Genomic DNA, 56,028 nt, shown 5'->3' with positions numbered 1-56,028 from the left:
GCCGGCGCCGCTGGCGGCCGCGCCCACGACGAAGAGGAAGAAGGTGACCAGCAGCCCGATGGCGCCGTAGACGAAACCGAGCACGGCCGCGGTGATCACGCCGGCCGGCTTGGCGGGGACGCCGGGAGCGCCGTACGGGCCGTACGGCTGCGGGTACTGCTGACCGTAGGGGGCCGGCGTGCCGTACCCCGGCTGGCCGTAGGGGCTCTGCCCGAACTGCTGCTCCCCGTACTGCTGCTCCCCGTACTGGGGCTGCCCGTACTGGGGCTGGCCGTAGGGGCTCTGCCCGTACTGGTGCTGCCCGTACTGGGGTTGCCCGTACTGCTGCTGCCCGTACTGGCCCTGCCCGTGTTGCTGCTGACCGTGCTGGGGCTGCCCGTGCTGCTGCTGCCCGTACGGGGGCTGGCCGTGGTCCTGCCCGTTCCCAGGAGCGGAGGACTGGGGATCGTTTCGACCCTGGTCGTCGGACTGGCTCACTGTTCTCCTCCGTCGGGGCCGGCCCGTGCCGGCTTCGGTGCCCAGGATGTCGGTGCGCCCACACGGGGGCAAGGACCCGGCGGGGTGGGGCCACGCGCGGCCCGGCCCGCCGAACACCCCACCCCCTGACCTAGGGTCCCTTCCCATGCGCCTGGCAGTGATCCCCGGAGACGGCATCGGACCCGAGGTCGTGGCGGAGGGACTCAAGGTCCTCCGCGCGGTCGCCCCCGACCTGGAGACGACCCCCTACGACCTGGGTGCCGCGCGGTGGCAGCGGACGGGGGAGCTGCTGCCCGACACGGTGCTCGACGAGCTGCGCCGGCACGACGCGATCCTGCTCGGTGCCATCGGTGACCCGAGCGTGCCCCCGGGCATCCTCGAGCGCGGGCTCCTGCTGCGGCTGCGCTTCGAGCTGGACCACCACGTCAACCTGCGCCCGGCGAAGCTGTTCGACGGTGTGCGCAGCCCGCTGGTCGAGCCCGGCCCGATCGACATGCTGTGCGTCCGCGAGGGGACCGAGGGTCCCTACGTCGGCAACGGCGGTGTGCTGCGCAAGGACACCGCGCAGGAGATCGCCACCGAGGTCAGCCTCAACACCGCCTTCGGGGTGGAGCGGGTCGTCCGCTACGCGTTCGAGCGGGCCGTGGCGCGCCCGCGCAAGCACCTGACGCTGATCCACAAGACCAACGTGCTGACCCACGCCGGCGGGCTCTGGTCGCGGATCGTGGAGGAGGTGTCGGTCGAGTTCCCTGAGGTCACCGTCGCCTACCAGCACGTCGACGCCGCGTCGATGTTCTTCATCACCGACCCGGGCCGCTACGACGTCATCGTCACCGACAACCTCTTCGGCGACATCGTCACCGACGTCGCAGCCGCCGTGACCGGGGGCATCGGCCTGGCGGCCAGCGGCAACCTCGACGCCTCGGGGGCCAACCCGAGCATGTTCGAGCCGGTGCACGGCTCCGCCCCCGACATCGCCGGTCAGGGCATCGCGGACCCGACCGCGACCGTGCTCTCGGTCGGGCTGCTGCTGGAGCACCTGGGCCGTACCGAGCAGGCGCGCAAGGTGGACGCCGCCGTCGCCTTCGACCTGTCCACCCGCGACCCGCGGGCGACGATCCGCACGTCCGACGTCGGCGACAGGCTCGCCGCCCTCGCCGGCGGCTGACCTTCCGGCCGGCGCTACGGTCGGGTCGTGGGGACGCCGGTGGTCGGGCTGGGCGCATGGTGCGACCTGGTGACCGAGGAGGAAGCCCGCCGACGGCTGCTCGCCGGCGCCGAGGGCGACGACGCGCGGGCGGGCGAGCGCGCCACCTCGCGGTGGGGGTACGCGCCGTACGTGCCGGCCCCCGACGAGCCGGTCCTCGATCCGGGCGGCATCTCGTTCCGCGTCGAGGAGTTCGCCGTCCTGGCGGACGGGCGCCGCATCCGGCTGCACGACGAGCGGGGGTTCACGCTCGGCGGCGGTGCGGACCCGTGGCAGGGCCTGACCCTCGCGCACCTGGCCGACGACGTGCGCACGACCGTGCTCCCGGACGATGCGGAGGACACCGGCGAGGACCACCCCTGGGAATGGCTCGCCGAGCTGCTGCGCGCCGCGGGTGTCGAGGTCGTCGCGGAGGACCTCCGGGGTCTGCCCTACGACGTCGAGTTCAGCGACCGGCTGCGCGCCCGGGTCCCCGACCGGGGGTGACGTCTCAGCCCTCCGGAGGCTGCTCGCGCAGCAGGTCGCCGACCGGCACCGGGAGGACGGCGCGCCCGGTCTCGCCCGGGGCGGGCCACTCCGGGCGCACCGTGCAGCCGGCGGGGGAGGACTCCACCAGCACGACCGGCTGCCAGGTCCAGTCCTCGCCCGGCTCCCCGGCCGCGACGGTGCCGGCGGGGAACGGCTCGGGCAGCCGGGCCCACCACCGCCGGTCCAGTGCGCGCAGCCCCTCGGTGCGCAGCAGCGCCGCGGCGTCGCCGGGGGACCGGGGGCCGGCCAGGGGAGCGCCGGTGGGCAGCACCGGGCGCACCTGGCCGGCGGCGCCGTCGGGTGCCAGCCAGCCCACCAGCTCGCCGTCGACGGGGCGGTGCACGGGGGTCCACTCGGTCGGGATCACCAGGAGTGGGTACCAGCGCAGGCGGTGGCCCGTCGCCCGGTTTCCGGGACGGGGGTGCCGCGCACCGCGCCTCCCGTGCTTTCATGGTCGGCGATGCACACCAGCGGCACGATCATCATCGCCTAGCGCGCAGTCACCTCCCCGACTGCGCGCAGACCTCCCGTACCCGGGGGGTCTTTTTCGTGTTCGGCCCTCGCCATCCCCGGGAGACACCGTGACCACCGAGACCGACTTCCACGTCTTCGACACCACGCTGCGCGACGGCGCCCAGCGGGAGGGGGTCAGCTACTCGGTCGCCGACAAGCTGGCGGTGGCCCGGCTGCTCGACGAGATCGGGGTCGGGTACATCGAGGGTGGCTGGCCGGGTGCCCTCCCCAAGGACACCGAGTTCTTCGCCCGGGCGCGGACCGAGCTGAAGCTCGAGCACGCCCAGCTGGTGGCGTTCGGGTCCACCCGCAAGGCTGGCGTCGCGGTGGCCGACGACCCGCAGGTCCGCGCCCTGCTCGACGCGGAGACGCCGGTGGTCTGCCTGGTGGCGAAGTCCGACGTGCGGCACGTGCGGGAGGCGCTGCGCACCACCCTGGAGGAGAACCTGGCGATGGTGGCCGACACCGTCGCCTTCTTCGTCGCCGCCGGCCGGCGGGTGTTCCTCGACTGCGAGCACTTCTTCGACGGCTACGCCGCCGACCCGGACTACGGGGTGCGCGTGCTGCAGGCGGCGTTCGACGCCGGGGCGGAGGTGGGCGTCCTGTGCGACACGAACGGCGGCATGCTGCCCATGGGGGTGGGGCGTGTGGTCGCCGACGTGGCATCCCGCGTGGACGGCAAGCTGGGCATCCACTGCCAGGACGACACCGGGTGCGCCGTGGCCAACACCCTGGCCGCGGTCGAGGCCGGCGTCACCCACGTGCAGGGGACGGCGAACGGCTACGGGGAGCGGGCCGGCAACGCCGACACGTTCGCGCTGATCGCCAACCTGGTCACCAAGATGGGCATCCCCGCGGTGCCCGCCGAGTGCCTCCCGGAGCTGCAGCGGGTCAGCCACGCGATCGCCGAACTGGCCAACATCGCCCCCGACGACCACCAGCCCTACGTGGGCGCCTCGGCGTTCGCGCACAAGGCGGGGCTGCACGCCAGCGCGATCAAGGTCAGCCCGGAGCTGTACAACCACCTCGACCCCGCGGTGGTCGGCAACGACATGCGCATCCTGGTCACGGAGATGGCCGGCCGGGCGTCGGTCGAGCTGAAGGGGCGCGAGCTGGGCGTGGACCTCTCCGGCCAGTCCGACGCCATCGGCCGGGTCGTGGACCAGGTCAAGGTGCTGGAGGCCGACGGCTGGTCCTTCGAGGCCGCCGACGCCTCCTTCGAGCTGCTGCTGCGCGCCCAGCTGCCGGAGGCGCCGCCGCCCCTGTTCGAGCTGGAGAGCTACCGCACCTCCGTCGAGCACTGGGGCAACGGCGTCGTCGTCAGCGAGGCGACGGTCAAGGTGCACGTCGACGGCGAGCGGATCATCAGCACCGGCGAGGGCAACGGCCCGGTGAACGCCCTGGACAACGCGCTCCGCCAGGCGCTGGTGCACCGCTACCCGCAGCTGGCCGACGTCTCCCTGGCCGACTACAAGGTCCGCATCCTGGGGTGGAAGGGCGGCACGAGCGCCACCACCCGCGTGCTCATCGACACCACCGACGGGGTGGGGGAGTGGACCACCGTCGGCGTCCACGCCAACATCGTGGAGGCGTCGTGGCACGCGCTCGTCGACGCGCTCACCTACGCGGTGATCCGCCGGCCTCAGCCGTAGCGGGCGACGAAGTTCGCCAGCAGTCGGCCGGGCGCGGTCACCACCGCGGGGGTCAGCCGTTCGACGACCGCCTCCACCTCGCTCGGCGCGAAGTAGCCGGCGTGCTGGTAGATGCGCACCCGCTGGACGATCCCCGCCACGTCGAGCTCCGGGTGGAACTGCGTGGCGTAGACGTTCTCCTTCACCTTGAACATCTGCACCGGGCAGGTCTCGGACGAGGCCAGCAGCACCGCGGTCGGTGGGAGGACGCGGCATGCCTCCTTGTGGCCGACGAAGGCCGCGAACCGGTCGGGAACCCCGGCCAGCAGCGGGTCCTCCCGCCCCTCCGGGGTCACCGTCACCTCCACCGCCGACACCGGCTCGCCGAACGCGCGGTCCACCACCCCGCCCTGGTGGGTGCCGAGGGTGCCGATCCCGTAGCAGGCGCCGAAGAACGGCAGGTCCCGGTCGACGATCTCGTCGAGCAGGCCGCCGACCTCGCGCTCCACCCGCACCTGTACGGCCGACTTCTCCTCGTCGGAGGAGTTGAACGGTCCGCCGCCGAGGAAGACGCCCGCGTAGTCGTCGAGGTCGATCGCAGGCAGCGGCCCCGTCTCCAAGCGGATCCGGTGCAGGCGCCGGGCAGGCAGCGCGGTGCACCGCAGGAACGAGGCGTACTCCTCGTCGGCTGCCTCGTCCTCCGGGCGGGAGGACAGCAGCAGGAAGGGCCGCACCTGAGCTGTCAGCGCGGCTGGATCTCACCCATCGGGCCCCACCCGGCGACCTCGGGCGCGTCCACGTAGATGATCTGCGGCTGCGCCGACACCAGGTCCGGCGCCTGCTCGACGAAGCGCTTGAAGGCGTCGGTGGCCACGTGGGCAGCGCCCGCGTCTGCGTCGCGGAAGCCCTCGACGCAGACGTAGGTGTCGGGCTCCTCCAGGCTCCGCGACCACTCGAAGAACAGCGAGCCCTCCTCGGCATTCACCGCGCGGGCGTAGTCGGCGGCCAGCCCGGTCCACTCGTCGGCGCGCTCGGGACGGACGGGGAACTTCACGACGATCAGGATCACGGTCACATTGTCGGCCTCCGGCCGACACCGCGGCCAGTTGCCGTCCCCCTGACGGGCGGAGCGGCTCCGTCGCGGCTGCCCGGGACCCTCCGGGCCCCACTCGCCGCGATACCGCGGCCAGTTGCCGTCCCCCTGACGGGCGGAGCGGCGCTGCCTACAGCGGCTCCAGCCGCGTCCTCAGCAGGCAGAACTCGTTGCCCTCCGGGTCGGCCAGCACGTGGAAGCTCTCGTCGCCGGACTGCCCGACGTCGGCCGGTGTCGCGCCCAGGTCGAGCAGCCGTTGCAGCTCGGCGGCCTGGTCGCGGTCGGTCGGGTTGACGTCGATGTGCAGCCGCACCTTGCCCGGGGTGGGCTCGGTCACCGGCTGGAAGATGAGCGTGGGCGCCGGCCCGCCGAATCCCGCCTCGGGCCCGATCTCGACCTCGCCGTTCTCCTCCCGTCCCAGCACCCGGTAGCCCAGCACCGCCGCCCAGAAGGCGGCGAGGGACTCGGGGTCCCGGCTGTCGAGGACGAGTTCGCTGAACCGGCAGGCCATGGGCGGACGATAGGCAGAACGGCGCGCGACTAACCTCGGCTCGTGCGCATCGTCCGTTTCGCCTCTCCTCAGGGCATGTCCTTCGGCGTCCTCGACGGGGACGGCCAGGTCGCCCAGATCGAGGGCCACCCCTTCGGCCAGATCTCCTTCACCGGTACCCGCTACGCGCAGGCCGACATCCGGCTGCTCTCGCCGATCCTGCCGAGCAAGGTCGTGTGCGTCGGGAAGAACTACGCCGAGCACGTCAAGGAGATGAACACCGGGGAGGCCCCGAAGGAACCGCTGCTGTTCCTCAAGCCCTCGACGTCGGTCATCGGCCCCGGCGACGCCATCCGCATCCCGCCCGGCAGCACGAACGTGCACCACGAGGTGGAGCTCGCTGTGGTGATCGGCGCCCGCGGGGCCCGCAACGTCACGCCGGAGCAGGCGCTGGGCAGCGTGTTCGGCTACACGATCGGCAACGACGTCACCGAGCGGGACATGCAGCGGAGCGACGGGCAGTGGACCCGCGCCAAGGGCTTCGACTCCTTCTGCCCGCTCGGGCCGTGGATCGAGACCGATCTGGCCGGCATCGGCCTCGACGCCGGCGACCTGGAGGTGACCTGCGACGTCGACGGCGAGCGCCGCCAGTCCGGGCGCACCAGCCAGCTGCTCTTCGCCGTCCCCACGCTCATCTCCTACATCTCGCAGGTGATGACGCTGCTGCCCGGCGACGTGGTGCTCACCGGCACCCCCTCGGGCGTGGGCCCGATCCGCCCCGGCCAGACCGTGGCGTGCAGCATCCAGGGCCTCGGCACGCTGACCAACACCGTGACGGCGGCCGACGCCGTCTCGACCGCCGGTGGCGCCCGATGACCGTGCGCACCCGCTTCTGCCCGTCGCCGACCGGGCTGGTCCACGTCGGGCTGATCCGCACGGCCCTCTTCAACTGGGCGCACGCCCGCCACCACGGCGGCACGTTCGTCTTCCGCATCGAGGACACCGACGCCGCCCGCGACTCCGAGGAGTCCTACCGGCACCTGCTCGACAGCCTGCGCTGGCTCGGGCTGGACTGGGACGAGGGGCCGGAGGTCGGGGGCCCGAACGGCCCGTACCGGCAGTCCGAGCGGCTCGACGTCTACCGGGAGGTGGCCGCGAAGCTGCTCGAGGCCGGCCACGCCTACGAGTCGTTCTCGACCAACGAGGAGGTCGACGCCCGGCGCCGCGCCGCCGGCGAGGACCCCAAGCTCGGCTACGACAACCATGACCGGTTCCTCACCGACGCCCAGAAGCAGGCCTTCCGCGACGAGGGCCGGTCCCCGGTACTGCGGCTGAAGATGCCCGACGAGGACCTCAGCTGGACCGACCTGGTCCGCGGCGAGGTGCGCTTCGCCGCGGGTGCGGTGCCCGACTTCGTGCTCGTGCGCGGCAACGGCGCCCCGCTCTACCCCTTCGTGAACCCGGTCGACGACGCCCTGATGGGCATCACCGACGTCCTCCGCGGCGAGGACCTGCTGCCCTCGACCCCGCGCCAGCTGGCCCTGTACGCGGCGCTCACCGACATCGGCGTTGCGCAGGGCACCCCCCGGTTCGGCCACCTCCCGCTGGTCACCGGCGAGGGCACCAAGAAGCTGTCCAAGCGCGATCCCACGTCCAACCTCGACGTCTACCGGGAGCGCGGCTTCCTCCCGGAGGGGCTGGTCAACTACCTGGCGCTGCTGGGCTGGTCGATCGCCGAGGACCGCGACATCTTCTCGGTCGCGGAGATGGTGGAGGCGTTCGACGTCACGAAGGTGAACGCGAACGCGGCGCGGTTCGACCTGAAGAAGGCAGAGGCGATCAACGCCACCCACCTGCGTTCCCTGCCGGTCGAGGAGTTCACCGCCCGGGTGGTGCCGTACCTGGCGGGCGCCGGGCTGGTCGCCGAGCCGCCCACCGCCGAGCAGGAGTCGGTGCTGCGGGCGATCGCGCCGCTGGCCCAGGAGCGCATGGTGGTGCTCTCCGAGGCCGTCGGGCTGCTGGGCTTCCTGTTCGTCGACGAGGTCACCATCGACCCACAGGCGGCGGAGAAGCAGCTCGCGGGGGACAGCGCGGTCGAGGTGCTGGACGCGGCGGAGGCGGCGCTGCGCGAGCTGCCGGAGTGGACCACCCCGGCCATCGAGCAGGCGCTCAAGGACGCGCTGGTCGAGGGCCTGGGGCGCAAGCCGCGGCAGGCCTTCGGGCCGGTGCGGGTCGCCGTCAGCGGGCGCACGGTGTCCCCGCCGCTGTACGAGTCGATGGAACTGCTCGGGCGCGAGCGGACGATGGCCCGGCTCGCGGCGGCCCGCACGGTGGCGACGGCGGGATGACCTTCCCGGGGACCGGTGGCGGTCCGGCCGACGAGCCGTACGCCGGACCGCCACCGACCCTGCGGCCGGACCCCGGGCGGTTCCCGGTCCCGCCCTGGCCGCAGCCGCCCGCGCCGTTCCCGCCGGGTGCGTACGCCCCGGGTCCGTTCCCCTCGGGTGCGTACGCCCCGGGTCCGTTCCCCCCGGGTGGGTACGCCCCGGGTCCGTTCCCGCCGGGTGGGTATGCCCCGGGCCCGTTCCCGCAGCCTCCTTTCCCCCCGGCGCCCTTTCCCCCGGCCGGCTGGGCCCTCCCGCCGGGCACACCGCCGCACGACGTCCCGCAGCCCTACCTGCGCATCATGCGGACCCGCGACTGGGCCTGGTGGCGGCCGCTGCTGGGGCTGCTCCTGCTGGGGGTGGTCTTCCTGGTGGCCGGCGCGCTGCTCGGCGTGATCGGCATTCTCACCGGCCTCAGCCCCGACCTGGCCCTGATCGAGCTCACCGACCCGGGCACGCTGCTGGTCACCAACGCGACCCTGGCCGTGGGCATCCCGGTGGTGTGGCTGGCCTGGGCGGTGGCGCACGGCATGCGCCCCGGCTGGTCGTCGTCGGTGCTCGCCCGGTTCCGGTGGCGGCTGCTGCCCCGGCTGACGCTGCTGGCGCTGGCCTCGATCGGGGTCGTGATCGGCCTCTCCGTGCTCCTGGGGATCACCGCGGAGGAGGTCGAGGTGACGGGACCGGTCCCCTCGTGGGGCTGGTTGCTGGCTGTCGTCCTGCTCACCACACCGCTGCAGTCCGCGGCCGAGGAGTACCTGTTCCGCGGCTACCTGAGCCAGGCGATCGCCGGCTGGATCCGCAGCCCGCGCGTCGGTGCCGTGGTGGCCGCGGTGGTCACCGGCGCGCTCTTCTCCCTCGCGCACCTCCCGCCGGACCTCGCCACGTTCCTCGACCGCTTCGCCTTCGCCCTGGCCGCCTCCGCCGTCGTCTGGCTGACCGGCGGCCTCGAGGCCGCGGTCGTCCTGCACGCGGTCAACAACGTGGTGCTGTTCCTGCTGGTGGCGCTGCTGGGTGATGCCGTGGCCACGGACGTGGTGCCGGCGGGGCTGGTTCCGGTGTCGCTCACGCTCACCGCGGTCGGCTTCGGCGGCTACGTCCTGCTCGTCGCCCGGTGGCGGCGGCGGGCGCGGCCGGAGCTGCACACGCCCGCGCTGGACCTGCGCCTCCCGCGGGCCGCGGCGCCCGCCCCGGCCGGCTGACCCGCCGACCGGGGGGGGGCGCGGCGCCCGCCCCGGCCGGCTGACCCGCCGACCGGGGGGTGGTGCCACCCGCCCGCGCAGCGTCGGGTACAGTTCTTTCCGGCGCCGCGAGGTGCTACCCATGGGGTATGGGGTAATTGGCAGCCCGACGGTTTCTGGTTCCGTTAGTCTAGGTTCGAGTCCTGGTACCCCAGCGAGGAAGCCTGGTTCCTCTTGCAGTACGGCAGTGACACAGCACGGCCCCGTCGTCTAGCGGCCCAGGACGCCGCCCTCTCACGGCGGTAGCGAGGGTTCGAATCCCTTCGGGGCTACGCGATCGAGAGCCCCCGACCACCCGGTCGGGGGCTCTCGCCGTTCCCAGGCCACTGAGCGGCGGGCTCAGACCTGGAGCAGCTCGTCGTTGCCCGGGAGCCCGTCGGAGCCGTCCGGCGCCGCCGCGCGGAAGGCCATCGGGCGTCCGCAGGACGCGGCCACCCGGGCGGAGTCGGTGAGTTGGACGTGCAGGTGCGGTTCGCTGCTGTTGCCGGAGTTGCCGCACTCCGCGACCTGCTGCCCGGCCGCGACGCGGTCGCCGACGGCCACCCGCACCGAGCCGCGGCGCAGGTGGGCCAGGACGGCATGGGTGCCGTCGTCCCGGCGGACGACGACGTGGTTGCCCAGCATCCACCGCGTGCCGGCCACCTGGCGTACGAAGCCCTCGACGACCAGCAGGAAGATCAGGGACACCCACCCGCTGCGCGCCCGGTGGTCGCGACGGCGGTCGTGGACCCGCACGACCAGGCCGTCGACGGGGGAGCGCACCGGCCGGCCGAACGCCGGGTAGTCGGTCGGCCGCCGCCACTGACCGCCGGAGCCGAACGCGGGACGCGCTCCGTCGCCGGGCTCGGCCGCCAGGTCGATGGCCCATGTCTGGCCCAGCCCGTTGGTGCCGTGCGAGGGCACGCCGGAGGCGGGGGAGTTGACGGCCCGCCACCGGCCCGCGACCGGCGGCTCGACCACCGTCACCGGGTGCTCGGGCGGCCGCACCCGGTCGAGCACCAGGAAGCCGACGACGAGCAGGAACCCGGCGAGGGCGGCCGCGGGCACGCCGCTCCCGCCGACGGCGATGAGCAGGACGCCGGCCGGTGCCAGCGGGGCGCGGCACCGGGCCGCGAGGACGCGCGGGTTCACGACGACACCGCCGCGAGGACGACGTGCAGCGGGACCACCCGCTCGGCGGGCACGGCCCAGCTCCCGCGGGCGGTGGCGCGGAGCCACCCCGCTGCGGTGAGCTGGCGGAGGTGGTGGTGCAGCTGCCCGGTCGTGCCCAGTCCCGGGAGCGCGGCGAGCCCGGCGGTCGTGCGGGTCCCGCCCAGCACCTCCCGCAGCAGCCGGAGCCGGACCGCGTGGGCCAGCGCGGACAGCTCGCCGGCGAGTTCCGCGTCGGCCGAGCCGTCGCCGAGCGCATCCTCCGCGCCGTGCGTGCGCTGCCAGGCGTACTGCTCCCCGCTGGGCAGGCGCACCGAGCCCGCGTAGACGACGGCGCCACCGGGGAGGGCGGCCGCGTCCTCGGCGAGGCCGTCCAGCGCCCAGAACCGTTCCCGCGACCCGGTCTCCGCCGGTGCCGCGGGTTGCCGGCCGGCCCGCTCCGCGGCTGACTCGAGTGCGGCGAGGCGCTGCTCGATCCGGGTGAAGCGGTCCTCGTCGGTCATGGTGCGTCGACCGGCCGGTCGTTCTCCCGCCGCGGCCGGTCGCCGGCGAGCCCGGCGCCCACCGCGATGCCGATCGACCCGAAGAAGAACGGGTTGACCGCGGCGTCGTCCACGACGTGGACCAGCAGGCCCACGACGAAGCCGACGACGAAGCCGGCGAGGGCACCTCGGAGCGTGCGTACGAGAGCGGACCCGGTGCGCTGCATACGACGAATATACGTATCTACGTACTAGTAGGCCACGGTGTCGAGCGCCCGGCCGTCGGCGCTGATCGGGCGGCGATTCCCGGCGAGCTCAGCGCGCGGCGCGGGCGATGGCCGCCGAGGCGTCCAGCACGGCGCCGATGACCTCCGGGCTGGGGCGCCGGCCCAGGCGCTCCACCGGCCCTGAGATCGAGACGGCGCCCAGCACGGACCCGTTGCCGTCCCGGACGGGGGCCGACAGCGACGCCACGCCGGCCTCCCGCTCGGCCACGCTGTGCGCCCAGCCGCGGCGGCGCACGTCGAGCAGGGTGCGGGCGGTGAAGCTGGCCGACGGCAGCAGGCGGGTCACCTCGTCGGCGGGCATGAACGCCAGCAGGGCGTGCGCCGCCGAGCCCGCGGTCATGGGCAGTCGGGCGCCGACCGGGACGGTGTCGCGCAGGCCACTGGTCCGCTCGGCGGCGGCGACGCACACGCGCGTCGCGCCGTCGCGGACGTAGAACTGGGCGCTCTCGCCGGTGGCGTCCCGCAGCGTGACCAGGTGACGCGAGGCGATCTCGCCGATGTCGGCGGTCGTCCGCCCGAGCTCCGCCAGCGCCGGACCCGGTGCCCAGCTGCCGCTGTCGGTGCGCCGGACGAGGCGGTGCCCCTCCAGGGCGACGGCGAGCCGGTGGGCGGTGGCCCGGGGCAGGCCGGTGCGCGTGACGAGCTCGGCGAGGGTGGCCGGTTCCTGTGCGACGGCGTGCAGGATCGACACCGCTTTGTCCAGAACCGCGACCGGGTTAGGCTGTCCCACACAGCAATACTCGCATCCCGAACACTGAGACAGTCAACTCGGGATCGACCAGTCACCCGAAGGGGACGCGCCCGTGCCGAAGACCCTGGCCGAGAAGGTCTACGACGCCCACGTCGTGCGCAGCACGTCGGGGGAGCCCGACCTGCTCTACATCGACCTGCACCTGGTGCACGAGGTCACCAGCCCGCAGGCCTTCGACGGCCTGCGCGCCGCCGGGCGCACCGTGCGTCGCCCCGACCTGACGATGGCCACGGAGGACCACAACGTCCCGACCCTGGACATCCTCAAGCCGATCGCCGACCCGATCAGCCGTGCGCAGGTCGACGCGCTGCGCCGGAACGCCGCCGAGTTCGGTATCCGGCTGGCCCCGATGGGTGACCGCGACCAGGGCATCGTGCACGTCATCGGCCCGCAGCTGGGGCTCACCCAGCCCGGCATGACCATCGTCTGCGGCGACAGCCACACCTCCACGCACGGAGCGTTCGGCGCCCTGGCCTTCGGCATCGGCACCAGCGAGGTCGAGCACGTGCTGGCCACGCAGACCCTGCCGCAGTACCGGCCGAAGCAGATGTCGGTCACCGTCGACGGCGAGCTCGCTCCGGGGGTGTCGGCGAAGGACATCATCCTGGCCGTCATCGCCCAGATCGGCACCAACGGTGCGGCGGGACACGTCATCGAGTACCGCGGCGGCGCCATCGAGGCGCTCTCGATGGAGGCCCGGATGACCATCTGCAACATGTCGATCGAGGCCGGCGCGAAGGCGGGGCTCATCGCGCCCGACCAGACCACCTTCGACTTCCTGCGCGGCCGCCCGCACGCCCCGCAGGGCGACGACTGGGACGCCGCCGTCGAGCACTGGCGCACGCTGCGCACCGACGACGGGGCGGTGTTCGACCGCGAGGTGACGCTGGACGCCTCGACGCTCACGCCGTTCGTCACCTGGGGCACCAACCCCGGCCAGGGTCTGCCGATCGACGGCGTGGTGCCCGACCCGGCCCAGTTCGACGACGACGGCGAACGGCGGGCCGCCGAGCAGGCGCTGGCCTACATGGGGCTGACCCCCGGCACCCCGCTGCGCGAGATCAAGGTCGACACCGTGTTCCTCGGGTCCTGCACCAACGGCCGGATCGAGGACCTGCGCACCGCCGCGGCCTTCCTGCAGGGCAAGAAGATCGATCCGGAGACCCGCATGCTCGTCGTTCCCGGCTCGGTCGGCGTGAAGCTGCAGGCCGAGGCCGAGGGCCTGGACAAGGTCTTCGTCGAGGCCGGCGCCGAGTGGCGGGGGGCGGGCTGCTCGATGTGCCTGGGCATGAACCCCGACCAGCTCAAGCCCGGCGAGCGGTCGGCCTCGACCAGCAACCGCAACTTCCAGGGCCGCCAGGGCAAGGGCGGGCGCACCCACCTGGTCTCGCCGTCGGTCGCTGCCGCCACGGCGCTCACCGGCCGCCTCACCGCCCCCGCCGACCTGATCGGAGCCTGAGCCATGGACGCCTTCACCACGCACACCGGCACCGCCGCGCCGCTGCGCCGCAGCGCCGTCGACACCGACCAGATCATCCCGGCCGAGTACCTCAAGCGGATCACCCGCACCGGCTTCGAGGACGGGCTGTTCATCGCCTGGCGGACCAACGAGCCGGACTTCGTGCTCAACAAGCCCGAGTACGCCGACGCCTCGATCCTGGTGGCCGGCCCCGACTTCGGCACCGGCTCCTCCCGCGAGCACGCCAACTGGGCGCTGCTCGACGGTGGGTTCCGCGTCGTCATCAGCTCCCGGTTCGCCGACATCTTCCGCAACAACTCGACCAAGTCGGGGCTGCTCACCGTCGTGCTGCCGCAGGCCGAGGTCGAGGCGCTGTGGACCGCGGTCGAGGCCGACCCGGCGACACCGGTGACGGTCGACCTGCGCGCGAAGCAGGTGACGTACGGCGACGTGGCGGTGCCGTTCGAGATCGACGACTACACCCGGTGGCGGCTGCTGGAGGGGCTCGACGACGTCGGCCTCACCGAGCGGCACCTCGACGACATCGAGGCCTACGAGGCGGCGCGCCCGGCCTGGCTCCCGGCGGCGCTGCCCGCGCGCTGAGGCAGCGGGGCGTCCGGGTCGGGCTCGAAGTCGCGGTAGTAGTCCGCGACCAGCGCGCCCGGCCGGCCGCCGAGGGCCCAGACGCTGCCCTTGGCGGCCGGCGGGACCAGGCCGCGGACACCGTGGCCGTGCACCCCGAGCGTCTGCAGCACCGAGGGGATCACCCCGCCCTGGCTGCACAGCACCGTCGCCCCGGGGCGCTCCAGCAGCTCCGCCACGAGCGCCATCCCCGCCTGCGGGTCGTCGGCGAAGGACTCCTCGCCCATCCGGGGTGACGGCCGCACGTCCACGGCCAGCCGCTCGGCCAGCGGCTCCACCGTCTGCGTGCAGCGCACCTTCGGGGTGCTGAACACCTCGTCCGGGGCGAACCACGTCAGGGCGTCGGCCAGCTGCTCGGCCTGCCGCCGGCCCTTGTCATCCAGCGGCCGCAGCTCGTCCGGGCCGCCGAACTCCTGCTTGCTGCCGGCGCGGCCGTGCCGCACCAGCAGCAGGCCCACCTCGCGCGGCACGTCGGTGCGGGCGGCGTCGGCGATCACCAGCCGGTCGTGCTCGTGGGTGACGAGCGCGGCGGCGTCGTCGGGGGCGAGCCAGCGCAGCTCGTCCACCTCGTCGTTGGCGCCGAAGGAGCCCCCCACGCACCGCATCAGCCAGTAGTCGACGTGCTTGGGCACGCCGTCGACCGCGTACTGGGTCGTCGGGCCCCGGCGTCCGGCGACGATGCGCAGCCCGGTCTCCTCGACCACCTCGCGGCACGCGGCGGCCAGGGCGTGCTCACCGGCGTCGAGCTTCCCCTTCGGCAGCGACCAGTCGTCGTAGCGGGGCCGGTGGACCACGGCGATCTCGATGCCGTCGTCCCCGGCCGGGCGCCACACGACGCCGCCGGCGGCCGCGATCGGTCGCCGCTCAGCCGGCGAGCTCATGGATCCGGTGCATCAGCTCTGCCTGGTAGTCCCGCCCGTCCAGCCGGTCCCACTGCCCGTCGCTGCGCAGCTCCCAGCACCGCACCCCCGGCTCCATGGCCGGGCGCAGGGTCTCCTCCAGCTGCCTGCGGGCCGCCTCGTCGCAGACCCGCAGCAGCACCTCGACCCTGCGGTCGAGGTTGCGGTGCATGAGGTCTGCGCTGCCGATCCACCACTCCGGGTCCCCGCCGTTGAGGAAGGAGATCACCCGGGAGTGCTCGAGGAACCGGCCGACGATCGAGCGCACCCGGATCGTCTCCGACATCCCGGCCACGCCCGGTCGCAGCGCGCAGATCCCGCGGACGAACAGCTCCACCGGCACACCGGCCTGCGAGGCCTCGTAGAGGGCGTCGATGAGGCGCTCGTCGACGATGGAGTTCGCCTTGATGCGGATGCCCGAGGGGCGTCCCTCGCGCGCGTTCCGCGCCTCGCGGCGGATCTTCTCGATGAGCCCGTTGCGGATGCTGTGCGGCGCCACCATGAGCGTGCGGTAGTTGGTCTGCCGCGAGTAGCCGGTGAGGACGTTGAACAGGTCGGTGAGGTCCGCGCCCACCCGCGGGTCGGCGGTGAGGATGCCCAGGTCCTCGTAGATCCGCGCCGTCTTCGGGTTGTAGTTGCCGGTGCCGATGTGGCAGTAGCGGCGGATCACGCCCTGCTCGCGGCGCACGACCAGCGCCGTCTTGCAGTGCGTCTTCAGCCCGACCAGTCCGTACACGACGTGGCAGCCGGCCCGCTCCAGCGAGCGCGCCCAGCTGATGTTGGCCTCCTCGTCGAACCGGGCCTTGATCTCCACCAGGACCACGACCTGCTTGCCGGCCTCCGCCGCCTCGATCAGCGCGTTGACGATGGGGGAGTCGCCCGAGGTCCGGTACAGCGTCTGCTTGATCGCCAGCACGTTCGGGTCGGCGGCCGCCTGCTCGATGAACCGCTGCACGCTGGTGGCGAACGAGTGGTAGGGGTGGTGCACCAGGACGTCGCCCTCGCGGAGCGTGGCGAAGACGCTCTTCGGCGTCTCGCCCTCGCTCAGCCGCGGGTGGGTGGTCGGGACGAACGGCTCGTCCTTGAGCTCCGGCCGGTCCAGGTCGTAGAGAGCCGTGAGCGAGGCCAGGTCGAGCAGCCCCGGCACGTGCACGACGTCGTCCGGGGAGACCTCGAGCTCGGAGACGAGCACCTCGAGGATCCGGGGGTCCATCGGCTCGGCGACCTCGAGGCGGACCGCGGGGCCGAACCGGCGCCGGGCGAGCTCCCGCTCCAGCGCCTGCAGCAGGTCCTCGTCGCGGTCCTCCTCGACCTCCACGTCGGCGTTGCGGGTGACGCGGAAGAAGTGGTGGTCGAGCACGTCGAGCCCCGGGAAGAGCTGGGGCAGGTGGGCGGCGATCAGGTCCTCGAGGGGCAGGAAGATGACGGTGTCGTCCTGCGAGGTGACCGACACGAAGCGCGGCACGTTGTTGGGCACCTTGAGCCGCGCGAAGCGGGGGGCGTTGGTGTCCGGGTCGTGCACCGACACCGCGAGGTTCAGCGACAGGCCGCTGATGTACGGGAACGGGTGCGCGGGGTCGACGGCCAGCGGGGTCAGCACCGGGAACACCTGGTCGCGGAAGTAGTCCCGGAGCCGGCGCATCGCGTCCTCGTCCAGGTCGTCCCAGTGGACGATCCGGATGCCGGCCTCCTCGAGGCGGGGCAGCACGTCCTTGTTGAAGACGTCGGAGTGCCGCTGCACCAGCTCCTGCGTGCGGGCGGTCACCCGCTCCAGCTGCTCGCGGATGGTCAGCCCGTCGGGCGAGCGGACGGTGAGACCGGTGCTCTGCCGGCGCTTCAGACCGGCGATGCGCACCATGTAGAACTCGTCCAGGTTGCTGGCGAAGATCGCGAGGAACTTCACCCGCTCCAGCAGCGGCAGCGAGTCGTCCTCGGCGAGCTCCAGCACGCGGGCGTTGAAGTCCAGCCAGGACAGTTCTCGGTTCAGGTAGCGGTCGACGGGGAGGGCATCGGTCCGGGGAGCGCTCTCTGTTGCCACTCCCTCATCGTGCCGTACGGACCCGGATGGCGAGCGAGGACGACCCCCGCACCAGCGCGGACGTGCGTGGTCCGGCCCCCAGCGCCAGCGCTGCCCGGAGGTCCGCGGGGACGTCGACGTCGCGGCGCAGGCCGGGCCAGGCGCCGGTGAGCCGAACCGCGCCGCCGGCCTGGTGGGCTGCGGCGGAGCCGCGGCCGAAGCGCGGGCGCAACGGCGTGCCGACGGCGGTCAGCAGGGTGGTGCCCGTTCCCTGGGCATCGGCCACGAAGCAGCGGGGCGCCGCCTCCGCCTCCGCCAGCGCCGCCGCCAGCTCCACCGGGCGGAGGGCGGGCAGGTCGGAGGAGAGCGCGGCGACGGCGTCCCCGGGAGCGCTCCCGGCGCCGTGCTCGAGCGCGGGGTTCAGGCCGCCGTCCGGTTCGTCGGGCACCGCGCGGGCGCCCAGCCCGCGCACCAGGTCGGCGGCCACCGGCTCGTCGGTGACGACCACCACCGACCCGACCCGCTCGCAGGCCAGCGCCGCGGCCACGGTGTCGGCCAGCAGGGCGAGGACCAGGGCGCCGTGGTCGCCGCCGGGGACGCCGGTGAGCGGCCGCAGCCGGGTCTTGGCGGCGGCGAGGCGCTTCGCCGGGACCACGACCGACCACCTGGACACGACGACAATGTCAGCACACGGTGACCCGGGACCCCGTCGGCCGGGACCCGGTGCTCCCCCGGCGGCCGCACGGGTCGATCATGGGCTGGCTCACAGGACAGGGAGGGGAGCCGGTGTCGGACGAGACGTCCCCGCGCGGGACGAGCGCGGGCGGACCGGTGCGCGCACCCGGTGCCCGCCGCGCCGCCAAGTGGCGCACCCGGGGGCGCATCTCCTTCCCGCTGTGGCTGTGCATCGTGGTGATCTACCCGGTGTCCGCCCTGATCTTCCGGCTGCGCTACCACCACGCCGAGCGCATCCCGGTCACCGGGCCGGTGCTCCTGGTGGTCAACCACGTGTCGGTGCTGGACCCGCTGGCCTGCGCCCGCCTGGTGTTCGACCGCGGTCGGATCCCGCACTTCCTGGCCAAGGAGGCGGTCTTCAGGGGGCTGGCCGGCACGATCCTGCGGGCGGCCGGGCAGATCCCCGTCGCCCGGTTCTCCAGCGCCGCCCGCGGCGCGCTCGCGGCGGCGGAGGCCGATCTGCATGCGGGCAACATCGTGGTGGTGTACCCGGAGGGCTCGGTGACCCGGGACCCCGACTGGTGGCCCATGCAGGCGCGCACGGGGGCGGCCCATCTGGCGCTCACCACCGACGCCGTGGTCGTCCCGGTCGCCCAGTGGGGGCCGCAGCGGGTGCACGACTACCACACCAAGAAGCTGCACCTGCGGCTCCGCACGCCCACCCACTACCTCGTGGGCGAGCCGATCGACCTCTCCGCGGCGCGGGCCGAGGTGCGCGCCGGCCGCCCCCTGGAGCCCGCGCTGCTGCGGGAGACGACGGAGCAGATGATGTCCCGGGTCCGCGACCAGCTGGCCGAGCTGCGCGGGGAGCCCGCGCCGCGCGTGGTCCACCCCGCTCCCCGCCGGGAGCGGCACGGCGACCTGCCCGGGAGCGCCGCGTGACCCGGGCGGCGGTCCTGGGCGCCGGTTCCTGGGGCACGACGTTCGCCAAGGTGCTCGCCGACGCCGGCTGCGACGTCCGGCTCCACGCGCGGCGGCCGGAGCTCGTCGATGCCATCACCGACACGCGGGAGAACCCCGACTACCTGCCGGGTGTGCGCCTGCCCGACCGGCTGCGGGCGACCGTCGACCCGGCCGAGGCACTGGACGACGCCGACGTCGTCGTGCTCGCGGTCCCCTCGCAGTCGCTGCGCGGCAACCTCACGGCCTGGCGGGGGCTGCTGCCGCCGGACGCCACGCTGCTCTCGCTCATGAAGGGCATCGAGCTGGGCACGACCATGCGGATGAGCGAGGTGATCTGCGAGATCACCGGCTCCCCGGCTGCGCACGTCGCGGCGTTGTCGGGCCCGAACCTGGCCCGGGAGATCGCCGAGGAGCAGCCGGCCGCCACGGTGATCGCGTGCTCGGACCCCGACCGCGCCGCGGTGCTCCAGGCGGCGTGCCACACCCGGTACTTCCGCCCCTACACCAACCCCGACGTCGTCGGCTGCGAGCTGGGCGGAGCGGTGAAGAACGTCATCGCCCTGGCCTGCGGTATCGCCGAGGGGCTCGGCTTCGGGGACAACACCCGCGCCTCGCTCATCACCCGCGGGCTGGCCGAGACCGCCCGGCTGGGCATCGCGCTGGGCGCCGAGCTGACCACCTTCGCGGGGCTGGCGGGGCTGGGGGACCTGGTGGCCACCTGCAGCTCGCCGCTGTCGCGCAACCGCACCTTCGGCGAGAAGCTCGGCCGCGGCATGACCGTGGAGGAGGTCCAGCAGAGCACCCGGCAGACGGCGGAGGGCGTGAAGAGCTGCCGGTCGGTGCTCGACCTCGCGCGGGCGCACGGCATCGACGTGCCGATCACCGAGGCGGTCGTCCGCGTGTGCCACGAGGGCGAGGCGCCCGGCCGGATGGTGCGCGAGATCATGTCGCGCGAGGCGAAGCCGGAGTGATGGAGTCTGCGGACGTGGACAGCGGATGGGGCGACGGGACCAGGTCGGTACGCGGGGGGGAGGGGCCCGCGGCGCCGGGCGAGCCGATGCGGCCCTCGCCGGTGTTCGCCGCCCCCTTCCACCTCGGTGACCAGCCCCCGCGTGCGGGCGGGAACGACGCCTACGCGCGGACCGAGCACCCGACGCTCCGGCACTTCGAGTCCGCCGTCGGGGAGCTCGACGGCGGGCGCTGCCTGTCCTTCGCCACCGGGATGGCGGCGCTGACCGCCGCCGTGCTGGCCCCCACCCGCAGCGGTGACCGAGTCGTGCTGCCGTCGGACGGGTACTACACGACCCGCCTGCTGGCCGCCGAGGAGCTCGCCCGCTTCGGCATCGAGGTGCAGTACGTGCCCACGCCGGAGATCGGGCGCGTCGCCGCCGACGGGGGGCTCGCGGGCGCCCGGATGGTGCTGCTGGAGACGCCGAGCAACCCGCAGCTGGACGTCTGCGACATCGCCGCCGTGGCCGCGGCCGCCCACGCCGCGGGCGCGCTGGTCGCGGTCGACAACACCACCGCCACCCCGCTGGGTCAGCGTCCCCTGGCGCTGGGGGCCGACCTCACCGTGGGCAGCGACACCAAGGCGCTCACCGGCCACAGCGACGTGCTGCTCGGGCACGTGACCGTGACCGACGAGGAGCTGTACGCGGCCGTGAAGGGCTTCCGCGACCGCACCGGCAGCACGCCGGGGCCGTTCGAGGCCTGGCTCGGGCACCGGTCGATGAGCACCCTGGACCTCCGGCTGGCCCGTCAGGCGGCGAACGCGGCGGCGGTCGCCGAGCTGCTGGCGGGGCACCCGGCCGTCACGAACCTGCGCTGGCCGTGGCGCGAGGGTGACCCGTCGTTCGCGCTGGCCGCGCGCCAGATGCTGCGCCCGAACGGCGTGGTGTCCGCGGAGCTGGCCGACGAGACCGCGGTCGCCCGGCTGCTGGCGGAGAGCCGGCTGTGGGCCGCGGCGACGAGCTTCGGCGGTGTGCACAGCACGATCGACCGGCGCGCGCAGTGGGGTGGGGACGCGGTGCCCGCGGGCTTCGTGCGGCTGTCCTGCGGGATCGAGGACACCGCCGACCTGGTCGCCGACCTATCCCACGCGCTCGACGCCCTCGGCTGACGACGACCGGCGGCGGTTGCCCGCGACGGTGAGCCAGATGCTGACGCCGAAGTAGTAGGCGAGGTAGGCCATGCTCAGCGCGACCACCAGCGGGTGCGGGTCGGGGTACTGGACGACCAGCACCGCGGAGGCGACCAGCCAGACCGTCGCCAGCCCCAGGTTCAGCCCCCGGAGCAGCTTGGTGCGGGACGGGTAGACGTACTTGACCGGCACGAAGACCAGCACCGTCAGGACCGCGAGCGCGATGCCGACACCGGTGGTGCCGACGTCCAGGATGATCGCGTAGAACGCGACCACGTTCCAGTAGCTGGGGAAGCCGAGGAAGTAGTGGTCCTCGGTCTTCGCGTCGGTCCGGCAGAACTGGTAGCAGGAGGCGAGCAGCGGTAGCGCGGCCAGGACCCAGCCGAGGGCGCCGCCGGGCAGCCGGTCGGTCGTCCAGAGCAGCACGACGGGTGCGAAGACGTACGTCAGGTAGTCGACGATGTCGTCCATCCGGGCGCCGTCGAACCAGGGGATCGTCTGCTTGACCCGGGTGCGCCGGGCCAGCATCCCGTCCGTGCCGTCGACGAACAGCGTCGCGAGGATCAGCCACAGGGCCGTCTCCACGGCGCCGTCGAAGGCGGCCAGGACGATGAGCAGCCCGAGCACCGAGCCGCTGGCGGTGTACAGGTGCACCGCCGCGCCGGCCAGGCGCAGGCGCCGGGAGTGCCCGGTCCCGTCGCTGGTGCGCACCGCCCCGGGTGCGGTCTGGTGGGCTGGGTCGTCGTGCACGGCGACGAGGCTGCCACACCACGCTCGACCCGGCGGGCCGAGCCGTGCACCGACGACGCGGCGGGGCCCGGAACGCGGCCTCGGTTAGGGTCGCGGCAATGAGCGGACAGCAGGGCAAGGTGCGGGTGGCCGTCGTCTTCGGGGGGCGCAGCGAGGAGCACGCCATCTCCTGCATCTCCGCCGGCAGCGTGATGGCCGCGCTCGACCCGGACCGCTACGAGGTCGTCCCCGTCGGCATCGCCAAGGACGGGCGCTGGGTGCTCCCCGACGCCGGCCAGCAGCTCGCCCTCACCGACGGCGCGCTGCCCGAGGTCACCGGCGGCACGGCGGTCTCGCTGGTCGGTGACCCGGAGGCGCGCGGGCTGGCCGTCCTGGAGCCCGGTGCGGCGGTCGGCCGGGCGCTCACCGAGGTCGACGTCGTCTTCCCGGTCCTGCACGGCGCCTTCGGCGAGGACGGCACGGTCCAGGGGCTGCTGGAGATGACCGGGCTGCCCTACGTGGGCTCGGGGGTGTTCGCCAGCGCCGCCTCCATGGACAAGGAGTTCACCAAGAAGCTCCTGGCCGCGGCCGGCCTGCCGCAGGGCGAACACGTCGTCCTGCGCGACGAGCACGGCGCGGTCTGCGCCGACCCGGCGGTGCTCAGCGAGGCCGGGCGGGAGCGCCTCGGCCTGCCGGTCTTCGTGAAGCCGGCCCGGGCCGGGTCCAGCATCGGCATCAGCAAGGTCACCGACTGGGCGCAGTTCCCGGCGGCCGTCGCGGCGGCCGCCGCGGTGGACCCGAAGGTGATCGTGGAGGCGGCCGTCCCCGGTCGGGAGATCGAGTGCGGCGTCCTCGCCGCCCGCGGCTCGGGGCTGCCCGAGGCGAGCCTGCCCGCCGAGATCCGGCTGCGGCCGGGCGTCGACTGGTACGACTTCGCGGCCAAGTACCTCGACGACGCCGCGGAGTTCGACATCCCGGCCGACCTCACCCCGGAGCAGCTCGCCGCGGTGCAGGCCGCCGCGCGCCGCGCCTACCTCGCCCTGGACTGCCGCGGGCTGGCCCGGGTCGACTTCTTCCTCGGCACCGGCCCCGACGGCGCGGACCGTCTGGTGATCAACGAGGTCAACACGATGCCGGGGTTCACCCCGATCTCGATGTTCGCCCGCATGTGGGCGGCCACCGGCGTGGACTTCGCCGACCTGGTGGACCGCCTGGTGAGCGGGGCGCTCGCCGGCGGTGCGCGGCCGGGCCGGTGACCGCGGGGCGGCCGGCTCCGCGGAACGCGGCCGCCACCCGGTCCGGGGTCGTCCCCGTGGTCGTGGTCGCCGCCGCGCTGCTGAGCGGGTGCGGGCGCACGGTCGACGGCGTCGCCACCGCCGGGCCGCCGTCGGACCGGCCGTCCTCCCCGGCGGAGCTCGAGGAGCTCATCGTCCGGGAGGTGCCCTCGGGGCTGCCGCGCCTGCGCGACGAGGAGCTGGAGCCACCGGCCGGACCCAAGCGGCTGGAGGACGTCGCCGGTTACGCGCCCGACCCGGAGCGCGAGCTCGCGGTGCTGGAGAGCTACGGCTACCGGTACGGGTGGGAGCGCTTCTGGGGCCGGGAGTCCGGCCCGATGACCGGCGTGTTCGTCGACCAGTTCGAGCAGCGGGCCGGTGCCCGGGCCTACGCCGAGAACCTGGCGCGCAACGACGCCGAGCTGTACGGGGGCGTCCTCAGCGTCGACCCACCCGAGCTGCCCGCCAACTGCCGGCTGCTCACCGTGGACGCGCCCGTGCCGGCGGCGGGGTTGGTCGACCCGGCGGCCTTCGCGTGGTGCTGGCACGGCGTCTTCAGCGTGTCGGTGACCGCCGTGGCCGGATCGGTCCCCGATGCGGTGCGGGAGGTCGGCGCCGTGCTGGAGACGCAGCTGGACCTGCTGCCGCCCGGGTGAGCGCTCCTGCGGGCTCAGGGGCCGGGTGTCGGCTCCTGGTAGGGGAGCGCCTCGGCCAGCGGCACGGTCAGCGCCGTGACCGGTGCGCTGTCGACGCCGGCGGGCAGCCGCATCTCGACGTAGACCGGGCGGTCCACCGCCGTCCAGACCGTGGCGTCGGGGTCGCTGGTGTCGACGTGCCACTGGACACCGTTGATCTGGATGGCCGACGCGCCGACGGTCCACCCCTCCGGCCGCTGGACGCCGCAGGTGAGGACCGCAGCCGGTTCGCCCCAGGCGTAGACGAAGGGGCTCTCGGACCGCACCCGGCGCGACGGCTCCCCGGCCAGCTCCAGCGGCAGGTTCTCCATCAGCGCGGGGCAGTGCGCCTCGGCCTCGGGGGTGATCTCCGGTGTGTCCACCTCGAGCACCGGGAGGTCCTCGGGACGGACCGGGGCGGCGCCCTCGATCTCGGCCGGGCCCTCCGGTGCGGAGGCCGGCTCCTCGCCGCGCACGTTGACCAGCACGACGAGCGCGATCACCACCGGCAGCGTGATCGCCGTGATCAGGATCGCGGCCCGGCGCAGCGGGTCCACGGGGCGAGCGCTCAGATGTTGACGACCGGGCAGGTCAGCGTCCGGGTGATCCCGTCGACCGACTGCACCCGGGCGACCACCAGCCGACCGAGCTCGTCGACGGTGTCCGCCTCGGCGCGCACGATGACGTCGTACGGGCCGGTGACGTCCTCGGCCTTCGTGACGCCGCTGATCTCGCTGATCGTCGAGGCGACCTGGGCGGCCTTGCCGACTTCGGTCTGGATGAGGATGTAGGCGTGGACCACGGGAGATCCTTCCTCCGGCAACAGTGCCGAGACGTCGTCCCCGCCGGCTGGCGGACTCGTCGGCAACCTACCGCAGTGACTGGAGAGCATCGATGAGCCGACCCCGTCCCCTGGTCCCGCGCGGTGATCCGGCCGACACCGTGCGGGTCGTCGGGGAGTTCGGCGTGATCTCCCGCGTGCTGGCCCGGTCCGGCACCGCCCCGGCGGCCGACGTCGGCCCCGGCGACGACGCCGCGGTGCTGCGCACGCCCGACCAGCGCGTCGTGGTGACAACCGACGTCCTCGTGGAGGGCCGGCACTTCCGGCGGGACTGGTCCTCGGCGGAGGACGTCGGGCACAAAGCGGCCGCGGCCAACCTGGCCGACGTCGCCGCGATGGGCGCCCGGACGACGGCGCTGGTGGTCGGGCTGGCCTGCCCGCCGGACACCCCCACCAGCTGGCTGGAGGGGCTCGCCACCGGCCTGGCGGAGGAGTGCGCGGGCTCGGGGGCAGCCGTAGTCGGCGGGGACACGGTGGCGTCCGCCCCCGACAGCGCCGGCATCGTCGTGTCGGTGACCGCGCTGGGCGACCTCGGGGGACGGGCGCCGGTGCTGCGCTCGGGCGCCCGTCCCGGCGACGTGGTGGCGCTGGCCGGGCGGCTGGGGTGGTCGGCGGCCGGCCTCGCGGTGCTGCGCCGGGGGTTCACCAGCCCGCTGGCCGTCGTGCACGCGCACCGCCGCCCGACCCCGCCGTACGTGTCGGGTCCGGTGGCGGCCGACGCCGGTGCCACCGCGATGTGCGACGTGAGCGACGGGCTGCTGGCCGACGCCGGGCACCTGGCCGAGGCGAGCGGCGTCGTCATGGACCTGGACCGCGGCGCCCTCGCGGAGGCGTGCCTGGAGCCCGTGGGGCCGCTGCAGCAGGTGGGGTCGGCGCTGGGCGTGGACCCGCTGGTGTGGGTGCTCACCGGTGGGGAGGACCACGCGCTGGTGGCCACGTTCCCGCGGAAGGTGGCGCTCCCGCCGGGGTGGACGGCGATCGGCGTCGTGCGCCCGGGCAAGCCACGGCCGGGGGTGCGGGTGGACGGGGTGGCCGCCGCGGACGTGCTGGCGGCCCTGGGAGCGGAGCGGGCGGGGCATGTCCACTTCGGCTGACCGGGTGCTGCGGGACGGATCGGTGGCCCGGCTGCGGCCGGTGCCCTACGACGACCCCGTGGCGCAGGAGCTGGTCGAGGCCGTCCAGCAGGAGTACGTGCGCCGGTACGGCGGCCGGGACGAGGCCGTCGTCGACCCCGCCGAGTTCCTGCCGCCGGCCGGGCTCTTCCTCGTGGCCGAGATGAACGGCGCGGCGGCGGGGTGCGGAGCGTGGCGCGTCTACCCGCCGGGCGGTGTGGAGATCAAGCGGGTCTACGTGGCGCCCGCGTTCCGCCGCCGCGGGCTCGCGCAGGTGCTCATGGCGGAGCTGGAGGCCACCGCCGCCCGAGCCGGCCACCGGTCGGTGGTGCTCAACACGGGCCAGCGGCAGCCGGAGGCGGTCGCGCTGTACCGGGAGCTGGGCTACGACCCCGTCCAGGGGTACGGGGTCTACGCCTGCTCGCCGGAGGCCGTGTTCCTCGGCAAGGACCTGCCGCTCCCCGGGAGCGGGGAGGAGGCGACGTGGGCATCGTGACCATCTCGGCGCCCTACGGCGCCGCGGGAGCGGAGGTCGGGCCTGCCGTGGCCGCGCAGCTGGGCCTGCCGTTCCACGACCGGGCGATCCCCGCCCAGGTGGCCGGACGGCTGGGGGTGCCGGTGGAGGAGGCCGAGGCCAACGACGAGACGGTCGTGCGCGGACTCTGGCGGTTGGTCGCCTCGCTGGGGACGATGCCCGACCCGGTGGGCGGGGTCGTGCCCGGGGCGCCGCTGCCCGACGCGCGGGCCTACCGGGAGCAGACCGAGCGGGTGCTCGCCGAGATCGCGGCGGGTGGCGGCGGGGTGGTGCTCGGCCGCGCCGCGGCGATGGTGCTGCGGGACCGGACCGACGCGTTGCACGTCCGGCTCGACGGGCCGCGGGACCGGCGGCTGGCCGCGGCGGTCGCGCGGTCGGGGCGGCCCCGCGAGGAGGTGGCGCGCGAGATGGCCGCCAACGACCGGGCGCGGGAGGCGTACGTGCGGCACTTCTACCGCTGCGACCCGGCCGCGGCCGGCCACTACCACCTGGTCGTGGACAGCACCGAGCTCCCGCTGGACACCGTCGTGGATCTGGTGGTGACCGCGGCGCGGGGACGCGGCATCGGGCGCTGAGGTGCACGCGAGGAGCCCCGGAGGTCGACGACCTCCGGGGCTCCTCGGTGGTGGTTCACGAGCCCCCGCGGGGGCCCGGCGTCAGGCGCGGGCGACCTTGCCGGCGCGGATGCACGAGGTGCACGCGTTGATCCGGCGACGGTTGCCGGGGGCGATCAGCGCCCGCACGGACTGGATGTTCGGGTTCCAACGGCGCGGCGTGCGGCGGTGCGAGTGCGACACCGACATACCGAAACCGGGGCCCTTGCCACACACATCGCACACGGCAGCCACGGTGGATCACTCCCAGAAAGAATCGTTCACAGACGGCGGGGCAAGGCAGCACCCGCATCAAGACCGTCCAGCAGTCTAACCGCTCCGCGGAGGTGATGTCGCGGCACCCTCCGGACGGGGGCCCGCCGCGCACGAGGCCGGGCCGTGTCGGCACCGGTGGGTAGCCTGCTCCCGTGCTGACGGCGCTGGACGACGCCGCGGTCGGTCAGTGGTGCCGGGCCGCGGTCGAGGCGCTGTCCGACTCCCGGGGGCGGCTCGACGACCTCAACGTCTTCCCCGTGCCCGACGGGGACACCGGCACGAACCTCCTGCACACCGCCGAGGGCGCCCGCGCGGCGCTGGACGCGGCGGCCCCGGGGGAGTCCGGCTGGGCGGTCGTGGCCCGTGGCGCGGTCCTGTCCGCCCGTGGCAACTCCGGCACCATCCTCGCCCAGCTGCTGCGCGGGCTGGCCGACCAGCTCGCCGGCGAGCCACCGGCCGACGGCCCGGCCTTCGCCGCCGCGCTGCACAAGGCCGCCGAGAGCGCCTACACGGCCGTCGCCGACCCCGAGGAGGGCACCTTCCTCACCGTGGCCCGGGCCGCCGGGGAGGCGGCCGTGGCGGCCGTCGACGAGGGGCGCGCAGCGGTGGCGGACGTCGTCCTGGCCGCGGCCGACGGTGCGCGGCGCGCCCTGGAGGGGACCCCCGGCCAGCTCGCCGCGCTGCGCGAGGCGGGCGTCGTCGACGCCGGGGGAGCCGGTCTGTCGATCGTCCTGGACGCCCTCGTGCGCACCGTCACCGGCGTGCAGCCGGTCCGCCCGGCGCTGGCCCGCCGCGACGGGCGCCGGCCCCACCGGCACGGCGTCGAGCACGCCCCGCACCAGCCGCCGCCCGGCCCGGGCAGCGAGGTGCAGTACCTCCTCGCCGACGCCGACGAGACGGCGGTCGCCCGGCTGCACGAGCGCCTCGCCGAGCTCGGCGACAGCCTCGTCGTCGTCGGCGTGGACACGCCGACCGGCCGCGAGTGGAACGTCCACGTGCACGTCTCCGACGTCGGTGCCGCCATCGAGGCGGGCATCGAGGCCGGCCGGCCGCACCGCATCACGGTCACCCCGCTGGCGCCGGTGCCCCCGGCCGCGCCGGTGCCCGGCCTGCGCGCGGCCGTCGCGGCGGTGCACAGCGACGGCCTGGCTGAGCTCTTCCGCGCCGAGGGCGTCCGCGTCGTCGTCTGCGACGCCGGTGGGGTCACCGAGGACGACCTGTACGAGGAGATCGTCGCCGCCGCCGCCCAGGAGGTGGTGGTGCTCCCGAACGACGCCGGCCTGCACGCGCTCGCCGCCCGGGCGGCCACCCGGGCGCGGGAGGCCGGGCGGGAGGTCGGCGTCGTGCCCACGCGCTCCCCGGTGCAGGGCCTGGCCGCGGTGGCGGTCGCCGATCCGCAGCAGCGGTTCGGTGACGACGTCATCACCATGGCCGAGGCCGCGGCGGCCACCCGCTGGGCCGAGCTCACCGTCGCCGACCAGGAGGCGCTCACCTCCGCCGGCCGCTGCCGGCCGGGCGACGTGCTCGGCTCCGCCGAGGGGGACGTCGTCGTGATCGGCGCGGAGCTCGCCGCCGTCGCCTGCGACCTGCTCGACCGGCTGCTCTCGGCGGGCGGCGAGATGGCCACCCTGGTCGTCGGCCCCGACGAGGCGCTCGGCGACTCGGTCTGCCACCACCTCGCGACGGTGCACCCCACCGTCGAGGTGGTCCGCTACGGCGGGGGCCCCAGCTCGATCCCGCTGCAGATCGGGGTCGAGTGACGTGGCGGTGACCCTGGAGACCCCGCTGGCGCGGGTGCTGGGACCCAAGACCGCCACCGGCATGGCCGAGCAGCTGGGCCTGCACACGGTCCGCCACCTGCTGCGGCACTACCCCCGCCGCTACGCGCGGCGCGGGGAGATGGCCCGGCTGGACGACCTGCAGCCGGGCGACCGGGTGACGGTGCTCGCCCAGGTGAAGACCGTGAGCACCCGGCCCATGCGGCAGCGCCGCGGCACGATCACCGAGGTCACCGTCGGCGACGGCGCCAGCACCATGAAGCTGGTCTTCTTCAGCCACAAGCACGCCCGCCTGGCGCCCGGCGTCTGGGGCATGTTCGCCGGCACGGTCGGCAGCTACCAGGGCAAGCTGCAGTTCACGCACCCCGACATGCACCTGCTCAGCGGCGACGATGACGACGACGACTGGGCGCGCGAGCTCGTGCCGATCTACCCGGCGAGCAAGGACGTCTCCAGCTGGGTCATCCAGAAGTCGGTGAAGTTGCTGCTCGGCGGCGCGGGCAACCTCGCCGACCTGGTCACCGACCCGCTCCCCGAGGAGATCCGCACCCGGCACGGGTTGCTGTCCCTGCCCGCGGCCCTGCTCGACATCCACCGCCCCACCACCAGCCGGGACGTCGAGCGCGCCGAGCGCCGGCTGAAGTGGGACGAGGCGCTCACCCTCCAGCTCACGCTGGCCGCCCGCCGCCGGGCCGCCGCCCTGGAGCCGGGCACCGCGCGGCCCCGCCGGCCCGGCGGCCTGCTCGACGCCGTCGACGCGGCGCTCCCGTTCGCGCTGACCGAGGGGCAGCGGGAGGTGGGCGAGGAGCTGGCCGCCGAGCTGGACCGCGACCAGCCCATGCACCGGCTGCTGCAGGGGGAGGTCGGGTCGGGCAAGACCGTGGTCGCCCTGCGGGCGATGGCCCAGGTCGTCGACGCCGGCGGCCAGGCCGCGCTGCTCGCACCGACGGAGGTGCTCGCCGCCCAGCACGCCCGCGGCATCCGCGCCCTGCTCGGGCCGCTGGGCCGCGCCGGCGAGCTCGACGGCGACCCCGCCGGCACCCGCGTCACCCTGCTCACCGGCTCGCTCAAGGCCGCCGCCCGCCGCGAGGCCCGCGCCGAGGTCGCCGAAGGGCGGGCCGGCATCGTCGTCGGCACCCACGCCCTGCTGCAGGAGGGCGTCGAGTTCGCCGACCTCGGGCTGGTCGTCGTCGACGAGCAGCACCGCTTCGGCGTGGAGCAGCGGGACGCCCTCCGGGCCAAGGGGAGCCGGCCCCCGCACGTGCTCGTCATGACCGCCACGCCGATCCCGCGGACCGTGGCGATGACCGTCTACGGGGACCTGGAGACCTCCACCCTCCGGCAGCTGCCCAGCGGTCGCGGGGGTGTCGCCAGCTCCGTCGTCCCGGTCGTGGAGAAGCCCGGCTGGCTCGACCGGGCGTGGGAGCGGCTCCGCGAGGAGGTCGCCGCGGGCCGGCAGGCCTACGTGGTGTGCCCCCGCATCGGGGACGTCGAGGAGGACAAGGCCGGCGCCGACGAGGAGCCCGAGGACGCCGACGGCGCACCGCCCGACGAGGACGGCCGCAGCGACCGCCGGCCCCCGCTGGCCGTCCTCGACGTCGCCGACGCCCTGCGCGCCGGCCCGCTGGCCGGGCTGCGCCTCGCCGTCCTGCACGGGCGGATGACCCCCGAGGAGAAGGACGGCGTCATGCGCGACTTCGCCGCGGGGGAGATCGACGTGCTCGTGGCCACCACCGTCGTCGAGGTCGGCGTCGACGTGCCGAACGCCACCGTCATGGTGGTGATGGACGCCGACCGGTTCGGCGTCAGCCAGCTGCACCAGCTGCGCGGCCGGGTGGCCCGGGGACAGCACGCCGGGCTGTGCCTGCTGGTGACCGAGGCGCCGTCGGCGTCGCCGACCGGGCAGCGGCTGGCGGCGGTCGCGTCGACCTCCGACGGCTTCGAGCTGGCCCGGCTCGACCTCGAGACCCGGCGGGAGGGCGACGTCCTCGGCGCTGCCCAGTCCGGCCGGCGGTCGGGCATCAAGCTCCTCTCGCTCCTGGAGGACGAGGAGCTCATCGCCGAGGCGCGGGCCGAGGCGACCACCCTGCTGTCCACCGAGCGGGGGCTGGCCGACCACCCCGGGCTCGCCGCCGAGGTCGCAGCCCTCGCCAGCGACGAGCGCGCCGAGTGGCTGGAGAAGGCGTGAGGCGGGAGTGACGAGGCTGATCGCCGGGCTCGCCGGGGGCCGGCGCCTGCAGGTGCCGCCGGCGGGGGTCCGCCCGACCGGGGACAAGGCCCGCGGCGCCCTGTTCAACTCCCTCGGCACGCTGGTCGACCTCGACGGGGCCGCGGTGCTGGACCTGTACGCCGGCTCCGGCGCGCTGGGCCTGGAGGCGCTCTCCCGCGGCGCGGCCACCGTGGTGTTCGTCGAGTCGGGCCCGAAGGTGCTCCCCGTGCTGCGGGCCAACCTCGCCGCCGTCGGCCTGCCCGGCGGGCGGGTGGTGGCGGGCTCGGTCCCCGCCGTCGTCACCGGCCCGGCCCCGCAGGCCTTCGACGTCGTGCTCGCCGACCCGCCCTACGCCACGCCGGCCGAGGAGGTCCGCGAGGTGCTCAGCGCCCTGGTGGCGGGGGAGTGGCTGGCCCCCGGAGGCGTGGTCGTGGTCGAGCGGTCCAGCCGGGAACGGGAGTGGGAGTGGCCGACACCCCTGGAAGGTCTGCGCGAGCGACGCTACGGCGAGGCCGTGCTCCGGTACGGTCGGCGTCCGTGAGGCGTGCCGTCTGCCCAGGTTCCTTCGACCCGGTCACCAACGGGCACGTCGACGTCATCAACCGGGCCGCCGGGCTCTACGACGAACTGGTCGTGGCCGTGCTGGTCAACCCCGGCAAGGCGGGGCTGTTCTCGGTCGAGGAGCGCATGGAGCTGCTCCGGGAGGCCGTCGCCGACCTGCCCAGCGTGCGGGTCGACAGCTTCCAGGGCCTCCTGGTCGACTACTGCCGCGCGCACGACATCCCGGTCATCGTCAAGGGTCTGCGCGCGGTGAGCGACTTCGAGTACGAGCTGCAGATGGCGCAGATGAACCGGGAGCTCGCCGCCGTCGAGACGCTGTTCGTGCCGACGGCCCCGCAGGTCGGCCACCTCTCCTCCAGCCTGGTCAAGCAGATCGCGACCTTCGGCGGCGACGTCTCCCGGCTGGTGCCCAAGGCCGTCGACGACCGGCTGCGCGAGCGGGCCCGGGAGGGGCGCTCGTGACCCGGCCCGGGCGCGGCCACACCACCGAGGTCGTCTACCGCCTCTACGAGACCGTGGACGAGCTGACCACGGTCATCGAGAACGCCCGAAGCGTGCCCATGTCGAGCTCCTGCATGGTGCCGCGCGACCACGTGCTCGACCTGCTCGACGACCTGCGCGAGTCGCTCCCCGAGGACGTGCAGGCCGCCGGTGCGATCGTCGAGCAGCGCACCGAGATCCTGCAGCAGGCGCAGGCCGAGGCCGAGCGGCTCACCGGCCGGACCCGCGCGGACAGCGAGCAGCTCCTCGCCCAGGCCAAGCGGCAGCGCGACGAGATCGTCGGCACGGCCCGGCGGCAGCGCGACGAGCTGCTGGCCCAGGCCCAGACCGACGCCGAGCAGATCCTGCTGGAGGCGGAGGCCGAGGCCGAGGCGCTGGTCGCCGAGGGCCAGCAGCACCGGGCCGCCCTCATCGCCGAGGCGCACGCCGAGCACGAGCGGCTCATCACCGAGACCGAGGTCTACCGTTCCGCGGTCACCCGCGCCGACGAGCTCGGCGAGCAGTCGCACGCCGAGGCCGCGCGGATGCGGGCGGAGGTCGACGAGTACGTCGACAGCAGGCTGGCCGAGTTCGGGGTGACGCTGGAGCGGATGCTGCGCTCGGTGGACAAGGCCCGCAGCACCCTCCGGGAGTAGGTGAAGGACCACCGTCCTCCCCACCCCTCGCACGCTCGGGGCGGGTCCCTGGACGGCGGCCGTTCCGGTCCCTGGCCCCGGTCGGTGGCGGGGATCGGGTAGTCTCGATCCCTGGTCCGGCCGTCGGCTTCACGCCCGGCCGTCCACCCCTCCCGCTCCCGACCGCGAGTACCGACATGCCTGCTGCTTCGCCGAACCGCTCCGGCGCCGTGCCTCACGAGGACCGGCGTCCCGCCGCCAACCCCTGGAAGGTCGACCTCCGGGAGCTGGGCCGGCGGGCGGGGTCGATGCAGGAGCTGGATCGGACCGCGCCGGCTCCCGGTGACTGGCGGGTCGAGCTGCTCGGCGTGCCCGAGGCCGCCGACGTCCACCTGCACCTGCGTCTGGAGTCGGTCATGGAGGGCGTGCTGGTCACCGGCGAGTTCTCGGTCCCGGTCGCGGGCTCCTGCGCGCGCTGCCTGGAGCCGATCGAGGACGTCCTCCGCCTCGACGTCCAGGAGCTGTACGCCTACGCGGGCAGCACCACGGAGGCGACGAGCGAGGAGGACGAGGTGCGCCGGATCGAGGGCGACTTCCTCGACCTGGAGCCGCTCGCCCGCGACGTCGTCGTCCTGAGCCTCCCGCTGGCCCCGGTCTGCACCGAGGACTGCTCCGGCTTGTGCGTCGACTGCGGCCAGCGCCTGGACGATCTCCCCGCCGATCACGCCCACGAGGTCGTCGACGCCCGCTGGGCGGGCCTCGCGGCGAAGTTCGGCACCACTGCTTCCTCGCCGGGCACCCCCGGCGAATCCACCACCCCAGAGGAGAACTGATCGTGGCCGTTCCGAAGCGGAAGATGTCGCGTGCCAACACCCGCATGCGCCGGTCGCAGTGGAAGGCCAGCGCGCCGACCCTGTCGCCGTGCCCGAACCGCGCCTGCGGCGAGCTCAAGCCCCCGCACCAGGCCTGCCCGACCTGTGGGCAGTACGACGGCCGCCAGGTCCTGTCGGTCTGATCTCGCACACCCGCACCGCCATGGGGACGACGGCCGCCGCTCGGCATCCTGACGGGGATGCCGTCGACGGTCGCGTCCCCGCGGCGCCTCCGGGCGGTGCGGAGCACGCCGAGCGCGCCGCCACCTGGCTGTTCGACGCGCTCGGCGTCGCGCTGCCGGGTGGCCTCCTGCCGCTCGCCCTGACCCACCGGTCGTTCGCCTACGAGAACGGTGGCCTGCCGACCAACGAGCGCCTTGAGTTCCTGGGCGACTCGGTGCTCGGGCTCATCGTCACCGACGAGCTCTACCGCAGCCAGCCAGACCTCCCCGAAGGGCAGCTGGCCAAGCTGCGTGCCTCGGTGGTCAACATGACGTCGCTGGCCCGGGTCGCCCGGCGCCTGGGCGACGGCGGGCTCGGCCCGCACCTGCTGCTCGGCCGGGGTGAGGAGACCACCGGCGGCCGCGAGAAGGACTCGATCCTCGCCGACGCGATGGAGGCCCTCATCGGCGCGGTGCACCTGGGCTGCGGGCTGGACACCGCCTCCGCCGTGGTGCACCGGCTGTTCGACCCGTTGCTGGTCGAGGCGGCCACCCGCGGCGCCGGCCTCGACTGGAAAACCAGCCTGCAGGAGCTCGGGGCGGCGCAGGGGCTCGGGGCGCCCGTCTACAAGGTGGACGACGACGGTCCCGACCACGCCAAGACGTTCCGGGCCGAGGTGCTGCTCGCCGGCATCGTGCGGGGGACCGGCGCGGGCCGCACCAAGAAGGCCGCCGAGCAGGAGGCCGCCGAGGCCGCCTGGCGCTCGCTCTCGGAGGAGTAACCCCGTGCCCGAGCTGCCCGAGGTGGAGGTCGTGCGCCGGGGGCTGGAGCAGTGGGTGGCGGGGCGCACCGTGGCCACCGTCGAGGTGCACCATCCGCGGGCCGTCCGCCGGCACCTGGAGGGCGCCGACCACTTCGTGGCGGCGATCACCGGGCGCACCCTCACCGCCGCCCACCGCCGGGGGAAGTACCTGTGGCTGCCGTTGGCCGAGGCCGACGGGACGCCGACCGGGCAGGCGCTCGTCGGGCATCTCGGCATGAGCGGCCAGCTGCTCGTCGAGAAGCCGTCCGCCCCCGACGAGACCCACCTGCGGGCCCGTTTCACCTTCACCGACCGGGGGCGCGAGCTGCGCTTCGTCGACCAGCGCACCTTCGGGGGGCTGGCGGTGGAGGACGTGCCCGAGCAGGGCGGGGTGCCGTCGCGGCTGGCGCACATCGCGATCGACCCGCTCGACCCCTCCTTCGACGTCGACGCGTTCACCGCCGCGCTGCGCCGGCGCCGCACGGAGGTCAAGCGCGCCCTGCTCGACCAGACGCTCATCGGCGGGGTGGGCAACATCTACGCCGACGAGGCGCTGTGGCGGGCCCGCCTGCACGGCGCCCGGCCCACCGACCGGCTCACCCGGGCGCAGGTCGCCGACCTCCTCGACGGGGTGCGGGACGTGCTCGGGGAGGCCCTCGCCCAGGGCGGCACCTCGTTCGACTCCCTGTACGTCGACGTCAACGGGCAGAGCGGCTACTTCTCCCGGTTCCTGGCCGTCTACGGGCAGGAGGACCGGCCGTGCCCCCGCTGCGGCACCCCGATCCGCCGGGAGTCCTTCATGAACCGCTCGAGCTACAGCTGCCCCACCTGCCAGCCCCGACCGAGAGCGCGGCGAGCATGACCGTCCGGGTCGAGGCGCTGGTCTCCGGCCACGTCCAGGGCGTCGGCTACCGCGCCTTCGTGCGCGGCCTGGCGCGCGACGCAGGCCTCGCCGGGCTCGCGCGCAACCGAGCCGACGGCCGGGTCGAGGTCATCGCCGAGGGGCCGGAGCAGGCCGTGCGCGACGTGGTCGCTGCCCTCGACGGCCCGGATGCCCCGGGACGGGTCACCGACGTCGACGTCCGCTTCGCGACGCCGGAAGGGCTGTCGGGCTTCACCACGGCGTGACGAAGCCGACATCCCCCCGACACGGGGCCCTGCCCCGTCGCCGTTGACCAGCGCCGATGGTGGTGTCACCCTGGGAACATCCAGCCCGCGCCGACCGTCTACCGGGGCGCCGGTCATCCCCTCTCGCTCTCGAAAGGCCGTCACAGCCATGGCCAAGGCCCTGTTCGGTTCGGTCGTCACCCCTGCGGAGCTCCGGGTGGTCGAGGAGAACGCAGCCCTGCGGGCCCGGGTGCAGCGGCTGGAGCAGGAGCTCGCCGAGCTGCGCGCCCAGCGGGACGCCGCCATCGCGCACGAGCTGCTGTCGATGACCGGCGACACCGCCGAGCCCGCGCTCGCGTAGCTCGGACCTCCCAGCTCGCGAACTGATCCGTCACAGGCGCACCACCGGCCTCGCGCCGCACTCGGCCGCGCGGCGACCGGGCTAGAGTCCACGTCCCGTGCACCTCTCCAGCCTGACGCTCAAGGGCTTCAAGTCCTTCGCGTCCGCCACCACGCTGCGGCTGGAGCCCGGCATCACCGCTGTCGTCGGCCCCAACGGGTCGGGCAAGTCCAACGTCGTGGACGCCATCTCCTGGGTCCTCGGCGAGCAGGGGGCCAAGAGCCTGCGCGGCGGCAAGATGGAGGACGTCATCTTCGCCGGAACCGCGGGGCGGCCGGCGCTGGGCCGCGCCGAGGTGACGCTCACGATCGACAACTCCGACGGCGCTCTCCCGATCGAGTACACCGAGGTGTCGATCACCCGCCGCATGTACCGCTCCGGTGAGAGCGAGTACGAGATCAACGGCGACAAGGTGCGGCTGCTCGACGTCCAGGAGCTGCTCAGCGACTCCGGCATCGGGCGCGAGATGCACGTCATCGTCGGCCAGGGGCAGCTCGACGCCGTCCTCTCCGGCCGACCGGAGGACCGCCGCGCCTTCATCGAGGAGGCCGCCGGCGTCCTGAAGCACCGCAAGCGCAAGGAGAAGGCGCTCCGCAAGCTCGACGGCATGCAGGCCAACCTCGACCGGCTGGCCGACCTGACCGCCGAGCTGCGCCGCCAGCTCAAGCCCCTGGGCCGCCAGGCCGAGGTGGCCCGGCGCGCCGCCGGCGTCCAGGCCGACCTCCGCGACGCGCGCCTCCGGCTGCTCGCCGACGACCTGGTGCAGCTGCGCGACGCCCTCGACCGCGACGTGGCCGACGAGACCGCGGCCCGCGAGCGGCGGGCCGTCGTCGAGCGCGAGCTCTCCGTCGTCTCCCGGCGCGAGGCCGAGCTGGAGAGCGGCCTGGCGGCGAGCGCGCCTCGCCTGCAGGCGGCCTCCGACACCTGGTACCGGCTCTCGGCCCTGGGGGAGCGGTTCCGCAGCGTCGCCCAGCTGGCTGCCGAGCGGCACCGGCACCTCTCGGCCGCCGCCCCCTCTGCCGCGACCGGGCGCGACCCGGACCAGCTGGACGCCGAGGCCGACCGGGTCGCGGCCACCGAGACGGAGCTGGCGGCCGGCCTGGCCGCCGAGCGCGAGCGCCTCGCGGCAGTCGTGGCCGGCCGGGCCGAGCTGGAGGCGGCCCTGGCCGCCGCCGAGAAGGCCTGGGTCGCCGCCGCCCGCGCGCTCGCCGACCGCCGCGAGGGCCTGGCCCGGCTCTCCGGTCAGGTCGCCGCGGCGCGCTCCCGCGTGCACGCCGGTGAGGCGGAGATCGAGCGGCTCACCGTCGCCGCCCGCGAGGCCACCGACCGCGCCGAGGCCGCCGCCGACCGGCTGGCCGACCGGCGGGGTCAGGTCGCCGAGCAGGAGGACACCGACCTCGCCCTGGTCGCCGCGCACGAGGACGCCGCCGCCGCGCACGCCGCCGCGGCGCGCCGGGTGACCGAGCTGGCCGAGGCCGAGCGCGCCGCCGAGCGGGACCGGGCGTCCTGGCAGGCGCGCCGCGACGCGCTCGCCCTCGGGCTCACCCCCGCCGACGGCGCCGCCGCGGTGCTCGGCGCAGGCCTGCCCGGTGTCGTCGGCCCGGTCACCGAGCAGCTCACCGTCGCCCCCGGCGACGAGGTGGCCGTGGCGGCCGCCCTGGGCGGCATGGCCGAGGCCGTCGTCGTCGCCGGGGTGGCGGAGGCCGCCGCGGCGCTGGACCACCTCACCCGCACCGACGGCGGCCGCGCCGGGCTGCTCGTGACCGGCGGCCTGCCACCGGTCCCGCGGGACGGCTGGCCGGAGCTGCCGGCCGGGGCCCGGTGGGCGCTGGACGCCGTGCAGGCCCCCGAGTCGCTGCGCCCGGCGCTGGCCCGGGCACTGGAGCGGGTGGCGCTGGTCGCCGACCTGGACGCCGCCGTCGCGCTGGTCCGCACCCACCCCCGGGTGCGCGCGGTCACCGCGACCGGGAACCTCCTCGGCGCCGACTGGGCGCTGGGCGGGCAGGCCGATGCGCCGTCGAACCTGGAGCTGCGGGCCCGCGTCGACGAGGCGGGCGACGAGCTGACCGCCGCGTCGGCCCGGGCCGCCGAGCTCGCCGAGCAGCTGGCCGCCGCGAGGCTGGAGGCGCAGGCGCGGTCCGCCGCCGTCGAGGAGGCGCTCGCCGCCCGCCAGACCGCCGACCGCACCCGCTCTGCGGAGGCGGCGGCGCTGGCCGAGCTGGGTGCCGCGGCGCGGTCGGCGGCATCGGAGGCCGAGCGCTCGCTGGCCGCCCGCGTGCGCGCGGAGCAGGCGCTGGAGCAGGCGCTGGAGACGCTGACCCGGCTGGCGGAGCAGCTGGCCGCGGCGGAGGCGGCGCCCGTCGAGGAGGAGCCGCCCACCGAGGACCGGGACCGGCTGCGGGCCGAGGTGGCCGGTGCCCGGCAGGCCGAGACGGAGGCGCGCCTCGCCGTCCGCACCGCCGAGGAGCGGGCGCGGGCCCTGCAGGGCCGGGCCGAGTCCCTGCGCCGGCAGGCCCGGCAGGAGCGGGCCGCCCGCGAGCGGGCCGCGGCCGAACGGGCGGCACGGCAGCGCGGCGCGGCGGTCGCCGCAGCCGTGCGCACCGACGCCGAGGCCGCCCTCACGGCGCTGGAGCGGTCCCTGGCCCGCGCCGCGGCCGAGCGCGACGCGCTGGCGTCCTCGCGCAGCGGCGCCGAGGCGGAGCTGCTGGAGGTCCGCAGCCGGGTGCGCGCGGCCACCGCGGAGCTCGACCGGCTCACCGACGAGGTGCACCGCGACGAGGTGGCGCGGACCGAGCAGCGCTACCGCATCGAGACGCTGGAGACCCGGGCGGCCGAGGAGTTCGGCGTCGACCTGCCCACCCTGCTCGGCGAGTACGGGCCGGCCGCGCCGGTGCCGCCGTCGCCGCAGCAGGTGGCCGAGGCGGAGGCGGCGGGGGAGCCGGCACCCGAACCGGTGCCCTACGAGCGCGCCGTCCAGGAGCGGCGGGTGGCCCGGGCCGAGCGCGACCTCGCCACGCTCGGCAAGGTCAACCCGCTGGCGCTGGAGGAGTTCGCGGCGCTGGAGGAGCGGCACACCTTCCTCGCCACGCAGCTGGAGGACCTCAAGACCACCCGCCGGGACCTGCTCACCGTCGTCCGCGAGGTCGACGGCCGCATCCACGACGTCTTCGCCGCCGCCTTCGCCGACGTGGCGCGGGAGTTCGAGCAGGTCTTCGCCACCCTGTTCCCGGGGGGCTCGGGCCGGCTGGTGCTCACCGACCCGGAGAACATGCTGACCACCGGCGTCGAGGTGGAGGCCCGGCCACCGGGCAAGAAGGTCAAGCGGCTGTCGCTGCTGTCGGGTGGCGAGCGGTCGCTGACGGCGGTCGCGCTGCTCGTGGCGATCTTCCGCGCGCGGCCGTCGCCGTTCTACGTGCTCGACGAGGTCGAGGCGGCGCTGGACGACGTCAACCTGGGCCGGCTGCTCGTGCTCGTGGAGCAGCTGCGGTCGACCTCGCAGCTGATCATCATCACGCACCAGAAGCGGACGATGGAGATCGCCGACGCGCTCTACGGCGTGAGCATGCGCGGCGACGGGATCACCGGCGTCATCAGCCAGCGGCTGCGGGAGCTCGAGACGGCCTAGCGGCTCCCGAGTGCCCGGGACCCGGCCAGCCAGGCCAGCAGGCGTCCCCTCGACCAGCAGCGGCCGACGGCCTCCACCCGCAGCGACGGTCCGTCGAGCAGCGCCAGACCGAGGATGCTGTGGCCGGAGGCGCGCCGGTCGCCGAGCGTCGGCACCCCCGGTGCGACGCCGACGCCCTCCGCCGACACCCACGCGACCGGCCGGCGCGCGGCCACCTCGTCGAGGCGGTGCAGGAAGCGCAGGCGGCTCTCGGGCGGGTGGCGCGACAGCGCCCACGCCGTGACGACGACGGGGAGGGCGTCGGCGGGCACCCGGGCGACGGCCTCGGGCAGCAGCTCGACGGCGTCGCCCCGCAGCAGCTCCGGTGGGGCCGTCGCCGCCAGCGCCAGCTCCGCGTCGAGCCGGGCGCGCCGCTCCGCGTCGTCCGGTCGCAGGCACGCGCGCAGCCACCGGGCGTCGTCCGCGTCGGTCACGTCCAGCGGATCGGGGTCGATGCCGATCCGGGCGACGACCTCGGGCAGGGGCCGGGCCGGGACGGGCCGGTCGCCGACGACCGAGCAGGACAGCTGCACCGGGGACGCCGGGTCGCCCAGCGGTGGGCCGCCGCCGTAGGTGATGCCGACGCGGTCGACGGCGAGCCGGAGCCCCGCCGCGCAGTCGACGTCGACCAGCCCGACCGCCTCGGTGCCCACCCGGTGCGCCGCCTCGGCGACGGCCGGGTGGAGGACGGTGCAGGCGCCGGTGCCGTCGGTGCGCGGCCGCCGGCGCCCGGCCAGGGCCACGAGCTCCTCGGTCCTCCGCAGCAGCGTGTCGATCGCCGCCGCGGCAGCCGCGTCGCCGTCCCCGGTGGCGTAGGCGGCGGCGAGCGCGGGGGCGCGTCCGGCGAGGGCGAGGTCGTGCAGCCCGGCGAGGACCAGGGCCGGGTGCCGCCTGCGCGCCGGCAGCGCCCCGAGGGCACGCAGCGCAGCGTCGGAGCCGGCGAGGGCCCGGGCGACGTGTGCGTGCAGGGGCGAGATCGCGGCCTCGGTCACGGCGAAGCGCCGGTACACCTCGCGCACCCGGCGAGGCTAACGCCGGTGCGCGTGCCAAGGGCATAGGAAGCTCTACCTGCGGATCCGCGCCCGAATCGTAGGTAGAGCTTCCTATGCCTAGACCCCGGAGCGGACCTCCAGGTCGACGACGACCGGCAGGTGGTCCGAGGCGCCCTCGGCATCGAGCACGTGGGCCCCGGCGACGGCGATCCCGGCCGACACCCAGACCTGGTCGATGCGGCGGTGCGGCGACCGCGCCGGATGGGTGTGACCGGCGTCGGCCTGCCAGAACCGCCACCCGGCGCCCTGGTCGTCGCGGGCGCGGGCCAGTCGCCAGGCGTCGGTGAACCGCTGCCGCAGCGCGTCCAGCTCCGGGGCGTCGGGTGCGGTGTTGAAGTCACCGACCAGGACGCCGGTCTCCATCGCGTCGGTGTGCAGCCCGGCCAGCGCGGCCACCTGCGCCGCCCGCTCCTCGGCCGACCGCGTGGTGAGGTGCGTCGCGGTGATCCACAGCGCTCCGCCGTCGAGCTCCACCATGGTCCGCAGCGCGCTGCGCGGCTCGCCGCTGCCGGGCAGGGGGTGGACGTCGCTGATCAGGATCGGCAACCGCGACAGCAGGGCGTTGCCGTACTGGCGGGGCGGCTGGTCGCCCGGTCGCTGCTCGTCGATCGCCGGCCCCCACGCGAGCTGCATGTCCAGCGCCCGGGACAGCAGCAGCGCCTGGTCGACGTCCTCGCTGCGCGGCCCGAAGTGGCGGTCGACCTCCTGCAGGCAGATCACGTCGGCGTCGAGCGAGGCCAGCAGCGTGGCCAGCCGCGGCAGGTCGTGGCGGGCGTCGGCGCCCACGCCGTGGTGGGTGTTGAACGTGACCAGGCGGACCGGGATCGGCGGCTGGTCGGGACCGGGGGCCGGCTTCGTCACCGCGCCACCCTCTCAGGCTCGGAGAGCTGCATGTCGGCGACCTCGCTCAGGGCAGCGGAGCCCCGCTCGCTCACGGAGAGCACGAAGCGGGCCTCCGGGCCGTCGAGGAACAGCTCACCGATCTGGTTGCCGAAGTACGGGCCGGCCTGCTTCTCCCACTCCAGGCCCGCGGGCTCGGCGCCGACCCAGCGGGCCAGCCGCTCGGTGAGCCGCCGGGCGCGCCGGCTCCAGCCGATCCGGAAGGCGACCTTGATGGGGTGCGGTGCCTGGTTGTGCAGCGGCGAGACGGTGAGCTGGTGCACGCGCGAGGTGAGCCCCACCGGCGCCACGACCTCCGCCGAGTAGGCGTGGTGCACGTCGCCGGAGAGCACCAGGGTGGTCGCCGGCGCCGGCCCGTACTCGCCCCGGGCCACCGAGAGCACCGCGCGGCCGAGCCGGTCGAAGGAGTGCCCGAACGCCGCCCAGTGCTCGAGATCGGCCAGCTGGCGCACCAGCTCGGCGAGCCGGCCCCGCAGCCGGCCGTGGTGGCGCACGTTCAGGGTGGCGTTCCACCGCTCGAGCGAGTCGACGGCGTGGGGGAGCAGCCACGGCAGCGACGTCCCGATCACCAGGTGCTGCACCTCGTCGGCGGCGGCCTGCCGCATCGCCGCCTCCACCCAGTCGAACTCGTCGTCGTCGAGCATGCGCCGGCCGTCCTCCTGCAGCACCCGCCCGGCGCGGCTGTCGACCATGACCAGCCGGGCGTCGCCCCAGTGCCGCACGAAGCTCCAGCGCGTGCTCGTGGGGTCCTCGTCGGCGCGGACGGCCATCTCCCGCAGGACCGGCTCGGCGTCGACGGTCGCGTCCCCGGCGGCGTCGGTGAGGTCCTGGACCGCGCGCCACACCTTGTTCTCGGCCAGCTCCCGCGGGCTGAGGTTGCCCAGGTGCTGGTAGACCCAGTAGCTGATCAGGCCGCCGGTGATCCGGCCGCGCCACCAGTCCTTCGCGCGCATCGTCCGCCGCCAGGCGGCCGAGCTGTTCCAGTCGTCGATCATCTCGTGGTCGTCGAAGATCATCGAGGACGGGATCGTGGAGAGCAGCCAGCGCACCTCCGGGTCCCGCCACGACTCCACGTAGAGCTGCGTGTACTCCTCGAAGTCCGCGACCTGCGCGCGCGGCGCCCGGCGGAGCTGCGCCCGGTCCCGGCGGCGGGCCAGCCAGCCGCGGGTGCGCTTCGTGAGCTCGTCGGCGTAGACCTGGTCGCCGAGCAGGACGAGCGCGTCGGGCCACTCGTCCTCCGGCCGGGCGGCGAGCTGCCGGGCGTAGAGGTCGAGGGCGTCGGGCGGGATGCCCTCCGACTCCTCCACCGTCCGGGCGCTGGCGTACCGGCAGGACCCGAACGCGAGCCGGAAGGGCCCCGGCCGGCCGGGAGTGCGGATGCGGCTGGGCGGGAAGCCGGTCCCCGCCGTCGGCCAGACGACGACGCCGTCGAGCCGCACCTCGTAGGGCGTGGTGCTGCCGGGCGCGAGCCCCTCCACCAGCACCAGCGCGTAGTGGTGGCCGCTCACCGCGAAGGTGCGGGCCCGCCGCCCCAGCACGTCGACCTCGCACGGCCGGTCCGTCTCGACCCAGACGGTGGCGGAGACGGGATCGACGTGCCGCAGGAGGGGGCCCAGCACGAGGGCGGGGGCGCTGGGAACGGAGGGCGGCATGGGCACAGCCTGGCCTACGTCCCCGGCTGCGGACACCCGGTGTCCCGCAGGTGCCGGCCGGGCGGCGGCTGGAAGACTCGGGGCATGGAATTCGTGCTGATCGCGATCGCGATCCTGCTGGTCGCCCTCATCACCGGGGTCAGCCTGCTCGTCGGCCGTGGCCGGCGGACGACGCGGCTCGACGACGACGCCGCCAGCGGCACGACGCTGACCCGCCCCCGGCCCCCCGCTCCGCCGGTCGAGCAGCCGCGGCCGACCGGTGCCACCGCCTCGGGGCTGGGCCTGCAGGACCAGCCCGACGCGGTGGTCCCCGAGGCTCCGCCGACCGTGGAGCTGCCCCCGGCCGAGCCCGAGCCGGGGCTGGTGTTCGAGACCCCGGCGCCCTCGGCGGGACGGCTGGTGCGGCTGCGCTCGCGGCTGGCCCGCTCGCAGTCCTCGCTGGGCCGGGGCCTGCTCACAGTGCTGGCCCGCGAGAAGCTGACCGAGGACGACTGGGAGGAGATCGAGGAGACCCTGCTCGCCGCCGACGTCGGCGTCGCGGCCACGACCCAGATCGTCGAGCGGCTGCGCACCCAGTCGATGGTGCTGGCCACCGCCTCCGGGGCCGAGCTGCGCGAGCTCCTCGTCGACAACCTCGCCGCGGTCCTGGGCCCCGACCTCGACCGGACGCTCGGCACGGCCCGGCACGAGGGCCGGCCCGGCGTGGTGCTGGTCGTGGGGGTCAACGGCGCCGGGAAGACGACCACGGTCGGCAAGCTCGCGCGCGTGCTCGTCGGCGACGGCAAGAGCGTCGTCCTCGGTGCGGCCGACACCTTCCGGGCCGCCGCCGCCGACCAGCTGGAGACGTGGGGCGAGCGGGTGGGCGTGCTCACCGTCCGCGGCCGCGAGGGCGGCGACCCCGCCGCCGTCGCCTTCGAGGCGGTGCGCACCGGCATGGAGGCCGAGGTGGACACCGTCGTCGTCGACACCGCCGGGCGGCTGCACACCAAGTCCGGGCTCATGGACGAGCTGGGCAAGGTGAAGCGGGTCGTGGAGAAGCAGTCGCCGGTCACCGAGGTGCTGCTGGTGCTCGACGCCACCACGGGGCAGAACGGCGTCGTGCAGGCCCGGGTGTTCACCGAGGCGGTCGAGGTCACCGGCGTGGTGCTCACCAAGCTCGACGGCACCGCGAAGGGCGGCATCGTCGTGCGGGTGCAGCAGGAGCTGGGCATCCCGGTGAAGCTGATCGGGCTCGGCGAGGGCCCCGACGACCTGGCGCCGTTCGAGCCGAGGGCGTTCGCCGAGGGGCTCGTCGGCGAGGGGTGACCCCGGGGTCGGCGGGGTGAGCAGCCGGAGCGTTCGCGCGCCCTGAGGGTGCGAGGGATCACACGGTCCGGTCGGCGCAACACGCCCGCAACGCGGGGGCGGGACACGCGCTGCGGAGTTCACGACCCCGAAACGTGGCGCCGACGTCGCCGGAAACACGGGCCCGGCACGGTGAACTCCGCGTCGCCCTCCTCGCACGGAGGTCGCGAGCTCACCGATACGGCCGCCCGGCCGACGACCCGACACAGGAGGTTGCCGTGCTCGACACCGGCAATACCGCCTGGATCCTCACCAGTGCGTCGCTCGTGCTGCTGATGACCCCAGGCCTCGCACTGTTCTACGGCGGCATGGTCCGCGCGAAGAGCGTCCTCAACATGATGATGATGAGCTTCGGGGCCCTGGCGCTGATCAGCGTGCTCTGGGTGCTCTGGGGCTACTCGATCGCGTTCGGGGACGACATCGGTGGGGGCCTCCTCGGCAGCCCCTTCGAGTTCTTCGGGCTCAACGGCCTGATGGAGGACACCGACGCCGCGCTCCCGACGATGGCCTTCGTCGGCTTCCAGTCCGTCTTCGCCATCATCACCGTCGCGCTGATCTCCGGTGCGATCGCCGACCGCGCCAAGTTCGGTGCCTGGATGGTCTTCGCCGGCATCTGGGCGACCATCGTCTACTTCCCGGTGGCGCACTGGGTCTTCGCCTTCGACGGCGACGACGTGGTCGGCGGCTGGATCGCCAACGACCTGGCCGCGATCGACTTCGCCGGCGGCACCGCGGTGCACATCAACGCCGGTGCGGCGGGCCTGGCGCTGGCGCTGGTGCTGGGCAAGCGGCGCGGCTTCGGCCGGGACGCCATGCGGCCGCACAACCTGCCGCTGGTCATGATCGGCGCCGGGCTGCTGTGGTTCGGCTGGTTCGGCTTCAACGCCGGCTCCGCGCTGGCCGCCGACAACACCGCCTCGGTGGTCTGGGTCAACACCCTCGTCGCCACGGGTGCGGCGATCCTCGGCTGGCTGCTGGTGGAGAAGATGCGGGACGGGCACTCCACGTCCCTGGGCGCCGCCTCCGGTGTGGTCGCCGGTCTGGTCGCCATCACGCCGGCGTGCTCCGCGGTCTCACCGATCGGCGCGATCGTCATCGGCGCGATCGCCGGTGCGCTCTGCGCCCTGGCAGTGGGCCTGAAGTACAAGCTCGGCTACGACGACTCGCTGGACGTCGTCGGCGTCCACCTGGTCGGCGGCCTGTGGGGCACCATCGCCATCGGCTTCTTCGCCGACCCCGACGCCCCCGCCGGCGTGGAGAGCCTCTTCTACGGCGGCAGCGTCGACCAGCTCTGGCGGCAGGTCGTCGGGGCGGTGGCCGTCCTCGTCTTCTCCTTCGTCCTTACGCTGGTCATCGGATTCGTCATCCAGAAGACGATGGGCTTCCGCCTCACCGAGGACGACGAGGTCACCGGTATCGACACCGTCGTGCACGCCGAGTCGGGCTACGACCTCGCCTCTCTCGGCAGCAGCGGTTCCACCGCCCCAATGGCCGGCCAGGCGCGCGCCGAGGCCCGGAACACGGAAGGGATCAGGTCATGAAGCTGGTCACCGCGATCGTCAAGCCGTTCAAGCTCGACGACGTCAAGAACGCCCTCGAGCTGATCGGCATCGCCGGGCTCACCGTCAGCGAGGTCCAGGGCTTCGGCCGGCAGCGGGGTCACACCGAGGTCTACCGCGGCGCCGAGTACCAGGTGGACTTCGTGCCGAAGGTCCGCATCGAGGTGGTCGTCAGCGAGCTGGACGCCGCCCGGGTCGTGGACGCCGTCGTCGAGGCCGCCTCCACCGGCCAGATCGGCGACGGGAAGGTGTGGGTGACGACGATCGACGAGGTCGTCCGGGTCCGCACCGGCGAGCGCGGGGACGACGCGCTCTAGTCGAAGGACCCCGTCCTCCTCATCCCTCGCCCGCTCGGGCGAGCCTCTGGACGGGGCCCGCGTCGGCCGGGGTGGTGGGTTCCTCCACCGCCCCGGCCGACGCATCTTCCGACCGTTGCTCCACCGGAGGGGGATGTGTGCTGGACACCGAGGCGCTGCCGGGCCTGAGCCGCGCGGAACGCGTCGCGGCCCTGGACGGATGGCTCGCCGGGCTGCTGGACGACGCCGTGGCCGGCACCCCGCCGTCGCACACCCGCCGCGGGGGGACGCCGCCCCGGACCGGCACCGACGGGGTGGCGCTGGTCGCCGTCGGCAGCCTCGGCCGCCGGGAGCCCCCGCCGCACGGGGACCTGGACCTGGTCCTCGTGCACGAGGACCGGCCGGAGGTCGCCGCCCTCGCCGACGCCCTCTGGTACCCGGTCTGGGACGCCGGCCTGCGGCTGGACCACTCGGTGCGCTCGGTCTCCGAGGCGGTCGCCGTCGCCTCCACCGACGTCAAGGCCGGGCTCGGGCTGCTCGACGCCCGGCTGGTGGCCGGCGACGCCGGGCTGGCCGCCCGGCTGCGCACGGCGACCCTGGCCAGCTGGCGGCAGCACGCCTCCCGGCTCCTGCCGCAGCTGCGCGACCTGCGGCGCGAGCGCGGCCGCCGCCTGGGCGAGCTCGCCTTCCTGCTGGAACCGGACCTGAAGGAGGCCTACGGCGGCCTGCGCGAGGGGCAGGTGCTGCGTGCGGCGGCCGCCGCCCAGCTCGCCGACGAGCCCGCCGCGGAGGTCGAGCAGGCCTACGCCTTCCTGCTCGACGTGCGCGACGAGCTGCGCCGGCGGTCCGGGCGGGCCTCCGACGTCCTGGTGCGCCAGGAGCAGCGGGCGGTGGCCGCCGCGCTGGGCCTGGCCGACGAGGACGTGCTGCTGCGCGAGGTGAGCCTGGCCGGGCGGCGGCTGGCGTTCGTCGCCGACGAGACGTGGCGCCGGGTGGAGGCCGGGCTGGTCCGCCGTCCCCGGGGCCGCTACCGCCGGGTGCGGCGCGAGCCGCTGGCCGACGGCGTCGTCCGGCAGGGCGACGAGGTGGTGCTCGCGCGGGACGCCCGGCCGGCCGCCGACCCCGGGCTGCTCCTGCGGGCGGCAGCGGCCGCCGCCCGGGCCGACCTGCTCCTGTCGCCGTACACGCTCAAGGTGCTCGCCGTGCACAGCCCGCCGGTGCCGGAGCCCTGGCCGTCGGAGGTCCGGTGGTCCTTCCTCCGGCTGCTGGCCAGCGGCCGGTCCGCCGTGCCGGTGCTGGAGCAGCTGGACCAGGAGGGCCTGCTCGCCCGCCTGCTGCCCGAGTGGGACCGCATCCGGTCGCTGCCGCAGCGGCACCCCTGGCACCGCTTCACCGTCGACCGGCACCTGATCGAGGCCGCGGCCGCGGCCGCGGAGCTCACCCGCGACGTCGACCGGCCCGACCTGCTGCTGGTCGCCTCGCTGCTGCACGACATCGGCAAGGGCTGGCCGGGTGACCACAGCGAGGTGGGCGAGCCGATCGCCGCCGCCATCGGCGCGCGGATGGGCTTCGCCGGGGCCGACGTCGCCACGCTCGGCACGCTGGTGCGCCACCACCTGCTGCTGCCGGCGACGGCGACCCGGCGCGACATCGACGACCCGGCGACGATCGATCGGGTGGCCGCCACCATCGGCCGCGACGCCTCCGTGCTGCACCTGCTGCACGCGCTGGCGCAGGCCGACGGCGCGGCCACGAGCGCGTCGGCGTGGTCACCGTGGAAGGCGCACCTGGTCGCGGCGCTGGTGGCCCGGGTGCAGGCGCAGCTCGGCGGCGCGCCGCTGAGCGAGCCGGAGCCGGTGCTGCACCCGGCCACGCGGGCGCAGGCGACAGTGCTCGCGCCGGGCATCCCGGGCGCGACCCGGGGCGTGACGGTCGGCATCGAGGAGGTGGCCGACGGCCAGCAGGTGACGATCGGGGCCCCCGACCGGCCGGGGCTGCTCAGCACCTGCGCCGGTGTGCTCGCGCTGAACCAGCTCGACGTGCGGGCCGCGAAGATGACCGTGGCCGACGGCTACGGCACCGGCGTGTTCGCGGTGCGGCCCCGGTTCGGGCGGGCGCCGGTGCCGGAGATCCTCGCCGACGGCGTGCGCGCCGCCCTGGAGGGGACGCTCTCGCTGCCCGAGCGGCTGCGGCAGCGGGAGGCCGACTACCGCCAGGAGACCCGCTCCGCGCCACCGCGGATCTCCTGGCACAACCACGAGGTCAGCGGGCGGGCGACCGGGATCGTGGAGGTGCGCGCGGGGGACCGGACCGGGTTGCTCTACCGGCTGACCGCGGCGATCGCGGCGGAGGGGCTGGACGTCACGTCGGCCCGGATCGAGACGCTCGGCGGGGACGCGGTCGACTGCTTCTACGTGGCCGACCCCTCGGGCTCCCCGGTGGACCCGGAGCAGCGGCAACGGGTCGACGCGGCCCTCGTCGCGGCCACCCGGGGCCCGGCCGTGGCGGCGGGACCCGACACGCCGTCCTGAGCTACCTCGTTCTGTCGTACCCGCGTGCGACGGTCGTGGGCAGAGGGGACGGACCGGTCCCACCTGCCGAGAGGAGCCGACTCGTGGAGAGCCGCCACTGGCCCTGCCCGTCCTGCGGGGACGACCGGGACTTCGTGCAGCCGCCGTGCGTCGACGGCCACACCGAGGACGGCGGCGAGTGCCCCGAGTGGGCGTGCGCCGACTGCGGCACCGCGATCGTCACCGGTCAGACGGCCCTGCTGCGCGCCGAGGTCCGCTCCGCCCGCGCGGCCTGAGAAAACTCCCCGTCTCCCTCACGCCTCGCACGCTCGGCGTGAGCCTCTGGGCGGGGCTCCCGCCCCCCACCGCCTGCCGGCTGGCGGCGGGACCCTGCGGGAGGGCCGCCCCGTCACCTCCCCACTCGATACGCTGGGAGACAGGTGGCGCGGCGAGCCCGCGCCCGAGACTGCTGAGGACGTGCTGTGTTCGAGACCCTCTCCGACCGCCTGGACAAGGTGTTCACCGGCCTGCGCGGGAAGGGCCGGCTGTCCGACGCGGACATCGACTCGACCGCGCGGGAGATCCGCATCGCGCTGCTGGAGGCCGACGTCGCGCTGCCCGCGGTGCGGGCATTCATCAGTGCGGTCAAGGAGCGCGCCCGGGGGGCGGAGGTCTCGCAGGCGCTGAACCCGGCGCAGCAGGTCGTCAAGATCGTCAACGAGGAGCTCATCCAGATCCTCGGCGGCGAGACCCGCCGCATCCGGCTGGCCAAGCAGTCGCCGACGGTGATCATGCTGGCCGGTCTGCAGGGTGCCGGTAAGACCACCCTCGCCGGCAAGCTGGGCCGCTGGCTGAAGTCGCAGGGGCACACACCGCTGTTGGTCGCCGCCGACCTCCAGCGCCCCAACGCGGTGAACCAGCTGTCGATCGTCGCCGGTCAGGCGGGGGTCGACGTCTTCGCGCCGGAGCCGGGCAACGGGGTCGGCGACCCGGTGCAGGTGGCCCGCGACTCGATCGAGCACGCCCGCCGGACCATGCACGACGTCGTCGTCGTCGACACCGCCGGCCGGCTGGGCATCGACGCCGAGCTGATGCAGCAGGCGGCCGACATCCGCGACGCGGTCCGCCCGGACGAGACGCTGTTCGTGGTCGACGCGATGATCGGCCAGGACGCCGTCACGACGGCCCAGGCGTTCCAGGAGGGCGTCGGGTTCAGCGGCGTCGTCCTCACCAAGCTCGACGGCGACGCCCGCGGTGGTGCCGCGCTGTCGGTGCGGTACGTGACCGGCCAGCCGATCATGTTCGCCTCCACCGGCGAGAAGCTCAGCGACTTCGACGTCTTCCACCCCGAGCGGATGGCCTCGCGAATCCTCGGCATGGGCGACATGCTCACGCTGATCGAGCAGGCCGAGCGGACGTTCGACGCCGAGCAGGCCGAGCGGATGGCGGGCAAGCTCGCCTCCCGCGAGGGCTTCACCCTCGAGGACTTCCTCGAGCAGATGATGGCGATCCGCAAGATGGGGCCGATCGCCAACCTGCTCGGCATGCTCCCGGGCGCGGGCCAGATGAAGGAGCAGCTCAAGCAGGTCGACGACCGCGATCTCGACCGCACGGCGGCGATCATCCAGTCGATGACGCCCGAGGAGCGGGTCAACTCGAAGATCATCAACTCGTCGCGCCGGGTGCGCATCGCCAACGGCTCGGGCGTGACGGTCACCGAGGTCAACGGCCTGCTGGAGCGGTTCGCGCAGGCCCAGAAGATGATGGGCCAGATGGCCGGCAGCATGGGTCTGCCCGGCATGGGCCCCATGTCGAAGAAGGCTCGCGGTCGGCAGATGCAGGCGCAGTCGAAGAAGGGCAAGGGGAAGAAGGGCAAGGGCAAGGGTGGCCCGGCGCGCCGTCCCGTGGGCGCCCCCGGGCTGCCGCCCGGCGCGGGCAACACCTTCGGGGCGAACCCCTTCGGCGGCGGCGGGATGCCGGGGCTGCCCCCGGGTCAGGCCATGCCTGACCTCACCAAGCTGAACTTCGACCAGTTCAAGGACGGCAACGGGCGGTGACCGCCCCCGCCCTCCACCTGTCCGGTGTGGTGCTGCCCGAGGGCGAGCACCGCGACGTCTGGGTGCGCGACGGGCGGTTCACCTTCGAGCCGGTCCCGGGAGCGGAGACGGTGAGCCGGGGTGGCTGGCTGCTGCCCGGCCTGGTCGACGCGCACTGCCACGTGGGCATCGCCCGCGGCGGCGGGCACGTCGAGGACATCGCCCACGCGCGCACGCAGGCGCTGGTGGAGCGGGACGCCGGGGTGCTGGCGCTGCGCGACTGCGGCTCGCCGGTGGACACCCGGGAGCTGGACGGCGACCCGGAGCTGCCGACGATCATCCGGGCCGGGCGGCACATCGCCCGCACCCGCCGGTACATCCCGGGGCTGGCCGTCGAGCTGGAGCCCGAGGACCTCGTCGAGCAGACGCGCATCCAGGCCGGCCGGGGTGACGGCTGGGTGAAGCTGGTCGGCGACTGGATCGACCGGTCGGTCGGCGACCTGGCCCCCGAGTGGCCGGCCGACGTCGTCGCCGCGGCGATCGCGGCGGCGCACGAGGAGGGCGCCCGGGTCACCGCGCACACCTTCGGCACCGACGCGCTGCCGGCGCTGATCGAGGCCGGGATCGACTGCATCGAGCACGGCACCGGGCTGACCGAGGAGCTCATCGGCGAGATGGCCCGCCGCGGCACCGCCGTCGTCCCGACGCTGGTGAACGTGGAGAACTTCCCGGGGTTCGCGGCGGCGGGGGAGCAGAAGTTCCCCAGCTACGCCAGCACGATGCGGCGGCTGTACGCGAACTCCGGTGCGGTGGTGCGGGCCGCGTACGAGGCGGGCGTGCCGGTGTTCGCCGGCACCGACGCCGGCGGCGGCATCGACCACGGCGTCATCGCCGACGAGATCCGGGCGCTGTGCCAGGCCGGCATCCCGGCCGAGGCGGCCCTGGCGGCGGGCTCGTGGCGGGCGCGGGAGTGGCTCGGGCTGCGGGGGATCGAGGAGGGGGCGACGGCCGACGTCGTCGTGTACGAGACCGACCCGCGCGCCGACCTCGACTCGTTGCAGCGACCGCGACGAACCATCCTGCGCGGCCGCGTCGTCGCCTGATCAGCGGGCGTTTCCCGCAGCTGCGTGGGCGTCAGTTGATGCAGCCGGTGTCGGCGGCGGTGCGGGCCTCCTCCTCGGCCTCGGCCACCAGCGGCTGGACGTCCGTCTCCTGGCCGATGCCGTTGAAGTCCGAGCCGAGGACGAGCTGGACGGTGCCCGGGGTGGCGTCGTCGACCGCCCGGGTGACGGCGCCCGGGATCTCGGCGGAGAGGGTGGCGGCGAGGGCCTCGTCGCCGGCGGCGTACCGGACCTCGGTCTGCGCGTAGTCGGCGGAGTCAGCGTTGCCCGTGGAGACCACCGAGAAGCCCTCGGCCTCCAGCTGGGTCTCCGCCTGCGCGGCCAGGCCACTGGTGCCGGAGCCGTTGAAGACGGCGACCGCCACCTCGGCGGGGTCGACCGGCTCCGGCGGGGCGGCCTCCGGCGCGGCCTCCTCGGGTTCGGCCGACAGCTGGGCGAAGAACTGGCGCAGGGTGGTCTCGTCGGCGAGCCGGACGATCGACGCGTTGCCCTCCCGGTCGATCCCGAGGTTGGGCACGGTCTGGAACTCGATGCTGCCGGTGGTGACCGACTGCATCTGCTCGGCGAGCTGCAGCAGGTTGAGGTCCTCGTCCACCGTCAGGGACTCGGCGGCGGCCTGGACGAGCTCGCGCTGCTTGCCGAGGTCGAGCAGCACGTCGTCGGAGAGCATCTTGCGCAGCACCCCGGCGATGAAGACCTGCTGGCGGACGATGCGGTCGAAGTCGCCCCCCGGCAGCCCGTGGCGCTGGCGGACGAACTTGAGCGCGTCCGCGCCGCTGATCGTCTGCTTGCCGGCGGGGAAGACCGCGCCGGACCACTCGCGGTCGTCCACGGGCTCGCAGAGGTTGACCTCGACGCCGCCCACGACGGTGCTCAGTTCGAAGAAGCCGAGCAGGTCCACCTCGGCGTAGTGGTCGATCTGCAGCCCCGTCAGCCGGCTGATCGTGCGCACCAGCAGCTGGGCGCCGGCGGCCTGGCGGGCGCTCTCGCTGGCGGCGTCGCCGGCGGCGGCGTAGCCGTAGGCGTAGGCGGCGTTGAGCTTGTCCATGCCGTGGCCGGGGATCTCCACCCAGGAGTCGCGGGGGAAGGAGACGAACGAGGCGCGCGACCCGTCGGCGGGGACGTGCACGAGGATCATCGTGTCGGTGTTGATGCCGGAGTCGGTGCCGGCCTGGAACTCGGCCAGCTGCTCCTCGGTGAGCGTGCTGCGGCTGTCGTTGCCGACCAGCAGCAGGTTCATCGCCTCGCCGACGTCCCCGCTGTCGTCGTTGCCGTCGGTGGGGATGGCGTCGGTCCGGTTGACCGTCGCGTCGGCGACCTGGCCGAGGTACCAGCCCCACCCGGAGCCGGCGAGCAGCAGCGCCGAGAGCAGCCCGGCGACGATCCGGCTGCCGACCACGAGACGGCGGCGACCGCCCCGCTCGCGGAGGCCGGCAGGGCTGGCACCGGCGCGGGAACGCGGCGGGAGGCCGGCGCGCGGGTCGAGCCGTGGGGGCAGCGGCCGACCGCCGCGATCGTCCTGCTGGCGGTCTCGGCCCACGAACTTCCTCGCTCCCGGGATCGGCCCCGCGCGGGGGATGTCGACGAGCCTCTGACCTGCTCGATCGTAGCCACGCTGCGCCGGGCGGCGGCGCCTGCGACTCAGGCCACGGCAGTCCGGCAGACCGGGACGGCGCTCCGTCACGACGTGCCGACCGCGCGGCGACGCTGGTTGACTCGTCGCATGGTCACGCCACTCCCGGAACCGGACTCCCCGATCGACCCGACCGAGCCGGCGCCCGACGACCCGGGCGAGCTGCTGCCCGACACACCCGACACGCTGCCGCCCGCGCCGGTCGAGCCCTCGCCCGACGACCCCGGCGGCGACCCGGGCGGGGTGCCCGAGCCGGCCTGACGGGTCGCCCCCGGCCGTCGGCCGCGCCAAGCCGGTCCCGTGGACGTCGGCCTGCGGCCGCCTGGGAGACTCGCTCCGTGCTGTTGCGGATGTCCTCCCTGTTCCTGCGGACCCTTCGGGACGACCCGGCCGACGCCGAGGTCCCGAGCCACCGCCTGCTGGTGCGCGCCGGCTACATCCGGCGTGCCGCCCCCGGCGGGTTCAGCTGGCTGCCGCTGGGCTTCCGGGTCTTCCGCAACGTCGAGCGGATCGTCCGCGAGGAGATGGACCGGATGGGCGCCCAGGAGGTGCACTTCCCCTCGCTGCTGCCCAAGGAGCCCTACGAGGCCACCGGCCGCTGGACCGAGTACGGCGACAACCTGTTCCGTCTGCAGGACCGCCGAGGTGTCGACCACCTGCTCGGCCCCACGCACGAGGAGATGTTCACGCTCCTGGTGAAGGACCTGTACTCGTCGTACAAGGACCTGCCGCTGTCGCTGTACCAGATCCAGACCAAGTTCCGGGACGAGGCGCGTCCCCGCGCCGGCCTGCTGCGCGGCCGCGAGTTCACGATGAAGGACAGCTACTCCTTCGACGTCGACGACGCCGGCCTGGACAAGTCCTACGCCGCGCACCGGGACGCCTACATCCGCATCTTCGACCGCCTCGGCCTCGAGTACGCCATCGTCTCGGCGATGTCCGGGGCCATGGGCGGCTCCAAGAGCGAGGAGTTCCTGCACCCGACGGCGATCGGTGAGGACACCTTCGTCCGCTCGCCCGGCGGTTACGCGGCCAACGTGGAGGCGGTCACCACGGTCGTCCCCGACGAGATCCCGCTCGACGGCCTGCCGGAGGCGCACGTCGAGGACACCCCCGACACCCCGACCATCGAGACGCTCGTCGCCGTCGCGCAGGAGATGTTCCCCGAGGAGGGCTACACCGCCGCCTCGACGCTGAAGAACGTCGTCGTCCTGCTGGTGCACCCCGACGGCACCCGCGAGCCGCTGGTCATCGGCATCCCCGGCGACCGCGAGGTCGACCTCAAGCGGCTGGAGGCGCAGGTCGCCCCCGCCGAGGTCGAGCCGTTCGCCGACTTCGACAAGCACCCCGCGCTGGTCAAGGGCTACATCGGCCCCCAGGCGCTCGGCAGCGAGAGCGAGTCGGGGATCCGCTACCTGGTGGACCCGCGGGTCGTGAAGGGCACCCGCTGGATCACCGGCGCGAACCGGCCCGGCAAGCACGTGTTCGACCTGGTCGCGGGGCGTGACTTCACCTGGGACGGCGTCATCGAGGCCGCCGAGGTGCTCGCCGGCGACCCCGCGCCCGACGGCTCCGGCCCGCTGGAGCTCGCCCGCGGCGTGGAGATCGGCCACATCTTCCAGCTCGGCCGCAAGTACGCCGAGGCGCTGGACCTCAAGGTGCTCGACGAGAACGGCAAGCTCGTCACCGTCACGATGGGCTCCTACGGCATCGGGGTCTCCCGCGCCGTCGCCGCGATCGCCGAGTCCACCCACGACGAGCTGGGACTGGTCTGGCCGCGCGAGGTCGCCCCGGCCGACGTGCACATCGTGGCCACCGGCAAGGACGCCGCCGTCTTCGAGGCCGCCGAGGCGCTCGCCCAGGAGCTGGTGGGGCAGGGACTCACCGTGCTCTACGACGACCGGCCCAAGGTCTCGCCCGGCGTGAAGTTCAAGGACGCCGAGCTGCTCGGCATGCCGACGATCGTCACCGTCGGCCGCGGCCTGGCCGAGGGCGTCGTCGAGCTGCGGGACCGGAAGTCCGGCGAGCGCGAGGAGATCCCGGTCGACGGCGCGGCCGGCCGGGTCGTCGCCGCCGTCCGCGGCTGAGCCCCGCGCCGTGCCGCGGGACGTCGAGGAGCAGGTGGCCCTCAGCGCCCAGCTGGTGGACCAGCGCCTGGGCATGGGCGACCAGGTGCACCAGCCCCGGCCGATCGAC

Annotated in this window: 58 protein-coding genes and 2 tRNA genes (2 of these 60 running past the window's edge); 40 read left to right on the top strand and 20 right to left on the bottom strand. The window is 74.7% G+C overall.

Annotated features, from left to right (window positions below; translation table 11 throughout):
• On the bottom strand, window positions 1–477 hold the 5' portion of the coding sequence (locus ACI8AP_RS08255; RefSeq protein WP_456588855.1) for a hypothetical protein. 345 nt of this gene lie to the left of the window's left edge; only the first 477 of its 822 coding nucleotides appear in the window; it begins with the start codon at window positions 475–477; the stop codon falls past the left edge of the window.
• 145 nt (window positions 478–622) lie between these two features.
• Between ACI8AP_RS08255 and ACI8AP_RS08250 the strand changes: the two genes are divergently transcribed.
• Entirely contained in the window at window positions 623–1,645 is a 1,023-nt protein-coding gene (locus ACI8AP_RS08250) for a 3-isopropylmalate dehydrogenase (RefSeq protein ID WP_456588854.1), read from the top strand.
• Window positions 1,646–1,672: 27 nt separating this feature from the next.
• A complete protein-coding gene (locus ACI8AP_RS08245; RefSeq protein WP_456588853.1) occupies window positions 1,673–2,170 on the top strand; it encodes a hypothetical protein in 498 nt (165 codons plus the stop codon).
• Between the two features lie 4 nt (window positions 2,171–2,174).
• On the opposite strand, the gene ACI8AP_RS08240 is transcribed toward ACI8AP_RS08245, so the two are convergent.
• Entirely contained in the window at window positions 2,175–2,579 is a 405-nt protein-coding gene (locus ACI8AP_RS08240; RefSeq protein WP_456588852.1) for a hypothetical protein, read from the bottom strand.
• A gap of 214 nt (window positions 2,580–2,793) precedes the next feature.
• On the opposite strand from ACI8AP_RS08240, the gene cimA reads away from it, so the two are divergent.
• Window positions 2,794–4,377, top strand: coding sequence for a citramalate synthase (gene cimA / locus ACI8AP_RS08235; protein WP_456588851.1), 1,584 nt, complete (start codon window positions 2,794–2,796; stop codon window positions 4,375–4,377).
• Here cimA and ACI8AP_RS08230 read toward each other — a convergent pair.
• The 3 genes from ACI8AP_RS08230 to ACI8AP_RS08220 all read right to left on the bottom strand — a co-directional run bounded on the left by ACI8AP_RS08230 (window position 4,368) and on the right by ACI8AP_RS08220 (window position 5,960).
• Complete coding sequence (locus ACI8AP_RS08230; RefSeq protein WP_456588850.1) at window positions 4,368–5,090, bottom strand: glutamine amidotransferase; 723 nt, start codon at window positions 5,088–5,090, stop codon at window positions 4,368–4,370. The genes cimA and ACI8AP_RS08230 overlap by 10 nt on opposite strands.
• Window positions 5,091–5,098: 8 nt before the next feature.
• Window positions 5,099–5,425 carry a putative quinol monooxygenase gene (locus ACI8AP_RS08225; RefSeq protein ID WP_456588849.1) on the bottom strand — a complete coding sequence of 109 codons (327 nt, stop codon included), beginning with the start codon at window positions 5,423–5,425 and terminating at the stop codon, window positions 5,099–5,101.
• A 154-nt stretch (window positions 5,426–5,579) separates the two neighbouring features.
• Window positions 5,580–5,960: a VOC family protein gene (locus tag ACI8AP_RS08220; RefSeq protein WP_456588848.1), complete on the bottom strand. Its 381-nt coding sequence runs from the start codon at window positions 5,958–5,960 to the stop codon at window positions 5,580–5,582.
• A 42-nt stretch (window positions 5,961–6,002) separates the two neighbouring features.
• Here ACI8AP_RS08220 and ACI8AP_RS08215 point away from each other — a divergent pair, with 42 nt between their 5' ends.
• The 5 genes from ACI8AP_RS08215 to ACI8AP_RS08195 all read left to right on the top strand — a co-directional run bounded on the left by ACI8AP_RS08215 (window position 6,003) and on the right by ACI8AP_RS08195 (window position 9,833).
• On the top strand, window positions 6,003–6,815 hold the full coding sequence (locus tag ACI8AP_RS08215; RefSeq protein ID WP_456588847.1) for a fumarylacetoacetate hydrolase family protein: 813 nt from the start codon (window positions 6,003–6,005) through the stop codon (window positions 6,813–6,815).
• Complete coding sequence (gltX, locus tag ACI8AP_RS08210) at window positions 6,812–8,287, top strand: glutamate--tRNA ligase (RefSeq protein ID WP_456588846.1); 1,476 nt, start codon at window positions 6,812–6,814, stop codon at window positions 8,285–8,287. The genes ACI8AP_RS08215 and gltX overlap by 4 nt, the downstream gene beginning before the upstream one ends.
• Window positions 8,288–8,625: 338 nt before the next feature.
• Window positions 8,626–9,522 (top strand): CPBP family intramembrane glutamic endopeptidase, encoded by an 897-nt coding sequence (locus ACI8AP_RS08205; RefSeq protein ID WP_456588845.1) that lies wholly within the window; start codon window positions 8,626–8,628, stop codon window positions 9,520–9,522.
• A gap of 122 nt (window positions 9,523–9,644) precedes the next feature.
• Window positions 9,645–9,716: transfer RNA gene (locus tag ACI8AP_RS08200), tRNA-Gln, on the top strand.
• 44 nt (window positions 9,717–9,760) lie between these two features.
• Window positions 9,761–9,833: transfer RNA gene (locus ACI8AP_RS08195), tRNA-Glu, on the top strand.
• A gap of 67 nt (window positions 9,834–9,900) precedes the next feature.
• Here ACI8AP_RS08195 and ACI8AP_RS08190 read toward each other — a convergent pair.
• From ACI8AP_RS08190 to ACI8AP_RS08175, 4 genes are all read right to left on the bottom strand, one after another.
• The gene (locus ACI8AP_RS08190; protein WP_456588844.1) at window positions 9,901–10,692 is read right to left on the bottom strand and encodes a M23 family metallopeptidase; all 792 of its coding nucleotides are present in this window, start codon (window positions 10,690–10,692) and stop codon (window positions 9,901–9,903) included.
• Entirely contained in the window at window positions 10,689–11,213 is a 525-nt protein-coding gene (locus tag ACI8AP_RS08185) for an ArsR/SmtB family transcription factor (RefSeq protein ID WP_456588843.1), read from the bottom strand. The genes ACI8AP_RS08190 and ACI8AP_RS08185 overlap by 4 nt, the downstream gene beginning before the upstream one ends.
• Window positions 11,210–11,419, bottom strand: a complete 210-nt coding sequence (locus ACI8AP_RS08180) for a hypothetical protein (protein ID WP_456588842.1) — start codon at window positions 11,417–11,419, stop codon at window positions 11,210–11,212. The genes ACI8AP_RS08185 and ACI8AP_RS08180 overlap by 4 nt, the downstream gene beginning before the upstream one ends.
• 88 nt (window positions 11,420–11,507) lie before the next feature.
• Entirely contained in the window at window positions 11,508–12,170 is a 663-nt protein-coding gene (locus tag ACI8AP_RS08175; protein ID WP_456588841.1) for an IclR family transcriptional regulator, read from the bottom strand.
• A gap of 112 nt (window positions 12,171–12,282) precedes the next feature.
• On the opposite strand from ACI8AP_RS08175, the gene leuC reads away from it, so the two are divergent.
• Window positions 12,283–13,689, top strand: coding sequence for a 3-isopropylmalate dehydratase large subunit (gene leuC, locus ACI8AP_RS08170; protein WP_456588840.1), 1,407 nt, complete (start codon window positions 12,283–12,285; stop codon window positions 13,687–13,689).
• A 3-nt stretch (window positions 13,690–13,692) separates the two neighbouring features.
• Entirely contained in the window at window positions 13,693–14,292 is a 600-nt protein-coding gene (gene leuD / locus ACI8AP_RS08165) for a 3-isopropylmalate dehydratase small subunit (protein ID WP_456588839.1), read from the top strand.
• On the opposite strand, the gene ACI8AP_RS08160 is transcribed toward leuD, so the two are convergent.
• Genes ACI8AP_RS08160 through cofC form a run of 3 tightly spaced genes read right to left on the bottom strand, consistent with a single transcriptional unit; the run spans window position 14,241 to window position 17,920 of the window.
• A complete protein-coding gene (locus ACI8AP_RS08160; protein ID WP_456588838.1) occupies window positions 14,241–15,212 on the bottom strand; it encodes an NUDIX hydrolase in 972 nt (323 codons plus the stop codon). The two genes, leuD and ACI8AP_RS08160, sit on opposite strands and share 52 nt — an antisense overlap.
• Window positions 15,196–17,268, bottom strand: a complete 2,073-nt coding sequence (locus ACI8AP_RS08155) for an RNA degradosome polyphosphate kinase (protein ID WP_456588837.1) — start codon at window positions 17,266–17,268, stop codon at window positions 15,196–15,198. Before ACI8AP_RS08155 ends, ACI8AP_RS08160 begins: the two co-directional genes overlap by 17 nt.
• 4 nt (window positions 17,269–17,272) lie before the next feature.
• Window positions 17,273–17,920, bottom strand: coding sequence for a 2-phospho-L-lactate guanylyltransferase (gene cofC, locus ACI8AP_RS08150; RefSeq protein WP_456588836.1), 648 nt, complete (start codon window positions 17,918–17,920; stop codon window positions 17,273–17,275).
• A gap of 113 nt (window positions 17,921–18,033) precedes the next feature.
• On the opposite strand from cofC, the gene ACI8AP_RS08145 reads away from it, so the two are divergent.
• From ACI8AP_RS08145 to ACI8AP_RS08135, 3 genes are read left to right on the top strand one after another with little or no spacing between them, the layout of a single operon-like run.
• Window positions 18,034–18,864 (top strand): lysophospholipid acyltransferase family protein, encoded by an 831-nt coding sequence (locus ACI8AP_RS08145; protein WP_456588835.1) that lies wholly within the window; start codon window positions 18,034–18,036, stop codon window positions 18,862–18,864.
• On the top strand, window positions 18,861–19,856 hold the full coding sequence (locus ACI8AP_RS08140) for an NAD(P)H-dependent glycerol-3-phosphate dehydrogenase (protein ID WP_456588834.1): 996 nt from the start codon (window positions 18,861–18,863) through the stop codon (window positions 19,854–19,856). The genes ACI8AP_RS08145 and ACI8AP_RS08140 overlap by 4 nt, the downstream gene beginning before the upstream one ends.
• Window positions 19,857–19,870: 14 nt before the next feature.
• Complete coding sequence (locus ACI8AP_RS08135; RefSeq protein WP_456588833.1) at window positions 19,871–21,004, top strand: cystathionine gamma-lyase; 1,134 nt, start codon at window positions 19,871–19,873, stop codon at window positions 21,002–21,004.
• Here ACI8AP_RS08135 and ACI8AP_RS08130 read toward each other — a convergent pair.
• Window positions 20,975–21,775 (bottom strand): CDP-alcohol phosphatidyltransferase family protein, encoded by an 801-nt coding sequence (locus tag ACI8AP_RS08130; RefSeq protein ID WP_456588832.1) that lies wholly within the window; start codon window positions 21,773–21,775, stop codon window positions 20,975–20,977. The genes ACI8AP_RS08135 and ACI8AP_RS08130 overlap by 30 nt on opposite strands.
• Window positions 21,776–21,873: 98 nt before the next feature.
• On the opposite strand from ACI8AP_RS08130, the gene ACI8AP_RS08125 reads away from it, so the two are divergent.
• Both ACI8AP_RS08125 and ACI8AP_RS08120 read left to right on the top strand, forming a co-directional pair.
• Window positions 21,874–23,010: a D-alanine--D-alanine ligase family protein gene (locus ACI8AP_RS08125; RefSeq protein WP_456588831.1), complete on the top strand. Its 1,137-nt coding sequence runs from the start codon at window positions 21,874–21,876 to the stop codon at window positions 23,008–23,010.
• Window positions 23,007–23,684 (top strand): hypothetical protein, encoded by a 678-nt coding sequence (locus tag ACI8AP_RS08120; RefSeq protein WP_456588830.1) that lies wholly within the window; start codon window positions 23,007–23,009, stop codon window positions 23,682–23,684. Before ACI8AP_RS08125 ends, ACI8AP_RS08120 begins: the two co-directional genes overlap by 4 nt.
• A gap of 14 nt (window positions 23,685–23,698) precedes the next feature.
• On the opposite strand, the gene ACI8AP_RS08115 is transcribed toward ACI8AP_RS08120, so the two are convergent.
• Window positions 23,699–24,259 carry a DUF3515 domain-containing protein gene (locus ACI8AP_RS08115; RefSeq protein WP_456588829.1) on the bottom strand — a complete coding sequence of 187 codons (561 nt, stop codon included), beginning with the start codon at window positions 24,257–24,259 and terminating at the stop codon, window positions 23,699–23,701.
• A gap of 11 nt (window positions 24,260–24,270) precedes the next feature.
• On the bottom strand, window positions 24,271–24,504 hold the full coding sequence (locus ACI8AP_RS08110) for an Lrp/AsnC ligand binding domain-containing protein (protein WP_224500414.1): 234 nt from the start codon (window positions 24,502–24,504) through the stop codon (window positions 24,271–24,273).
• 92 nt (window positions 24,505–24,596) lie between these two features.
• Between ACI8AP_RS08110 and ACI8AP_RS08105 the strand changes: the two genes are divergently transcribed.
• The 3 genes from ACI8AP_RS08105 to ACI8AP_RS08095 are packed head-to-tail and all read left to right on the top strand — an operon-like array spanning window position 24,597 to window position 26,765.
• Window positions 24,597–25,637 carry a thiamine-phosphate kinase gene (locus tag ACI8AP_RS08105; protein ID WP_456588828.1) on the top strand — a complete coding sequence of 347 codons (1,041 nt, stop codon included), beginning with the start codon at window positions 24,597–24,599 and terminating at the stop codon, window positions 25,635–25,637.
• Window positions 25,621–26,151 (top strand): GNAT family N-acetyltransferase, encoded by a 531-nt coding sequence (locus ACI8AP_RS08100; RefSeq protein ID WP_456588827.1) that lies wholly within the window; start codon window positions 25,621–25,623, stop codon window positions 26,149–26,151. The genes ACI8AP_RS08105 and ACI8AP_RS08100 overlap by 17 nt, the downstream gene beginning before the upstream one ends.
• Window positions 26,139–26,765, top strand: a complete 627-nt coding sequence (locus ACI8AP_RS08095; RefSeq protein WP_456588826.1) for a cytidylate kinase-like family protein — start codon at window positions 26,139–26,141, stop codon at window positions 26,763–26,765. The genes ACI8AP_RS08100 and ACI8AP_RS08095 overlap by 13 nt, the downstream gene beginning before the upstream one ends.
• A gap of 81 nt (window positions 26,766–26,846) precedes the next feature.
• Here the strand turns inward: ACI8AP_RS08095 and rpmB are convergent, their stop codons facing one another.
• On the bottom strand, window positions 26,847–27,029 hold the full coding sequence (gene rpmB, locus ACI8AP_RS08090) for a 50S ribosomal protein L28 (RefSeq protein WP_454970731.1): 183 nt from the start codon (window positions 27,027–27,029) through the stop codon (window positions 26,847–26,849).
• 182 nt (window positions 27,030–27,211) lie between these two features.
• Here rpmB and ACI8AP_RS08085 point away from each other — a divergent pair, with 182 nt between their 5' ends.
• The 12 genes from ACI8AP_RS08085 to smc all read left to right on the top strand — a co-directional run bounded on the left by ACI8AP_RS08085 (window position 27,212) and on the right by smc (window position 39,690).
• On the top strand, window positions 27,212–28,819 hold the full coding sequence (locus tag ACI8AP_RS08085; protein WP_456588825.1) for a DAK2 domain-containing protein: 1,608 nt from the start codon (window positions 27,212–27,214) through the stop codon (window positions 28,817–28,819).
• Window position 28,820: 1 nt separating this feature from the next.
• Window positions 28,821–31,025 (top strand): ATP-dependent DNA helicase RecG, encoded by a 2,205-nt coding sequence (gene recG / locus ACI8AP_RS08080; protein ID WP_456588824.1) that lies wholly within the window; start codon window positions 28,821–28,823, stop codon window positions 31,023–31,025.
• A 7-nt stretch (window positions 31,026–31,032) separates the two neighbouring features.
• Window positions 31,033–31,587 (top strand): 16S rRNA (guanine(966)-N(2))-methyltransferase RsmD, encoded by a 555-nt coding sequence (gene rsmD / locus ACI8AP_RS08075; RefSeq protein WP_456588823.1) that lies wholly within the window; start codon window positions 31,033–31,035, stop codon window positions 31,585–31,587.
• Entirely contained in the window at window positions 31,584–32,069 is a 486-nt protein-coding gene (gene coaD / locus ACI8AP_RS08070) for a pantetheine-phosphate adenylyltransferase (protein ID WP_456588822.1), read from the top strand. The genes rsmD and coaD overlap by 4 nt, the downstream gene beginning before the upstream one ends.
• The gene (locus ACI8AP_RS08065) at window positions 32,066–32,743 is read left to right on the top strand and encodes a hypothetical protein (RefSeq protein ID WP_456588821.1); all 678 of its coding nucleotides are present in this window, start codon (window positions 32,066–32,068) and stop codon (window positions 32,741–32,743) included. Before coaD ends, ACI8AP_RS08065 begins: the two co-directional genes overlap by 4 nt.
• Before the next feature lie 176 nt (window positions 32,744–32,919).
• Complete coding sequence (locus ACI8AP_RS08060; RefSeq protein WP_456588820.1) at window positions 32,920–33,555, top strand: YceD family protein; 636 nt, start codon at window positions 32,920–32,922, stop codon at window positions 33,553–33,555.
• Window positions 33,556–33,557: 2 nt separating this feature from the next.
• Complete coding sequence (gene rpmF / locus ACI8AP_RS08055) at window positions 33,558–33,737, top strand: 50S ribosomal protein L32 (RefSeq protein WP_456561099.1); 180 nt, start codon at window positions 33,558–33,560, stop codon at window positions 33,735–33,737.
• A 20-nt stretch (window positions 33,738–33,757) separates the two neighbouring features.
• A complete protein-coding gene (gene rnc / locus ACI8AP_RS08050) occupies window positions 33,758–34,537 on the top strand; it encodes a ribonuclease III (RefSeq protein ID WP_456588819.1) in 780 nt (259 codons plus the stop codon).
• Window positions 34,538–34,541: 4 nt separating this feature from the next.
• Entirely contained in the window at window positions 34,542–35,420 is an 879-nt protein-coding gene (gene mutM / locus ACI8AP_RS08045; protein WP_456588818.1) for a bifunctional DNA-formamidopyrimidine glycosylase/DNA-(apurinic or apyrimidinic site) lyase, read from the top strand.
• Window positions 35,417–35,686 (top strand): acylphosphatase, encoded by a 270-nt coding sequence (locus ACI8AP_RS08040; protein ID WP_456588817.1) that lies wholly within the window; start codon window positions 35,417–35,419, stop codon window positions 35,684–35,686. The genes mutM and ACI8AP_RS08040 overlap by 4 nt, the downstream gene beginning before the upstream one ends.
• A gap of 148 nt (window positions 35,687–35,834) precedes the next feature.
• On the top strand, window positions 35,835–36,026 hold the full coding sequence (locus ACI8AP_RS08035; RefSeq protein WP_456588816.1) for a hypothetical protein: 192 nt from the start codon (window positions 35,835–35,837) through the stop codon (window positions 36,024–36,026).
• A 97-nt stretch (window positions 36,027–36,123) separates the two neighbouring features.
• Window positions 36,124–39,690 (top strand): chromosome segregation protein SMC, encoded by a 3,567-nt coding sequence (gene smc, locus ACI8AP_RS08030; RefSeq protein WP_456588815.1) that lies wholly within the window; start codon window positions 36,124–36,126, stop codon window positions 39,688–39,690.
• Here the strand turns inward: smc and ACI8AP_RS08025 are convergent.
• The 3 genes from ACI8AP_RS08025 to ACI8AP_RS08015 form a co-directional block, all read right to left on the bottom strand.
• A complete protein-coding gene (locus ACI8AP_RS08025) occupies window positions 39,687–40,748 on the bottom strand; it encodes a DUF2332 domain-containing protein (RefSeq protein WP_456588814.1) in 1,062 nt (353 codons plus the stop codon). The two genes, smc and ACI8AP_RS08025, sit on opposite strands and share 4 nt — an antisense overlap.
• 90 nt (window positions 40,749–40,838) lie before the next feature.
• Window positions 40,839–41,642 carry an endonuclease/exonuclease/phosphatase family protein gene (locus ACI8AP_RS08020; protein ID WP_456588813.1) on the bottom strand — a complete coding sequence of 268 codons (804 nt, stop codon included), beginning with the start codon at window positions 41,640–41,642 and terminating at the stop codon, window positions 40,839–40,841.
• Complete coding sequence (locus ACI8AP_RS08015; RefSeq protein ID WP_456588812.1) at window positions 41,639–43,333, bottom strand: alkaline phosphatase D family protein; 1,695 nt, start codon at window positions 43,331–43,333, stop codon at window positions 41,639–41,641. The genes ACI8AP_RS08020 and ACI8AP_RS08015 overlap by 4 nt, the downstream gene beginning before the upstream one ends.
• Before the next feature lie 84 nt (window positions 43,334–43,417).
• Between ACI8AP_RS08015 and ftsY the strand changes: the two genes are divergently transcribed.
• From ftsY to ACI8AP_RS07980, 7 genes are all read left to right on the top strand, one after another.
• A complete protein-coding gene (gene ftsY / locus ACI8AP_RS08010; RefSeq protein ID WP_456588811.1) occupies window positions 43,418–44,638 on the top strand; it encodes a signal recognition particle-docking protein FtsY in 1,221 nt (406 codons plus the stop codon).
• 257 nt (window positions 44,639–44,895) lie between these two features.
• A complete protein-coding gene (locus tag ACI8AP_RS08005) occupies window positions 44,896–46,218 on the top strand; it encodes an ammonium transporter (RefSeq protein ID WP_456588810.1) in 1,323 nt (440 codons plus the stop codon).
• The gene (locus tag ACI8AP_RS08000) at window positions 46,215–46,553 is read left to right on the top strand and encodes a P-II family nitrogen regulator (protein WP_135146504.1); all 339 of its coding nucleotides are present in this window, start codon (window positions 46,215–46,217) and stop codon (window positions 46,551–46,553) included. The genes ACI8AP_RS08005 and ACI8AP_RS08000 overlap by 4 nt, the downstream gene beginning before the upstream one ends.
• Before the next feature lie 137 nt (window positions 46,554–46,690).
• On the top strand, window positions 46,691–49,063 hold the full coding sequence (locus ACI8AP_RS07995) for a [protein-PII] uridylyltransferase (protein ID WP_456588809.1): 2,373 nt from the start codon (window positions 46,691–46,693) through the stop codon (window positions 49,061–49,063).
• An 83-nt stretch (window positions 49,064–49,146) separates the two neighbouring features.
• A complete protein-coding gene (locus ACI8AP_RS07990; protein ID WP_456588808.1) occupies window positions 49,147–49,338 on the top strand; it encodes a hypothetical protein in 192 nt (63 codons plus the stop codon).
• A 186-nt stretch (window positions 49,339–49,524) separates the two neighbouring features.
• Entirely contained in the window at window positions 49,525–51,099 is a 1,575-nt protein-coding gene (gene ffh / locus ACI8AP_RS07985; protein ID WP_456588807.1) for a signal recognition particle protein, read from the top strand.
• Entirely contained in the window at window positions 51,096–52,181 is a 1,086-nt protein-coding gene (locus ACI8AP_RS07980; RefSeq protein WP_456588806.1) for an amidohydrolase family protein, read from the top strand. Before ffh ends, ACI8AP_RS07980 begins: the two co-directional genes overlap by 4 nt.
• A 31-nt stretch (window positions 52,182–52,212) precedes the next feature.
• Here the strand turns inward: ACI8AP_RS07980 and ACI8AP_RS07975 are convergent, their stop codons facing one another.
• Entirely contained in the window at window positions 52,213–53,739 is a 1,527-nt protein-coding gene (locus ACI8AP_RS07975; protein ID WP_456588805.1) for an LCP family protein, read from the bottom strand.
• Between the two features lie 183 nt (window positions 53,740–53,922).
• Between ACI8AP_RS07975 and ACI8AP_RS07970 the strand changes: the two genes are divergently transcribed.
• From ACI8AP_RS07970 to ACI8AP_RS07960, 3 genes are all read left to right on the top strand, one after another.
• Window positions 53,923–54,093, top strand: a complete 171-nt coding sequence (locus tag ACI8AP_RS07970; RefSeq protein ID WP_456588804.1) for a hypothetical protein — start codon at window positions 53,923–53,925, stop codon at window positions 54,091–54,093.
• A 77-nt stretch (window positions 54,094–54,170) separates the two neighbouring features.
• Window positions 54,171–55,919 (top strand): proline--tRNA ligase, encoded by a 1,749-nt coding sequence (locus ACI8AP_RS07965; protein ID WP_456588803.1) that lies wholly within the window; start codon window positions 54,171–54,173, stop codon window positions 55,917–55,919.
• A gap of 10 nt (window positions 55,920–55,929) precedes the next feature.
• Window positions 55,930–56,028, top strand: partial view of a ribonuclease E inhibitor RraB gene (locus ACI8AP_RS07960; protein ID WP_456588802.1) — the 5' portion only. It continues 243 nt past the right edge of the window; only the first 99 of its 342 coding nucleotides appear in the window; the start codon lies at window positions 55,930–55,932; the stop codon falls past the right edge of the window.

Source organism: Blastococcus sp. SYSU DS1021 (assembly GCF_054050995.1).
This window is presented reverse-complemented; position numbering and strand designations above follow the sequence as displayed.

Bases quoted from the DNA above. Each gene is read 5' to 3' on its own strand.
- ACI8AP_RS08160 (WP_456588838.1), bottom strand. From the start codon at position 15,212: ATGAGCTCGCCGGCTGAGCGGCGACCGATCGCGGCCGCCGGCGGCGTC.
- ACI8AP_RS08250 (WP_456588854.1), top strand. From the start codon at position 623: ATGCGCCTGGCAGTGATCCCCGGAGACGGCATCGGACCCGAGGTCGTG.
- ACI8AP_RS08105 (WP_456588828.1), top strand. From the start codon at position 24,597: ATGAGCCGACCCCGTCCCCTGGTCCCGCGCGGTGATCCGGCCGACACC.
- ACI8AP_RS07970 (WP_456588804.1), top strand. From the start codon at position 53,923: ATGGTCACGCCACTCCCGGAACCGGACTCCCCGATCGACCCGACCGAG.
- ACI8AP_RS08180 (WP_456588842.1), bottom strand. From the start codon at position 11,419: ATGCAGCGCACCGGGTCCGCTCTCGTACGCACGCTCCGAGGTGCCCTC.
- ACI8AP_RS08015 (WP_456588812.1), bottom strand. From the start codon at position 43,333: ATGCCGCCCTCCGTTCCCAGCGCCCCCGCCCTCGTGCTGGGCCCCCTC.
- rnc (WP_456588819.1), top strand. From the start codon at position 33,758: ATGGGGACGACGGCCGCCGCTCGGCATCCTGACGGGGATGCCGTCGAC.
- ACI8AP_RS08000 (WP_135146504.1), top strand. From the start codon at position 46,215: ATGAAGCTGGTCACCGCGATCGTCAAGCCGTTCAAGCTCGACGACGTC.
- ACI8AP_RS08205 (WP_456588845.1), top strand. From the start codon at position 8,626: ATGCGGACCCGCGACTGGGCCTGGTGGCGGCCGCTGCTGGGGCTGCTC.
- ACI8AP_RS08100 (WP_456588827.1), top strand. From the start codon at position 25,621: ATGTCCACTTCGGCTGACCGGGTGCTGCGGGACGGATCGGTGGCCCGG.
- ACI8AP_RS08040 (WP_456588817.1), top strand. From the start codon at position 35,417: ATGACCGTCCGGGTCGAGGCGCTGGTCTCCGGCCACGTCCAGGGCGTC.
- ACI8AP_RS08060 (WP_456588820.1), top strand. From the start codon at position 32,920: ATGCCTGCTGCTTCGCCGAACCGCTCCGGCGCCGTGCCTCACGAGGAC.
- ACI8AP_RS08035 (WP_456588816.1), top strand. From the start codon at position 35,835: ATGGCCAAGGCCCTGTTCGGTTCGGTCGTCACCCCTGCGGAGCTCCGG.
- gltX (WP_456588846.1), top strand. From the start codon at position 6,812: ATGACCGTGCGCACCCGCTTCTGCCCGTCGCCGACCGGGCTGGTCCAC.
- leuD (WP_456588839.1), top strand. From the start codon at position 13,693: ATGGACGCCTTCACCACGCACACCGGCACCGCCGCGCCGCTGCGCCGC.
- ACI8AP_RS08220 (WP_456588848.1), bottom strand. From the start codon at position 5,960: ATGGCCTGCCGGTTCAGCGAACTCGTCCTCGACAGCCGGGACCCCGAG.
- ftsY (WP_456588811.1), top strand. From the start codon at position 43,418: ATGGAATTCGTGCTGATCGCGATCGCGATCCTGCTGGTCGCCCTCATC.
- ACI8AP_RS08185 (WP_456588843.1), bottom strand. From the start codon at position 11,213: ATGACCGACGAGGACCGCTTCACCCGGATCGAGCAGCGCCTCGCCGCA.
- ACI8AP_RS08125 (WP_456588831.1), top strand. From the start codon at position 21,874: ATGAGCGGACAGCAGGGCAAGGTGCGGGTGGCCGTCGTCTTCGGGGGG.